Here is a 54,983-nt window from a genome sequence, read left to right as displayed (position 1 = left end):
TCTGGGACGGGCTGACCGATAATGGCACCCGCGCCGAGAATGGCAGCTATCACATCTCGATCGCTGCGGTTTCGGCAGATGGCAGCGAGGGCAGCTATAACAGCTACAGCTCTGGTTCGGTGGTGGCGATTGAATATGTCCAGGGCGCCGCCTGGCTGCAGCTGACCGACGGCCGCCGGGTCAAAAGCGCGGATATCATCCGCGCCCGCTGAGAGGGCGGCGGCGCGGCGCCCGGATCCCGGGGGGCGCGCGCGCCGCACGCGCGCTCAGTCGCCGTAAAGATCGCGCATCGCCCGGCCAATGCCACCCAGCCGGTCGGTATCCTTGCGGATATCCGAGCGGGTCAGATAGATATCAACCAGCCAGGGATAGGCTTGGGCCGCAATCGCCAGCATCGCCTCGCGCATACTCACCTCGGGCGTGTCAGAGGCCTGAACCAGAGGCAGCGAGCTGGCGGTGATCACCAGATCCTCCAGCGCATTGCGCAGCTCGGCGGGATTGTCCGGCCCGTCACTGGTGACAATCTCGGCATCGAATTCCAGCATCCAGCGCGCCTGGCCGCGCGGCGTTGCCAGCTCCAGCGCATAGAGCCCGCCCCGCACCCGTTCGGTCAGCTTGCCGCTTTCCGCCCTGATCCCCTCCGGCGGCGAGAAAACCGCCGCCGCGCGATAGCCCAGAACCAGCCCGGCCAGCAGAATCAGCGCCGCGCCGAGTCGCAGCAGCTGCTGGCGCCGGAAGCGCCGGCTTTTCGGCAGATCCTGCGGCCGCAGCACCACGACCACACGTTTTACTTTGCCCGGCTCTTCGGCTCCGGCGGCGGAAGAGGAGGAGGTATCAGCACCTGCCATCGGATCAGTAGGGCAGGATCACGTCCAGCGCATCCGCACCATAGCGCGGCTGCTGAACACGGCTGAGCTGACCCTTGCCGCCATAGGCGATCCTGGCCTCGGCGATTTTTTCATAGGGGATGGTATTGCTCATCTCGATATCCACCGGGCGAATGATCCCGGCCACGCGCAATTCGCGCAACTCGGCATTGACCCGCACCTCCTGTCGACCAGCGATCACCAGATTGCCGTTCGACAGGCGCTGCACAATCATCGCCGCCACTTTCAGCTTGATCTCCTCGCCGCGCCGGATCGTACCATTGCCGCGAAAACTGTCCGAAGAGCTGAGATCGACCAGCTCGCCCGAGGGCAGCAGATCCTCGATCTGCTCCTCAAGACCAAAGAACACCGGCGCCCCGGCCTTTGTGCCATTCTGCCGGGACCGCGCCGAGGCATTGCGCAGCTCAGCCTCGTCATCAATCTCGATCAGCACGGTCAGAATATCGCCGACTTTCGCCGCCCGCTGATCGCCGAAAAAGCCCTTTGACCCCTGGGCCCAGAGCGAGGCCTGATCGGCGCGTTTCAGCGGGATACGCGGCTCCGGCTCGGGCTGGGGCACGCGGATGCTGCGCGCCTCGGGCATGCTATCGCCATCCAGCACCAGGCCGCTCAGCTGCGGATCGCGCAGCTCATTCACCTTGTCGCAGCCGCTCAGCAGGGCCAGCAGCATCAGGCCGGTCAGAAAACGCCGCCCCGCAGTCAGATCAGTCATTGAAACACCTCAGCCCGGCCATTTCCGAGCGCCACAGCCATTACGGTTTTGCCCGAGCGCAGGTTCTGCACCCGGAGTGTCTCGCCCTCGGCCGCATCTTCCAGCGCCCGCGCCGGTGCGCTGAGCTGCAGCGCCCCATCGCGGAACACCAGCTCGATCTTCTCGCCCCGGCTGGCCGCGCGCGGCGCCTGCAGGGACTGGCTCTGCACCACCCGGCCCGCAGGCAAAAGGCGGCGCACCTCATAGCCGCTCAGCCCCTGCAGATCGGTCACAGCAAAGCGGCCAAGCGCCGCCGCCGGAAAGGCGCGGAACTCAAAATCCTCGGGCCGGAGCAGGCTGCCCGGCGCCATCGCCCGCAGCGGCACCGGCAGATCGATCATCGCAAACACCCGGCCACGCACCGTGACCTGCACGCCGTCCGCCCCGACCAGCAGCGCGGCAAAAGCCGCCCGTTTCAGATCATGCTCAAGCATCAGCAGCTGCTCGGCCTCGCCGGGGCTGCCCGCAGCGAGCTGCAGCTCCAGACGGCTGCCCTCGGGCAGATTGCCCGCCTCGGCGCTGAAAATCGCCTCTTCGATCAGCGCCTCAACCGGCGCAGCAAGCGCCGGCAGGGAAAGGCTCAGAAAAGACAACAGCAGAGCAAACAGGCGCATGGCTCAGCGCACCTGGGTCGCGGTCTGCATCATCTGATCAGCCGTGGTGATCGCCTTGGAATTCATCTCATAGGCGCGCTGCGCGGTGATCAGATCGGTGATCTGCTGGATCACATTCACATTTGAGGTCTCGAGGAAATTCTGCCGCAAAGTGCCAAAACCCTCCTCCCCCGCCTGGGCCAGCATCGGATCGCCCGAGGCCGGGGTCTGGATCAGAAGGTTATTGCCGATCGGCCGCAGCCCCTGCTCATTGACGAAAGCCGCAAGGGTGATCTCGCCCAGCTGCTGCGGCTCGACCGCATCGGCCATCCGCGCGCTGACCACGCCGTCCGGGCTGATCTCGACACTCAGCGCATCCTCGGGCACGGCAATGCCCGGATCGAGCAGATAGCCATCAAGCGTGACAATCTCTCCCTCAGCCGACAGTGAGAAATTCCCGGCGCGGGTATAGGCCATGCTGCCATCGGGCAAAGTCACCTGGAAATAGCCCCGGCCCTGGATCGCCACATCGAGGCCATTGCCGGTTTCGGTCAGACCGCCCTGGGTGTTCAGCCGCACCACCCCCGCCGTCGCCACGCCAAGGCCAATATCCACCCCCACCGGCCGCGCCGCGCCATCGGCGGCGACCAGCGCGCCCTCGCGGCGCTCGCTCTGATAGAGCAGATCCTGAAAGGCGGCCCGGCCCGATTTGAAGCCGGTGGTATTGGCATTGGCGATATTATTCGAGATGACATCGACATTGGTCTGCTGCGCCAGCATGCCCGATGCCGCAATTCCGAGAGCTCTCATCTGTTTTCCCCTTCGCCCGGTCAGGCGCTCTGGCCGAGGCGCTGCAGCGTGCTGCGGCGCAGATCATCATGGTTGCCGGTGACTTTCATCACCTGGTCAAAGCTGCGCTGAATGCCGATCAGCCGCACCATTTCGGTGACCGGATTGATATTTGACCCCTCGAGCGCGCCCTGGATCATCACCGGAGCCTCAGCCGGTTCCAGCGCCACCGGCTGGCCGTTGCGCGGCTGAAACAGGCTTTCGCCCAGCCGCGCCCAGGTCTCGACCCCTTCTGCCGTAAACAGGCCGATCTGACCGAGATTATTGCCCGCCGCATCCGAGATCGTACCGTCGCGGCCAATCGAGGGCGGACCGGCCTCGGGGTCGAGCTGGATCTGGCCGCCCCCGGCATCAAGCACCGGACGCCCGGCGGTGGTCATCAGCAATCCCGCCGCATCAATGACCAGCCGGCCATCGCGGCCAAGCGCGATCTGCCCATCCTCCGCTTCATAGCCAAACCAGCCCTCGCCCTGGATCGCCAGATCCAGAGGATTGCCGGTGGTGGTCAGCGCGCCCTGCGACAGGTCGGAATAGGTGAGGCGGTCATGACCATAGGCGGCGGGCGGGGCCCTGTCGGTCGGCGCCTCGGCCAGCAGGCTTTCAAACACCAGGCGCTGGCCGCGATAGCCCGCCGTGCTGGCATTGGCCAGGTTATGCGCCGTCACATCAAGGCTGCGCTGCAGCCCGGCCGCAGCGGCAAGCGGCAGATAAGCCGTGGTATCCATGACGACATGCCTCATCCTTGTTATTGATGTTGATTTCATGGATTGTGACAAGTATTGCAAGAATAAAATGTGCATTGAAATGATGCAGCTATGACATGAGGCAAGGATGACAGGAAAACGGCGCGGCAAATGGCACAGCTCGCTTCAGGCGGCGCTGGCCATTTATGCGCTGCTCCTGCCCCCCCCTGCCCTGGCACAGGTCGCGGATGCGGCCGGGGCAGAGGATTTCGGTGCCTGGCTGGGCCGCACCCTGCCGCGCCCGCCGCCGCGTCCGGACAGGATCACCTATCGCGACCTGCCGAAACTGCGCCCGGTCTGGCGGGCGCAGAATGAGGCGCCGCGTGAGGCAGAGCTCGCAGCCCTGGCCCCGGCAGCAGCCCCCGCGCCGGGCGAAGGCCCGGCCCAGGCCCCGCCGCCCATAGCCGACAGCGCCCCGCCTTTTGATCCCGCGCTGCAGCCGGCGCCGGAATTTACCCCGGCCACGCCCCTCCCCCCCCCAGCTGCGGCTGAGGGCCGCACCGCCGCAACGGTGAGCCCGGCAGTGACAGAAAAGCTGCCGCTGATCCGCACCGCTGATTTCGCGGCTGGCAATTTCCTGCGCGATCGCGCGGCGCTGCTACAGCAGCTGCAACAGGCCGCGCCAGAGGCCCGGGCCGGGATCTCGCTGGCGCTGAGCCAGATGATGATGGCACAGCTTCTGCTGCCCGAGGCGCGCTCTTTCCACGACCGCGCCCGTGCGCAGGGCCTCGAGGATCAGCCCGAACTGCTGGGCCGCTGGAAAGCAACCGGCATCATGCTCGATATCCTCGCCGGAGCACCGGCTGAGCCGGAAGCCGCGGCGCTGCTCGAAGAGCATAGCCTCTGGCAGCTCGCCGCTTTCGCTTCGGTCAGAAGGCTGCCGGGCGAGACTGGCCCCGCCGGGGCCAGCCTGACCGAGGCGGTCGCCGAGCTGCAGAACCATTCCGAGCCGGTGATCTCGCGCCTGCTGCCAAAACTCTTCGATATGGCGCTGCTACGCGGCGATCACCGCATTGCCGAAGGGCTGCTGCGCGGCGCGCGTGAGGCGACCCGCCTGCCGCAGGAGCCGGTCTATCATCTGATGATGGGGCGGCTGGCCCTGGTCTATGACATGCCGGAACAGGCTTTTGACTATTTCGCCCGCGCCGCCGAAGGCCATGATCTCGCAGCACAAAGGGCGCGGATTGCCATGGCCGATCTAGCGCTTTTGCGCAAAGATCCGAAGCTGCTGCCAGCGCTGCGCGATATTCTCAGCGAGGGCGTCAATCAGTGGCGCCATGATTATGAGGCGCTGATCCTGCGCGCCCGTCTGGCCCAGGTGGCCGAGGATCTGGGTGATATCCCGCTGGCGCTGGATATTATGGGCAAGATCCGCCAGGACCATCCCGGCACGCCCGAGGCCGTGCTGGCGCATGAACGCGGTGCCCTGGCGCTGGCCGCCTTTGCCGCGGCGATCGAGGCTGAGGCGATCAGCCTTGAAACCTATCTGACCACTTTGCGCCAGGTCGAGCCTTTCTACCGCCTCGATCCGGTCTGGCCGATTGCGCGCAAGGCTCTGGCCCGCGCCTATGGCCGCGCCGGGCTGAGCGTTGCCGCCGCCTCGGAATATTCGGCGCTGCAGATCGACCTGAACCGCATTGACGCCCCGGCCCCGCCGGAAAAACAGGCCGCAGAGATCCCGCTGCTCGAGGCCGAGGCCTGGCTGCTCAGCCATAACCCTGGCCGCGCCCGTCTGGCCCTGGCCCGCGAAGGCCTGCCGCGCTTTGAGGAGCTGCAGGGCCGCTATAGCCTCAGCGCCATCGCCGCTGGCGCGGCCCCGGTCACGGCTTTGCCCCCCGCTTTCAGAACCGCCCCCGAGCTGGCGCTTTACGCCCGCAGCGCCAGAGAGGCCGGGCTGAGCCGCGCAGCCTTTGCCGCGCATCAGAAACTGGCCGAAGGGCCGGGCTTTGCCGGCCTGCCCGGCGAGGCGCTTTACGCCGTGCTGACCGCGCATCAGAGCGGCGCCACGCTGCAGGCCACCGAGTATTTCAACGTGCTGCAAAACAGCCAGGAGGGCGCCGCTTTCCCCGAGCGCCGCGCGCTTTTTGCCGCTCTCGACACGCCTATGCCGCTGCTGCAGCCGCTGTCGCATGAGATCAGCGACATCATGCTTGAACGCGCCGGCTCCGCCCGCGATGCGGCCCGGCTGCTGCTGGCACAGCCCATCGATACCGCCCCCGAAGGGCAGTCTGCGCTTTCCCCTGAACCAGGCGCCCCGACCCCGGCCCTGGCCGGGACTGTTTTGCGATGAACCGCCAATATCTGACCAGAAGGATCTGAAAAATGGGAATTTCCGGCGCTATGTCCACGGCCGTTTCGGGCCTGATGGCAAATGCGACCTCGGTCGCGCGGATCTCTGAGAATATCGCCAATGCCAATACGGTCGGCTATAAGCGCACCTTCGCCGATATGGTCACCCAGTCCGTGCCCGGAGCCGGTGCGGTCTCCGGCGTGAAAGCGGTGAATGGCAGCGATATCAGCAGCTCGGGCATGATCAATCCCACCGGTTCGCCCTATGATATGGCGGTCTCGGGCTCGGGCTTCTTCGTGGTGTCGAAAAACCCCGATGATCCGCTTTTGTCCAATTACTTCCTGACCAGGGCCGGTGGCTTCAAGCAAGATGAGAACGGCTATCTGGTGAACAGCGCCGGCTATTACCTTGCCGCCTATGAGCTGGATCCGCAGACCGGCATTGCCGGGCCGGTTGACCGCTCGGGTTTTGGCGGCCTCAAATCGGTGCGCATCGGCGATCTGCAGCTGCCGGCCGAGCCGACCACCGAGGCCAGCGTCTCGGGCAATCTGCCGGCCCAGGAAACCGGCGTCACCCCGCCGGGCGCACCCTTCCTGTCGAGCATGGAATTCTACACCCAGCTGGGCCGCAATGAGAAAATGACCCTGTCCTGGCAGCCGACCACCACCCAGAACGCCTGGGATCTGACGATCACTGACAGCACCGGGCGCACCCATGGCGTGATCAATGTCACCTTCCAGAATGCCGGGGCCACCCCCGGCGCGCCGGAGAGCTATACCCTGGTCAGCAGCGGCACCGGCATGACGGTCAGCCCTGACGGAGAGATTTCGCTCACCGTGAATGCCAATGGCGATGATCTTCCGATCACCCTCTCGCTCGGTAAGCCAGGCACCTATTCCGGAGTGCAGCAGTTCGTCGGCGATTTCACCCCGCAGAAATTCAAGGCCGATGGTTCGGGCCAGACCATGCTGGCGCGGACCGAGACCGATCAGCAGGGCACGATCTGGGGCGTGTTTGAGGACGGGCGGCGCATCGGTCTTTATGAGGTGCCGCTGGCCCAGGTGACCAATCCCGACGGGCTGACGCTGATCGATGGCAATGCCTATCAGGCCGGGCGCGGCGCCGGGGATCTGATGCTCGGCACGGCAGGCAGCGGCAAGAACGGCGTCATCCTCGCCGGGGCGCTTGAAAGCTCAACCGTCGAGGTGGCGACCGAGCTGACCGATCTGATCCGGATCCAGCGCGCCTACTCCTCGAATGCCAAGATCATCACTGCAGCCGATGAAATGCTGCAGGAGATCAACAGTCTGAAGCGCTGAGCGGGGTAGCGGATCATGGGCATTTCCAGCGCCTTTAATATCGCGACCGCGGGCCTGCGCACCACCGCGCTGCAATCGGATCTGGTGGCGCGCAATATCTCGAACGCCTCGACCGAGGGCTATACCCGCAAATCCGCGGATCTGGTCACCCGGCATGGCACGGTGGCGGTGGCCGGTATCTCGCGCGAGGTGAACTCGCTGCTTGACCGGCTCGACCGTGGCAACCGTTCGGAACTGGCGCGCAGCCAGACCCTGGCCGAGGGGCTGAAAAGCTATACCGATCTGCTCGGCCAGCCCGATGATGCCACCTCGCCCTCGGCCGGGCTGAATGAGGTCTATAATGCGCTGATCACCCTGTCGGGCAGCCCGAATAATCAGGCGGCGCAGCAGGGTACGGTGGAAATGGCCAAGGGCCTGGCCCGTCAGATCAATGATCTGGCCCAGGTCGCCAATGCGCTCAGCAGCGAGGTCGATCTGAACATCCGCTATGATGTCTCGGATCTGAATGACCGGCTGACCCGGATCGGGCAGATCAATATGCGCCTGATGCAGACCGGATCGGGCGGGGTTGAGGGCGCGGAGCTGCTCGATGAGATGGGGCGGCTGCTCGATCAGGTGTCCGGCTATATGGATATCCAGATCACCAGCTCACCCGATGGCGCGGTCAGCGTCTATACTGCCGGCGGCACCGAACTGGTCCAGGGCCGGCGGGTCAGCACGCTCAGCTATGAGCCCGGCACCGGCAGTCTGCGCGCCGGCGATACCGATATCACCCCCGGGCGCAACGGCAACCGCGGCTTCAGCTCGGGCAGCCTGGCCGGGCTGATGGAGCTGCGCGATACCGCCATTCCAAAGATCCGCGGCGAGCTTGACGGCTTTGCCGCCGATCTGATCGCCCGGTTTTCGGCCGCCGATCCGACCCTCGCCCCCGGCGCGCATGGCCTGTTCACCGACAGCGCCCTCGGCACGCCCGGCCTCGACAGTTCCGGCCTTGCGGCCCGGCTGATGGTGAACCGCGCCGCCGATCCGGCCCTGGGCGGCAATGCCGGGCTGCTGGTCAGCGGTTTTGGCACGGCCACCACGCTCGAGCCTGGCTCCTCCACCATTGTCAACGCTCTGATCAGCAGCATTGACCAGCGCCCGGCCGGGGGGCAGTCGCTGGCCGAGCGCGCCGCCAATATGGTCGCGGGCCAGCAGCAGATGCGGGTTTCGGCCGAACGCGCGGTGCAGTCGGCCGAGCTGTCCGGCGCCACGATCAGCGCCTCACGCCAGAATCTGCAGGGCGTGAATGTCGATGATGAACTTCAGGTCCTGATGGTGATCGAGCAGAGCTATGCCGCGAATGCCAAGGTCCTGTCCACCCTGCAGCAGATGCTGGATTCACTGATGGATGCAGTCTGAGGAGCCCTGATATGAGCACGATCTCTACCATTTCAACGCTGCAGAAATCCCTCAGCAGCCGCCAGGCCATCGCCGAGCAGGACCGCCTCGTCAATCAGGCCCGCCAGGAGCTGGTCACCGGGCTGAAGGCCGATGTCTATGCCGATCGCAGCTTCCGCGCGGCCCAGACCCTCGATCTGCGCAACCGCATGGACCGCACCGAGGCCTTTGCCACCTCAAACCGCCTGCTGCAGGGCAGGCTGGGGATCACCTCGGGCCTCGTCTCCGGGGTCCGCAGCAGCCTGCAGAGCTTTCAGGCGCTGAGCCTGTCGCTCAGCCTCGGCACCCAGAGCCGGGATGTGCTGCAAAGCGAGGCCCGGGCGCTGATCAAGGGCATCACCTCGCAGCTGAACACGGTCTATGACGGGGAATATCTGTTCTCGGGGCAAAATACCCAGGCCGAACCCCTCGCCCTGCCCGACAGCCTGGCCGAGGCGCAGCTGCCCCCAGGCGCGAGCGCGAGCGATGCCGCCAGCCAGATCGCCGATCTCGATGCCTGGTTCGGCCTGAACGGGGCGCCGCTCTCCACCCCGAACTATTTCACCTCATCCTATGGCGGCTCGGACATTTCGGCCAATGCCCGCCTCGATGAGGGCACGACCCTCGAATTTGGCATGAATGCCGGCGATGAGGCGGTGCGGCATATGCTCAAGGGGCTGATGATGTATGCCCAGACCGATGTCGACAAGCTGAGCGATCCCGCCGCCTTCCGCGCCTGGGTCGATGAGGCCAATGCCGCGCTGAGCAAAGGCATCTCCGGGCTGCAGTCGCATGAGGTCATCCTCGGCAATCAGCAGAATTTTGTCGAGGATATGATCGGGCGCCAGGAAAATCTGCGCGGCATCTATAACAACCGCGTCGTCGATATCGAAGGCGTGGATGGCTATGAGGTCGCCTCGCGGCTCGAGGCGCTCAGCGCCCAGCTCGAAGCCAGCTATGCGGTGACGGTAAGGCTGAAAAACCTGTCGCTGCTGAATTTCCTCTGAAATGAGGAAAGCCCCTGCGCGGTACCTGCCCCCGGGCCGCGCAGGGATATCTCAGTTCACCTTGAGATTGACCAGATTCTGGTCCCCCGGCAGGCGCGAGCGCTCGAGGATGATTTTCGAGATCGCCTGAGCGCGCACCTTGTTCATTTTGGCAAGGATCGGCCCGGAATCGCGCTCAGCCATGGCCGCGATCACCAGAACCGAAACCTCAAGATCCGCATCCGACAGGATCGCCGCCGCATCGGCCGGTTTCATCGCCCGGTAAATCCGGACCAGCCGCGTCACATCCTCGGTGTGACTGGCTTCGGCCAGACCAAGCAGCCGCTCGATCTCATCTTTCAGCTGGCTCAGCTGCTGATCCTGCGCGCTCAGCGCGGCGGCGGCAAAGGCCAGCTCGGCCTCGCGCTTATCCAGCGCCAGCGCCCGGCGGTTCAGCGCCGCGCGCTCGGCCGCAACCGCGGCCAGCAGTTCGGGCAACACCGCGCCCGCCGCCCCATCACGGCTTGATTCCGCTGCATTGACCTCGGGCACCGGCTCGGCGCCCGGAGCCACTTCTGCGCCTGCCTCCGCCTCCGGCGCTGGCGCTGGCGCTTCCGTTGCCACAGGCTCGGGCAAAGGCCCTTTCACGAATTCCTGCGCTGCCAAGGCGCCGGAAATGCCAAGGCTGATCGCCATCGAGAGCAGCAGCGGGGCCTTTGATGCAATGCGTTTCATCCTTCAGCCTTCCTGCCGCATCCGGGCTGCAGCAAAGAAGCGGCGCACCAGATCCTGCCGCTCCGTCGCAGGCTTTGCCGGTTCCGGCGCGGCCCGCAAACCGGCCTCACTCATCCGGTCGGTCTCGCGCCGGATCTCAGCCACCGAGCGTTCCGACTGCTCGACCGCATCACAAAAAGCCTGCAGCGCCGGGGCCAGCTCGGCTAAGGCCGCCTGCAGCCGGGCAATCCGCCGGGCCAGCACCACACCCCAGACCAAAGCGGCGGCCAGCGCCGCGAGGATGACGAGATCAATCAGTAAGGATATCATCATCCTCTCCCTCTGTCGGCTCGCCGGCCTCGCGGGTGATGCGCATCGCCAGCCTGCCATTGCGCCGCCGCCCGGTCGCGCCATGCAAGATGGCACGCTCCGAGCAGATCAGGCTGGCCTCATGATCCTCGGTAATACCCAGATCGATCACCGCGCCGGGCTGCCAGCGCAAAACATCGGCCAGCGGCAAGCTCAGCCGGTGCAGCTCGGCGGTCAGCGTCATGCTCGCCCCCGAGATATGGCCAGCGAAATGATCGCGCCAGCCGATATCGCGGCCCAGCTCCTCGCCAAGGAACATCTTGCCCAGCTGCGGCCGCATCGGCTCAAGCGTCTGCATCGGCAGCAGGATCGAGACCCGGCCAGGCAGCAGGCCAATCTGCACCTGCATCTCCAGCACCGCCGTGATCGCATTGCCATTATGGAAGGAATTGATCTGCGCCGGGGCCTCAACCGCATCAGGGGTGAAATTCACCTCGACGATCCGGCTGATCAGCTGCGACAGCTGGCTGAGACTGTCCTGGATCAGCCGGTGCGCGAATGCCTTTTCCAGCGTGCTCGGCACCCGGCGCAGCACATCGGCGGGGCCGGGCTTACCACCCAGCATCGAGCCGATCGCGCCATGCAGGAAAGCACCGTCGAAAGCGATGGCAATATCGCCGCCCTGGCTGCTGGCGGCGATGGCGGCCACACCGAATTCATCCAGCGCCTCAACCGCCCGGCCCCAGCTCTGATAGCTGAGCTTATGGCTCGTGGCCTCGCAGAGAAATCCGCCCTGGCTTTTCAGCATTGGCGCATAGCTGGTGACGAGGCGACCGAAGATCACCTCGAGCATCGGCAAAGGCTCATAATTGGCCGAGGCGCGGGCGATGATCTCTTCTTCCAGCGGCAGGGCCGGGCTCAGCCTCAGGCTTTCAAACCCTTCGGTCACGCCCGCCTCGCTGCCGGTCTGCAGGCCGGGCTCTGTCAGATCAATCGAGCTCATTGCAGCACAAAATCCTGAAGCAGAATGCCGGTCGGCGCATCCGAGCCCGTGACCAGCCGGGCGCGGCGCAGCAGTTCGGCCCGCAGATCGGCGAGGCCCGCGCTGCCATAGACATCATTCTCATGCAGCTGCGACAGATATTCGATAAAGCTGTCGCGGATCGCCGGCAGATGGCTGGCCATATCCGTACTATCCTTGCCGCTGTTCTCCGCCGCGACATAGAGCAGCGTTGGCTCGATCACCAGGAAGCGGCTGCGCTTTTCGCTCAGCGCCCCTGAGGCGGCGACATTGACGGTGATCCGGCCGAGCGGCAGCAGCGCCTGGCCCTGCTCGGCCCGGCGCACATCAAGATTCAGCGCCTCGGAGGGGCTGTCCTGCTGCATCCGCCACAGGCCCATGCCGGCGGCAATCCCCGCCAGCAGCAGAACCAGGCCGCCCACCAGGATGCGGCGCCGGGTCACAGTTCTGCTTCTGGCACCTGCTGATGCCTCTGCTGTCTGGCCTGCGGCCATCGCTTCGCCCTTTCCTCAGAGGCCGATCCCGGGGCCAGCGGCCACAGGTCAGGCAAGTGAAAGTTAACCGTCTATTTACTCCCGCATATTTCAAGAATAACAAGAATAGCAAGATCAAGATTACCTATACTTGATAGACAACACCGAACCAGGCCGGGATGGGGCAGGAATAAGGGCTGATGAAGCAGATCATCGATAATTTCATGGCCCTGGGTCCGAAACGACTGACCATTCTCGGCCTGACCGGCCTTGCCATTGTCAGCGTGCTGATCTTCGGCCTCTCGGCCGTGCTGGCCCCGGTCTACCGGCCGGTGGCCGGCGATCTCAGCGCCTCTGAGGGCGCAGCCATGGTCCGGGCGCTGGAACAGGCCGGCTATAAGCCCCGCATTTCCGAGGATGGCAGCCTCGTCAGCCTGCCCGAAGGCGATCTCGCCCGCGCGCGCATGACCCTGGCCGAAGCCGGTGTCGCCGCCGAGGGCCTGCCGGGCTGGGAGCTCTTCGATGAGCAAAGCGGCCTTGGCATGAACACCTTCCTGCAGCGGGTCAATCGCCTGCGCGCCATGGAGGGCGAGCTGGCACGTTCGGTCCAGACCCTGGATGTGGTCGAAAGCGCCCGGGTGCATCTGGTGCTGCCCGAGCGCGAGGCCTTTGCCTCGGACCGCCCCGAGCCTTCGGCGGCGGTGATCATCCGCACCAAACGCGGCATGGAGCTGGACCGCCGCCAGGCGATGTCGGTGCGCTCGCTGGTCGCAGCCGCTCTGCCCGGCCTTGCGCCGGGGCGCGTCACCGTGCTTTCGGCCTCGGGCGAAACCCTGCTGGCCGCCGAGGGCGAGGCCACCGATGCCTCGGGCAGCATTCATGCGGCGCGCATCGCCATTGAGGACCGCCTGGCGCGCAATATCGAGCAGATGCTCAGCGCCCGGGTCGGGGCCGGTAATGTGCGGGTGCGGGTGGCGGCCGAGCTGGCCACCGCGCGCGAGGTCATCCTGAAAGAAAGTTTCGATCCCGAAAGCCAGGTGGCGCGCCAGACCCGTTCGGTCTCGGAAGCCGCCTCCAACCAGGAGGGCGATGGCGAAAGCGTCGATGTGATGAACAATCTGCCTGGCGGGCTGGGGCTCGGGGAAAACGGCAGCACGCGCTCGGAAAACCGCGAGCGCGCCGAGGATGAGACCCGGTTCGAGATCGGCTCGACCCGGACCGAAACCGTGATCGAACCCGGTGCGATCCGCCGCCTCTCGGTCGCTGTGCTGGTCAATGGCACCACCAGCGCCGAGGGCTATCAGGACCGCAGCGCCGATGAGCTGGAACGGCTGTCGCAGCTGGTGCGCTCGACCATGGGCTTTGAGGAGGCGCGGGGCGATTTCGTCACCGTCGACAGCCTGCAGTTCATCGAGGATGGCGGCGTGCCGCAGTTTGAGCGCGCCAATACCCTGGCCGAGGATCTGCTGGCCTATCTGCCCGGCCTGCTGCGCTGGCTGATTGCCCTGGCGATTGTCGCGATCATCGTCTTCTTCGCCATCCGTCCGGCCCTGGCACGGCTGACGCCGCGCGCGCCCGAACCGCCCGAACCCGCCGAAGAGCTGCCGGGCGAAAGCCCCGCCGAGGCGGTCGATCAGAAGGCGGTCAGAAAAGCGCTCGACCCTGCCTCCCCCGCTGGCGAGACCGATGAGGCCACGGACAGTGATCAGGAAGAATTCGTCTCGCTGGCTCTGGTGCGCGGCGCAGTCACCCGGCGACATCTCGAAAGCCTTGGCGCCCTCGTCGAAAGCGAGAATGACGCGGCTCTGCGCCTGATCCGGGTCTGGCTGCATGAAAAGAGCTGATCATGCTGAGCTTTGAATTTACCCGCGATTTCGACCGCGAGATCGAGGCGGAAACCGCCTCGCTGGCCCAGGCCCGCCGGGCCGCAACCCGGCCGCAGATCAGCCCCGAAGAGCTGGAGGCGATCCGCGCTGCGGCTTTTGCCGAAGGCCAGGCCGAGGGGCTGAAACAGGGTGTGGCCGAGGCCGAAGCCCGGCTTAACGCCGGGTTCGAGGCACAGATGAGCGAGACCCTCGCGGCTTTGCTGCCCGGGCTGACGGCGCTGCGCGAGGCGCGCGCCGCGCATCACGCCGGGCTGGAGCGCGACCTGCTGCGCCTGATCCATGCCCTCGCCGCCCGGCTTCTGCCCGAGATTTTCACCGCCTTCGCCCCGGCCCGCATTGCCGCTTTCTGCCGTGATGCGCTGCGCATGGCCGAAGGCCCGGGCGGGCTGGAACTGCGCCTGCCCGAGGCGCTCTGCCCGCAGATTGAAGCCGCGCTGCAGGGCGCGCTGACCGCCGAAGGCGCGCCGGTGCGGCTGATCGCTGATCCCGGACTTTCCCCCGGCATGGCGCTGGCCAGCTGGGACCAGGGCCGGGCCTCGCATGACGAGGCCGGGCTGCATCAGGCCCTGCTCGCCACCCTGGCCGGGCTGAGCGACTTTTCCAACCCCATGGCCGATCTTGCTGACAGGAGCTGACAGATGACTGATTTTAAAGCCGATCTTCTGAGCGAGGCCCTGGATGACCAGCAGCCCGCCAGCAGTGCCGAGGGGCAAAGCATCAAGGCGATGCTGAATGTCGGCCTTGATGTGCAGATCGTTCTGGGCCGGGCCCGTATGCCGATCAGCCAGATGCTGGCCTTGTCGCGCGGCTCGGTGATCGAGCTCGACAAGAAAATCGGCGAGCCGGTGGATGTGATGATCAATGACCGCCTCGTGGCGCGCGGCGATCTGGTCAAGGTCGGTGAGAACCGCATCGGCGTGACCCTGACCGAAATCGTCAAAGACTATCTGTCCGCATTGTGATGCGCCGGGCCGTCCTCAGCGCCTGCGCCGCCGTTCTGCTGCTGGCAACGCCACTGGCCGCGCAGGATATGTCGGGGCTGGTCAGTGGCCTGGCCGAGGCTCTCGGGGCCGAGGCCGGTGACAGCGGGCCGCTTTCAGGCCGGATCCTGCAGCTGGTCGGCATCATGACCGCTTTGTCGCTGGCGCCGGGGCTGCTGGTGGTGATGACCTCTTTCACCCGCTTCGTCATCGTCTTCTCAATGCTGCGCTCGGCGCTTGGCCTGCAACAGTCGCCGCCGAATATGGTGCTGACCGCGCTGGCTTTTTTCATGACGCTTTTTGTGATGCAGCCGGTGTTTGATGAGGCCTGGACCGAAGGGCTCGAGCCGCTGATCGCCAATGAAATCACCGAAGAGATCGCTCTGCCGCGCATCGCCGCCCCCTTCCACCGCTTCATGCTGGCCAATACCCGCGACAAGGATATCGGCCTGTTCTTGTCGATGTCGGGCCGCAGTCTGCAAAGCCCGGAGCCCGGCGCTGCCGGGGCGGCACCGGGCACGGCACCGGGAGCGGCCACAGAGGCCGGCGCAGCGCTGCAGCCCGATGAGAATACCCCCTGGGGGGTGCTGGTCCCGGCCTTCATGATTTCCGAGCTGAAACGGGCCTTTACCATCGGCTTTCTGATCTTCCTGCCCTTCATCGCCATCGATCTGATCGTCTCTTCGGTGCTGATGGCGGCGGGGATGATGATGCTGCCGCCGGTGATGATCGCTTTGCCGTTCAAGATCATTTTCTTCGTGCTGATTGACGGCTGGTTCATGCTGGCCGGCTCGCTGATGCAATCCTATTCAGGCTATTAACAGGGCCGGTTCTGATGAAATATGTCCCCGAACATGTGGCGCTGAGCGGCGTCGAAAAAGCCGCTGTGCTGTTTCTCTGCGTCGGCGAGGAGCGCGGCTCGGCGCTGATGCGCCAGCTTGATGAGGCCGAGATCCAGAAAATCACCCAGGCCATGTCGGTGCTGGGCACCATTCCCGCCTCGGTGGTGGAGGCGGTGATGGTCGAGTTTTCGGCCGGGGTTGCCGGGGCCAGCGGCGTGGTCGGCTCGTTCGATATTGCCGAAAGGATGCTGGGCAATTTCCTGCCGCGCGAGAAAGTCTCAGAGATCATGGCCGATATTCGCGGCCCGGTTTCGGGGCGAAACGTCTGGGAAACCTTTGCCACGCTCAATGAGCAGATGATCCATACCTATCTGGCCGGCGAAAGCGACCAGGCCGTGGCGGCGGTGCTGAGCCGGGTCAAACCCGATATCGCCGCCCGGGTGCTGCCGCTGTTCCCGCGTGAGCGGATGACCGGCATCGTCTCGCGGATGATCGCGCTCAAGGGCCTGTCGCGCCATGTGCTGGATATTCTGGAAGAGACGCTCGAGCGCGACTTTCTGCGCGCCGCCACCCGCCGGGCCGGGCCCGATCCGCATCAGCGCATCGCCGATATGTTCAACAAGCTCGACAGCCAGGTGTTTGAGGATATTGCCGAAACCCTGGCCCAGCAACAGCCCGCCGAATTCGCCTCGATCAAGCAAAAGATGTTCACCTTCGACGATCTGGCCCGGCTCGATCAGAACAGCCTGTCGCGCCTGATCCGCTCTTCCGAAGGCACAGTGGTGCCGCTGGCGCTGCGCGGCGCCAAAAAGGGGATCCGCGACCGCTTTATCGACGCCCTGACCACCAGGGCGCGCGAAATGCTGCTTGAGGAAATGGCGGCGCTTGGCCCGGTGCGCTCGCGCGATGCGCGGGAGGCCCAGGACAAGCTGATTGATATTGCCAATGATCTGGCGCGTCAGGGCCTGATCCGGCTGCCGACCGAGGATGATCACCTGCTGACCGAGGCCTGAACAGGCGGCCCGAACAGGCGGCCCGAACAGGCGGACTGAAGCAGGCGGACTGAAAGACGCCGCCCTCTCTGCGCCAGGCGGCTCAGGCCGCCTGCAGGGCGGGCACGGTCATCCGGTAGCCCCGCCCGGGCACGGTCTCGATATAGGCGCCACAGCCCGGGCGGATCCGGGTCATTTTGGCACGCAGCCGGCAGATATAGACATCGATGATCTTGTCAAAGGGCGGCAAAGCGCAAAGCGCATAGAGCGCGTCATAGATCGCCTCTTTCGCCACCACCCTTTGTGCATTCAGCATCAGATGCCGCATGATATCGTATTCGCGCGCCGAAAGCCGGATCTCTTCGCCATGCAGGCGGGGATGGCGGCCATCGAGATAGAATTCCAGCGCCCCGACCGTCAGCGCCCCGGCGCTGACCCCGTGCAGACGTCGCGAGACGGCCGCAACCCGTGCCATCAGCTCGCAGCCCGCCACCGGCAGGGCCAGCACATCATCGGCGCCCGCATAGATCAGATCGGCGGTCTGCAGCGCGCTGACCCCGGGCATCAGCACCAGAACCGGCCCGGTAAAGCCGAGCGAGCGCAGCTGCCGCAGCATGGCGCTGTCGGCCGGACCGGCCAGAAAGACCGGCAGCTGATCATTCCGCGCCAGTCGCGTCGCGCTGGCCTCAAGCGCCGCACGCTCAACCGGGATCAGCTCCAGACCCGCAGGAGGCTGACCCGAGAAAAGCCCGGCTTGTCCGGGATTATACAGGAGGGCGCGCATGGCTACTCACGAATGGTTCTGAAGACGAAAGATGCCAGACCCCTTTCACACAAGAATTTACATCAATCAATACATGTATTAATTCGTTTATACTTGATAGACATGCCAGCCGTTCGGCGGCGGGTGCCAAGCCTGTGAAAGGACTGCCATGATAGGGTCTGTACTGCTGCGTCCGGCGCTTGCTGTTCTGGCGCTGATGCTGGCCCTGGGGACGGTTCAGGCCGAGGTGCGCATCAAGGATATCGCGCATTTTGAGGGGATCCGGGAAAACCAGCTGATCGGCTATGGCCTGGTCGTGGGCCTGAACGGCAGCGGCGATACGCTGAAAAACAGCCCCTTCACCCGCAAATCGATGGAGGGGATGCTGGGGCGTCTGGGCGTCGGCAATCTGACCGATGAGCAGATCAAAACCCGCAATACCGCCGCCGTCATGGTTACCGGCAATCTGCCCGGCTTTTCGCGCAGCGGTTCGACCATTGATATTGTGGTCTCCTCGCTGGGCGATGCCACCTCGCTGAAGGGCGGCACTTTGCTGGTGACGCCGCTTTCCGGCGCCGATGGCAATATCTATGCGGTGGCCCAGGGGCCGGTTGCGGTCAGCGGCTTTTCGGTGCGCGGCCAGGCCGCTTCGGTCACCGAGGGCGTGCCCACCGTGGCCCGGATCGAGAATGGCGCGATTGTCGAGCGCGAGATTGAATTCTCGCTCAATGCCATGAGCTCGGTCCGCCTTGCCCTGCGCAATCCCGATTTCACCACCGCCTCGCGCATGGCCGATGCGATCAATGAAACCGGTGACGGCCTGGCCCGGATGCTCGATCCCGGCACGGTTGAGGTCAGCGCACGCGGCAAGGTCGATATTCCGCAGCTGCTGGCGGCGATTGAAAATCTGACTCTGCTGCCCGACAGCCGCGCCAAAGTGGTGATTGACGCCAAAACCGGCACCATCGTCATGGGCTCGAATGTGCGCATTGATGAGGTGGCGATCAGCCAGGGCGGGCTGACGGTGATGGTGCGTGAAAGTGCCGAAGTGTCACAGCCAATGCCGCTGTCGATTGGCGGAACGGTCGTGGTGCCGAGCACCGATATTGCTCTGCGCCCGCGCGACAGCGGATTTTCGGTGCTCGAGGGCCAGGTGTCGCTGCAGGAACTGGTCGATGGGCTGAATGCGATTGGCATCAACACCCAGGACACGATTGCCATTCTTCAGGCGCTGAAAGCGGCCGGGGCATTGCATGCTGATCTGGAGATCATCTGATGGAGCTGCCCTCTCCCCTTCCCCTTCCCCTGCCCGGCGCCCTGGCCCAGGCACCGCAGCCCGCGCCACAACCTGCGCCACAACCTGCAGCTGAGCGCAGCGCAGCGGATGCCGCTCTGCGCGCTACGGCGAAAAAATTTGAGGCGGCGTTTCTGACGCCAATGGTCGAGGAAATGCTGCGCACCGCCGGACCTGCAACCTTTGGGGCATGTCATGCCGAAGAGATCTGGCGCAGCGTCCTGGCCGGGGCTATCGCCGGGGAAATCGCCGAAAGCGGCAGCACCGGCATTGCCGACAGCCTGGCGCGACAGATGAAGGCCTATGGCGGATGAAGATCACAGCCCCCGCTTCCCTCAGCCGTCTGGCCTCGCGTTTCCACGAGCGGCGCGCCCGGGCCGCGCTTGGCGAGCGCCCGCCGCTGACCGCCGCTGATGAGGATAATATCCTTGCCTTCACCAGGCTGGTCACCGAGCTGACCGGGCTGCTGGAGCGCGAGAACCAGGCGCTGCGCGCCCGCGATCCGCAGCAGGTGGCGGCACTTTATGAGGATAAACAGGCGCTGCTGCAGCGGCTGGAAACCCGCCAGCCGGTGATTGAGCCCTTTCTGCGCGACAGCGCCGAGGTGACCGGGCAGCTGCGCCAGCATATCCGCAGCCTCTCGGAAGCGCTGGAGCTGAATGCCGGGCTGCTGCAGGTCATGGCCGAGGCCTCGGTGACGATCCGCTCGGAAGTGGCGCGGGTGCGCGAAAGGCATTCGCTGAAAGGCATGTATGACAAATCCGGCCAGGGGGTCGAGGGGCTTGCGACCCGGCCAAAGGGCATAGATACCAACTACTGACGGCCAGACCTCCGGCAATCAGACAGTTCTGTATATCCCCGCCATATTTATTTCATGAATAACTACAAACATTAACTCAGAATTAACCGGACCGTCCATCATCCCTCATGAAAGGCCATCGTCTTTCCTTTGGCAGAAGCCGAAGATCCTGCAGAAGCATGAAAGGATGATCGGATGTCGTCGATCAATACCAATACCCAGGCAATGAATGCGCTCTCGACCCTGCGCAACGTCAATAACAACCTGTCGACCACCCAGGAACGCATCGCAACCGGCCTGAAAATCTCGTCGGGCAAAGACAATGCTGCCTACTTCTCGATCTCGGAATCGATGAAGGGCGACAGCGCGATGTATTCGGCGATCGACGAAGGCCTGACCCTGACCAAAAACTCGGTCGCAGCTGCCCGCAAAGGCGCTGAAAGCTTCCAGGCTCTGGCGCAGAAATTCACCGAGCGTATGGCCTTCTCGCAGAATGCCACCGATTCCGTCGTGGCTCCGACCCAGTCGGAACTGCAGGAACTGGTCAAGCAGATGGACACTATCATCGCGCAATCGACCTTCAACGGCGATGACCTGGTGAATGCTTCGGGCCAGATCAATCCCGGTAACCAGGCGACGATGGAAGGCACCGGCGGCACCTGGACCTTCACCGCAGGCGCAAGCAAGAACTATACCGCCGCCGAGCTGACTGTCGCTGACACCGCACGCGCCGGCGTCACCGCTTCGGCGCTGGATGGCGCTGCGGCTTCGGCCCTGACCGGTGCGGCGAAAACCGAGGCTCTGGCCTTCATCAACGCCGCCCGCACCACCGCCGGCACCGTGGCGATGACCGAAGCCGAGTTCGACACCGATACCAACCACTCCGCCGCCGACCTCGCAGCGCTGAATGCTGGCCTCACCGCCAAAGCCGGTGATGCCGCCTATAAAGCCGCTCTGGCCACCGCGGGTACCGCAGTTGAAACCAGCCGCAATGTGGTCACCGGCATCAGCCGCGCCGGCAATGGCTTTGCCACCACCGAGATCTCGATCAACCAGGTCGACCTCAAGGCGCTGGCTTCGGGCTTCAAAGCCATCGCCGATGCTGCCACCACCGGCAATATCAACGACAGCGACTTCCTCGCCAAAGCACTCTCGGCGACCAATTCGCTGCTGAACGGCTCGATCGACGCCTCGACCAAACTGGGTCAGTCGGAAAAATCGATCGAGAACCAGCAGGAATTCCTGAAAAACCTGACCGACACGCTGGACACCGGCGTTGGCGCAATGGTTGACGCCGATATGGAAGCTGAAGCGGCCCGCCTGCAGGCGCTGCAGGTGCAGCAGCAGCTGGCAACCCAGTCGCTGTCGATCGCCAATGAAGGCCCGCAGAACCTGCTGTCGCTGTTCCGCTGAACCGCGGCCTGACTGATCCGGAAAGGCCCCCTCCGGGGGGCCTTTTCACTTGCGCATCATGTATTGTCATGAATATCATTGACTATACATGATTGGAGGATGGCATGAGCATCTCCGCCTACAAACGAACCATCCGCAGCTCGGAAACCCCGCGCGAGATTGAGCGGCAGATTTTCAGCCGGATCACCGCCGCTCTGGCCAGCTCAGCCCGGAGCTATGATGAGGCCGAGGGCCCGGCTCGGATGCAGATCCTTGCCGGCACCCTGCAGCCCGCCCTGGCCGAGAATATCCGCCTCTGGTCGCTCCTGCGCCGTGACCTCAGCGCGGAGAACAACCAGCTGCCCGCCGCTTTGCGGGCGCAGCTGATCTCGCTGGCCTTGTTTGTCGAGCGCCAGACCACCGCCATTCTGCGCGGTGAGGGCAGCGTCAGCAGCCTGGTTGCGCTCAATAATGCGATGATCGGCGGCCTCGCCGGTCTGCCGCCGGAAACGGAAGCGGCCTGACATGGGGCTGCGCCTGACGCTGAAACCGGATGAGCGGGTGATTGTGAACGGTTGCATCCTGCGCAACGGCCCGCGCCGCCATGTGCTGGAGGTGGAAAACCGCGCCGATGTGCTGCGCGGCGATGAGATGCTCGACGCCGGAACCGCCACCACCCCCGCACGGCGCATCGCCTATCAGATCCAGATCGCCCTCGTCAGCCCGCCGCATCGCGCCTCTTTGCAGGCGCAGCTCGAGACCGGTCTTGCTGCCCTCGCGCTGGCCCTGCCCAGCTTCGCGCCCGCCATTGCCGCGGCAGGAACCGCCCTGGCCGGGGGCAGCTACTATGCCGCCTTCCGCGCGCTTACACCCCTATTTCCCTATGAGGACCGGCTGCTCAGCCGCGCCGCCGAGGAGAGCAGATCATGATTGCCACCTCTGGCCTCTCGGGCGCTTTTGCCCTGAAGCTGATCCATCGCAGCCGCGACAGTTTTGAGGCTGCGATCCAGCGCGATCCGGTCAACAGCCGTGAAATCACTGCCTTCCGCGAGCGGGTCGGCCAGATCACCACCGCCGAACAGCTGGTGAATGATTTCGAAGTCTATAGTTTCGTGATGAAAGCCTATGACCTCGAAAGCCATATCTTCGGCAAGGCGATGATGAAAAAGGTGCTGTCCTCGACTTCGGGCGAAAAGGGCGCGCTGATCGACAAGATGACGGACAGCCGTTTCAAAGACCTCTACCACGCGCTTGGCTTTACCGAGGGCGGCACCGCCAATAAAAACACCTCAGATCCCGAATGGGTCGAGACCATGGTCGGGCGCTATGTCGAACAAAAGCTGATCAACAGCCAGCTCGAAATGAACAGCACCGCCGGTACGGTGCTGCATGCCGAAGCGCGGGCGCCGAAACTGAGCAACTGGTATACGGTGCTGGCCGATCCAAAGCTGCAGGATTTCTTCTACACCGCCCTGAACCTGTCGGATGCGCTGAAATCCAGCGATATCGATATGCAGGCATCGATGCTGAAGAAGAAATTCGACATCACCACCCTGAACGAGCCCGGGGTGCTCGACGGGCTGATTAGCCGCTACACTGCGATTGCCGATGCCCGCACCGCCCAGCAATCGCTGAGCAGCAATCCGATCCTGCAATTGTTCAGCCCCAACCGCAGCAGCAGCGGACAGCGCGCCATTATCGGGATCAGTCTCGATGGGCTGGCAACTTTGCGCCAGCGCCGCTACTGAACACCGCTCCGCTGCCTCTGCACTGTTATCCGCCTCGCCATGCCAGGCGGGACATGCGAATATATTTCAGAGCCCCTCCTCGGGAAAAACCCGTGTTTCTATCGGTTTGGTCCGCTGCAAAGCGCCTCCTGCCATTGACCGCGCCGCAGCAATCTGCGATGCGGGCCTCCGCTTTAGCTTGAGGGCCAGATGTTGGACAAACCGCTCGATTTCGGCGAGCAGGAACTGCTTGCGCTGATCCGTCAGATCCATGCCACCAGCGGACCCATTCCGCGCAACCAGCTGACGGTTGCAGGCCGGGGCCGCGGGCTTGAGGTGGCGCGGCCGCTGGGGCGGCTGAAAATGCTGGGCCTCGTCGAGGAATATGAGCAGCGCCCCTCCTGGTGGCGCCGGCTGTTCGGGGCCGCCAGCGTGATGGTTCTGGTGCCTGGCGCCGCAGCCGGGCCTGATCTGCCCGCCGGAACCGAAATCCTGAGCGAGGCGGAAGCGCCGATGCACGGGGCTGAGGCCGACGCTGTGGCTGAGGCCCTTCAGGCGGAATTCATCGCCGCGCCCGAGTCTGAGATCCGCCAGGCTGCCGCGCCGCTCGAAACGATCGGCATCCCGGCCCCGCCAGAACAGCCGGAGCCGGCACCGGCCGACCCCCATCCCGTCGCACCACAGCAGGCCGCAGCCCCGGCCCGGCCGCGTCAGCGTTTTGCGCCGGTGCCGCCCGGCTATACCGATGAGCTCGGCGGTGCGCCGCTCGCCTATCAGCCTGCAGCCACCACCGCGCTCAGCCCGGAGCTGCTGGAGGGGCTGTGTGAGCTGCTCGGGACGCTTGGCATGGAAATGACCATGGCAGGCGAAACTCTGGTCGCCGACCGTCTGGCCCGTGGCGCCACCCCGGGCGAGGCCCTGATGCAGCTGGTGCTCTTCGCCTTCGGCCATGCGGCGCGTTTCGAAATGGCTTCGGGCAATCCGGCCAGACCGGAAGATCTGCAGGAATATGGCACTGCCGTGCTGGCCGAAATGACCCGGCTCTACGCCGCAGGGGAAATCGGTGCGGCGCAGTTTGAGCATGACCGCCAGGGCATTCTGGCTTTGTCTGACAGCAGCCAGGACCGCAGCCAGCTGGTCGCTGAGCTGTTCATGGACCCGATCGGCGGCGCGGCCCCGCCCGCCCTGCTGCCCGAAGAGCTGCGCAGCATCGAGGAAGATGAGGAGGAAGCGGGCCTGTAACGCCCGCTTCTGCAGCCCCTGCAGCCCGAAAACAGCAAAGCGCCTGCGGACCAGGCCGCAGGCGCTTTTTTAAACGCGCACTGGTTACACTATTTTTGCCTGCAGGGATCCGGGGAGGGATCCTTCAGGCCTCAGCCCCGGCTGCGAACCGAGCGGGCACCCCAGATCAGTATGCAGGCCCCGACGATCCCGGCCACGAGGTAGCCAACCCAGCCGCCGAAAGACACGCCGAGCAGACCAAACAGAAAACTGGCCACAGCGGCACCGATGATGCCGAGCACAATATTCATGAAGATGCCGGTATCCGATTTCATAAATGCCGAAGCGATCCATCCGGCGAGACCACCGATGATAATGGCTGCAATCCAGCCAACGCTCTTTTCGTCCATTGTCCCCTCCTTATACCCCCTCCCCACCGACCCGCTGCCGGTGCGAAAGCGTTGAATAAACGCGGTTTGCCGCATCGGGTTCCCGGCACAGGACCGGGCGGGTCAGATGCGGCTCTCTTGCCACATACACCGGGAACCCGTGCCGCGGCCCGGCGTTTTCGCCTCTGACGGGCAGAGGGGGATTTATGTCGGCCGAGGACAGCACGAGCTGGAGGACCGAAGCCGCCGGGCGCTTCACCTTCATCATTGATGGCGCGGATTATTTCGTGCATCTGCGCCGCGCCTTGCTGAAAGCCCGCCATTCAGTGCTGCTGATCGGCTGGGATTTCGACCCGCGCCTGTCTTTTGGCGACCAGAAGGGCGATCTGACCGCCGGGGACGGCATTGCCGATGACGCAGGCCCGGCGCGGCTTGGGGATTTCATTCTCTGGCTCTCGGACCGCAGCCCCGCGCTGGAGATCCGGCTGCTGCGCTGGGATACCGGGGCGTTTCGCTCTATGCTGCGCGGCAATTCCCTCTGGACGATCCTGCGCTGGCGCGCCCATCCGCGCATCACTTTGCGGCTGGACGGCCATCACCCTCTGGCCGGATCGCATCACCAGAAAATCGTGGTGATTGATGACCAGGTGGCCTTTTGCGGCGGTATTGATCTGACCACAAGACGCTGGGACACCCGGGCCCATAAAGATCACGACCCGCGCCGGGTCAGCCCGCGCGGCCAGCCCGAGGATCCCTGGCATGATGCGACCAGCGCCTTTGACGGGGCGGCCGCCCGGGCGCTTGGCGATCTGGCGCGCGAGCGCTGGCGCATCGCAACCGGCGAGAGCCTGGCACCGGCGCCGCCCGGCCCCGATGGCTGGCCCGAAGGTCTGGCCCCCGCCTTCACCAATATGCGGCTCTCCATCGCCCGGACCCTGCCGAAAATGCCCGATCAGGAGCCGGTATATGAGATCGAGGCCGCTTGGCTGGCGATGATCCACAGCGCGAAACGGATGATCTATGCCGAGAGCCAGTATTTCGCCTCGCGCGCGGTGGCCCGGGCCATTGCCCGGCGGCTGATCGAGCCGGATCCACCCGAAATCGTCATCACCATGCCCGTTACCGCGCATGGCTGGCTCGAGCCGCTGGCGATGGACAGCGCCCGGGCCAGGCTGGTCGGGGCGCTGCGCCGCCTCGATCATAAAAACCGGCTGCGGATTTACCATCCGGTTACCGAAGGAGGAAAGCCGATCTATGTCCATGCCAAGGTGATGATGGTCGATGATGCGATCCTGCGGGTCGGCTCGTCGAATTTCAACAACCGCTCGATGCGGCTGGACAGCGAATGCGATGTCATTCTTTCGACCCATGAGCCAGGAAATCAGCATCTGCGCAATGAGATCAGCTATCTGCGCGATGATCTGATCGCCGAACATCTGGGCGTCAGCACTGCCGAGGTGACGGCGAAACGGCGTGAGACCGGCTCGCTGATCGCCACGATTGAGGCGATACGTGATCCAGGGCGCGGCCCCGGGCGCAGCCTGGTTCCCTATCAGATCCCCGAACTTTCCGGCTTTGAAACCTGGCTGGCCGAGAATGAAATTCTCGATCCGAACGGGCCGGAAGAGATTTTCGAATCCACCGCCCGGCGGGGTCTGTTCCGGGGCTGGGAGCGGCTGAAGAACCGCCTTCCCTATCGGTGCCGCGCCGAAAAAGCCTGTAGCAGCGGCGGCAAATGAAAAGGGCGGCCCTTTGGGGGCCGCCCTTCCGGTCTCAGCGCAACTTTGGGGTCAGAGACGTTAGCTCAGACCACCCCAGATCCGGCCCTCATCGCGGTGACGGCCGCCGCGCACCGCACCCGCCATCGCAGCTGCACCGGCCACCAGAGCGGCAGCCGTCAGCAGGAAGGCCGACATAATCGCGCCTTTACGGGCGGTTTCGGCCGCAGCAATTGCCGCTTCCTCAGCCTCTTTCGCCAGACGCTCAGCCTCAGCCTTCGCCTTTGCAGCCATCTGTTCGGCCTGAGCGCGGGCGTCGATCACGGCTTTTACCGCCTCATCCACCTTCTGCTCGACTTCGGCCTGGCTCTGGCCGGTCTGCTGCGCCACGGCCGCGATCAGGAAAGCACGATCCTGATCGGAAATCTCACCGCTGCGCAGGGTATTGCCCAGCACGATACCGGTCTGCGCGGCCAGATCACCCGTATCCGCAGCCGGAGCACCCGGAGAGCTCGTGCCATCTGCCGCACGCGCGCCCTGCAGCGCCGGACGCATCAACCGGCTGTTAAGATACTCCAGCACCCCGTCATCGGCCTGTTCCGGCACCGCCGCGCCAGCCGCCTGGGCCAGACCCGATACCGCACCGCCGACCGCAGAGCCTGCACCCTGGGCGATGCCGCCCACGGCCGATCCTGCCGCCGAAGCCGCACCACTGATCGCGCCGGCCGCCATCCATGCGGTCAGCAACATGCCCAGCCCCCGGACCACGAGACCGTTGATCCCGTCCCGGGCCGCGACCTCATCCGCCGGGGCATCATCGAGGCGCCGCCGCATCCGGCCGGTTATATAGCCGCCCGCCATATAGCTGAGCACGAGGCTGATCACGATCCAGGGCGCGGTGACCACCATCCAGAGATTTACCGCACTTTCGCCCGATTCAACCGAGAGCATCGACAGGCCAAGCGCCGCGCCAAATCCGGTGCAGAGCGCGGCAATCGCCGCCGCCACAACCGCACCGCCAAAAACCGCCGCCCAGTCGATATAAGAGCCCGCCAGTTCACGCCGGGGCGCTGCGGCCGAAGTCAGGGCTTCATTGCGTTCCATTCCGGCTCTCCTCAGCGCAGACCGATGAGCGACAGAACCGCGAGAACGACGACCACGAGGCCGACGCGATAAATAATGCTGTTCATAAAACACCCCACATATTCATCTTTTCAGACGGTTGCCGGAACCATTGGGTGCAGGGGCGCAACGCCCGAAGCCATGCATCCCATGCAGGGGCAAATCACCCGGCTGCCATCTGGTTCCGGGGCTATGAACGCGGGAGGGGGCGGGCCCCGGGTCAGGCCCGGCGCCGGATATGCAAAGGCCGGGCAAGCAGGGCCCGGCACTCATGGTCTGAACAGACTGGGTCTGGCTGAGCGGATCAGCTGCGGATGCGCGCGTAATCGGCGCTGGCAATGCCAAGACGGGCCAGCGCGGCGCGCGAGGGGCGACGATGCTGCTCTGCCGCCTGGGCAACCACACGGGCGGCGGTAAATTCGGCGGCGACTTCACGCAGAAGACGAAGCAGGCGGGACATGTCACAAGACCTTTTGTTACGGTTTTACCGCCTTCAGATGGGCCTTCTCTGCCGATGCTGCAATGCGGCATGAAGAAAGCCCGCTATGCGACTGGCGCATAGCGGGGCCGGGTTGCAGCCAGAAGGGCGGGTTCAGTCCTCGTCGCCGCCAAACTGGGTCAGCACTTTGCCCCGGCCAATCGCGCGCAGGATCAGCGGCAGGATCAGGGCCAGCGCGGCAATCCCCAGCAGCGTGGCCGAGACCGGCGAGCCGACCAGCGTGCTCCAGTCACCCTGCGAGATCGACAGCGCCCGGCGCAGCTGCTGCTCGGCCATCGGGCCAAGGATCAGCCCCACCACCACCGGCGCAATCGGATAGCCGAAGAGCCGCATCAGATAGCCCATCAGCCCGAACGCCAGCAAAAGCCCCAGCTCAAAGGGCGAGGGATTGGCGCCGATAGTGCCCAAAGTCGCGAACAGCAGGATCCCGGCGTAAAGCCAGGGCCGCGGGATCGAGAGCAGCTTCACCCAAAGCCCGATCAGCGGCAGGTTCAGCACCAGCAGCATCAGATTGGCAATCAGCAGCGAGGCGATCAGCGACCAGACAAGGCCCGGATTGGTGGCGAAAAGCAGCGGCCCGGGCTGCAGGCCAAACTGCTGGAAACCCGCCAGCATGATCGCCGCCGTCGCTGTGGTGGGCAGGCCAAGGGTCAGCAGCGGCACCAGGGTGCCTGCCGCGGCGGCATTATTCGCCGCCTCGGGCCCGGCCACCCCCTCAATCGCGCCATGGCCGAATTCTTCCTTGCCCGGCGATTTCGCCATTTTCCGCTCGGCCGAATAGGACAGGAAAGAGGCAATATCCGCCCCTCCCGCCGGCATAGAGCCGATCGGGAAGCCGATTGCCGTGCCGCGCAGCCAGGGCAGCCAGCTGCGCTTCCAGTCGGATTTCGTCATCCAGACCGAGCCTTTGACCGCGATCACCTCATCATCGCCGCTGTCGCGGCTGCCGGCAATCGCCAAAGCCTCGCCCACGGCAAACATCGCCACCGCCAGGGTGGTGACCTCAATACCGTCGAGCAGATCCGGCACCCCCCAGGAGAGCCGCGCCTGGCCGGTCAGCTGATCGATGCCGATACAGGCCAGAGCCAGGCCGATGAACAGCGAGGTCAGGCCGCGCAGCGAGGATTCGCCAAAGGCGGCCGAGACGGTGACGAAAGCCAGCACCATCAGCGCGAAATAATCGCGCGGTCCAAAGACCAGCGCCAGCTTCACCACATGCGGCGCGAGGAAGGCCAGCAGCAGCGTGGCAATCGCCCCGGCAATGAACGAGCCGATCGCCGCCGTGGCCAGTGCCGGACCGCCCCGGCCTTTGCGGGCCATCTTATTGCCCTCAAGCGCGGTGACGATAGAGGCGCTCTCGCCGGGCGTATTCAGCAGGATCGAGGTGGTCGAGCCGCCATACATGCCACCGTAATAAATCCCGGCAAACATGATCAGCGAGCCTGCCGGATCAAGCCCATAGGTCACCGGCAGCAAAAGCGCCACGGTCAGCGCCGGGCCAATGCCGGGCAGAACCCCGACCGCCGTGCCAAGGGTGACACCGATCAGCGCATAGAGCAGCAGCATCGGGTCCATGGCCGCGCCAAGACCCTGGATCAGAAAATCAAAGGAACTCATCACCGGCCCTCATTTCACGCCGGGGAAGAACAGATGCTCAATCAGCCCGGCGGGCAGGCTGAGCCGCAGGCCGATGGCAAAGACCAGCCAGACGAGGAAGGAAAAGACGATCCCGACCGGGACCGACAGCCCGAGATTGCGCTTGCCAAAGGCCCGGGCGGTACAGGCGAACATCACCCCGGTGGCAATCGAAAAGCCAAGGGTTTTCAGGGCCATCAGCTGAAAGGCCAGGCCGGCGACGATCCAGAGCAAAGGCGGCAGATCCTGGCGCGGGCGTTCGGGAAAGCGGCCACGCAGCGCATCGGCCAGGGTCCAGAGCGCCAGCAGAACCAGCGCCGCACCGATCATGCGCGGCGCCGAGGCCGGTCCGACCCCCGAATAGCCGCCGCTGACATCGGCCAGACGTGCCGCATCCCAGAGCAGCACGCCGCCAGCCGCCGCAAGACTGGCGGCGATGGCCAGCGCCGCCCGGTCCGGGCGGCGCGGCTGAGAATGCGGCTGAACGGGGGTCTCGCCGCTCATTTTACAAGACCGATATCTTTGAGCACCGCCTCGGTCGCAGCAATATCCTCGGCCAGCTGTGCATCAAATTCGGCGCCGCTCAGATAGGTATCGACCCAGCCTTTGGCAGTCAGCTGATCCTGCCAGCCTTTCGATTTCGCCAGCTTTTCGATATCGGCTGTGACTTTCGCCTTCTGCTCCTCGCTCAGGCCCGGGGCCGCCGCCACCATGCGCCAGTTCTGCAGCACCACATCGAGACCGGCTTCTTTCAGCGTCGGCGCATCAACGCCGGGCAGGCGCTCTTCCGAGGAAACCGCCAGCAGACGCAGGGTTCCGGCCTCAACCTGGGCCTGGAATTCACCCAGCGAGGAAACCCCCGCCGTCACCTGCGAGCCAAGGATCGCCGCCAGAGCCTCGCCGCCGCCCGAGAAGGCAATATAGTTGATTTTGGTCGGATCCACGCCCGCCGCCTTAGCGATCAGCCCGACGGCAATATGGTCGGTTCCGCCCGCCGAGCCGCCCGCCCAGGAGACCGCGCCCGGATCGGCCTTCAGCGCCTCGGCCAGATCGCCAATGGTCTGGATCGGTGACGAGGCCGGAACCACAATCGCCTCATATTCGCCGGTCAGGCGGGCAATCGGCGTCACATCCGCGAGGCTGACCGGCGCATTATTGGTCAGGATCGCGCCCACCATCACATAGCCGCCAACGATCAGCGCATCGGCATTGCCGCTGTTCTGGCTGGCAAACTGAGCGAGGCCGATGGTGCCACCCGCGCCGGGCACATTGACCACCTGGACCGAAGGCGAGATCCCCTCGGCCTGCATCACCTCCTGCATGGTGCGCGCGGTCTGGTCCCAGCCCCCGCCCGGATTGGCCGGGGCGATAAGGGTGTAATCCGCCAGCGCGGGCAGCGACATGGCGCCAAGCAGCAGTGCTCCGACTGCGAAATGTTTCATAGCTTCCTCCCCGGTGTCCGGATCCGCCACTGGCGCCCGGAACTTCCATGCAAAACTGGTCGCGAAACGGGGCAGGCCTCTCCCAGGACAAGCCCCATGCCCGGCCCCTCCACAGGCCCGGCATCTGCCAGCATCATGCACAAAAGACTGTCATGAACCTGACATGCGGGACAAAAATACGGATCAGCCCCGGATCAGGGCGCGGCCGGGCGCAGGGCCTGCTGCCAGCGCGCGATCAGCCGGCTCCGGTTCGCCTGATCCAGATAGGCCAGCATCCCCGGCCCGACCGGCACCGGCTTCAGCCGCAGGCCGCTCAGATCGGCCAGCGCGCCACTCGGGCTTTCCCCCGCCGCCACCTCCAGCCCGACCGCAGGCAGGCGCAGATGGCGCGACAGCTCGCTCTGGCCCTCGGGCGACATCAGCCAGTCGAGGAGCAGCGCCCCGAGCTCAGGCCTGGCAGCCGCGCGCGGCACCAGCGCCACCCGCGACACCACCACGGTAAAATCCTGCGGCAGGGTCATGCCGATCTGCCCCGGATTTTGCCGCACGGCTTCGGCCACATAAGAGCCAAGCAGATTATACCCCACCGCAATCTCGCCGGTGGCGATCCGCGCCAGCAGCTCCTGCGAGGTCGGATATTGCTGCACCCCCGATTGCCCCATCGCCGCCATCACCTGCCAGATGCCGGGAAACAGATCCTGATCGCGGGCCAGAAACAGATAGCCCACGCCCGAGCGGGCAATATCATAGGTGCCGATCCGGCCCCTCGCCGCTGCAGGCGCATCCTCGAGCCAGGCCAGCAGATCCGCGCGGGTGGCCGGCGGCGGATGATCGGCGAAACTTGGCACATGCCAGGCAAAAACCGCAGGCTCATAGGTCAGCGCATAGGCGGTCTCGCGCCACATCGCCCAGCCCGGCCAGTCCCCGGTCGCCGCCGTGACCACCCGCTGGGCATAGCCGTCATTGACCAGCTTGACCTGCAGATCCATGGCCGAAGAGAAAACCAGATCCGCCGTCACACCGGCATTATCGGTCTCGCGCAGGATACGCTCATGCATTTCGCCGGTCAGCAGATCCTCATAGCGGATCGCAATCCCCGGATAGCGCGCCTGAAAAGCCGCAAGCAGCGGATGCGCCAGCCTGGTATCGAGCGAAGAATAGATCACAATCTCGCCCGATACCCCGCTCTCATCCCCGGCACCGGGCCCGGGGGCGGGCAGAAAGCTGATCTCAGCCCGCGCCGCAGGCGGGGTCAGCAGCAGCGCAAACAGGAAAGGCAAAACCCGGATCATCGCCGCAGACTGCCGCATCCCCCTGCCCTGCCGCAAGCCTGGATCGCCCGTGATCGCCGCTTCACAAGCGCGAAGCGGACCGTTAGCCTCAGCCTCCCGCCCTCTGTCCCCGGGAGAAGACGATGCGCATCCTGCTGGTCGAAGATGATCAGGCCCTGGCCGGTTCGCTGCTGCGGCTGCTGCGCCAGTCCGGCTATGCGGTGGATCTGGTGCATGACGGCGCTTCGGCCGAGGCGCTGGCGGCGGCGGAGAGTTTTGAGCTGGTGATCCTCGATCTGAACCTGCCAGGCATGGACGGGCTGGCGGTGCTGCGTGCCATGCGCTCGCGCCGCAACAGCGCGGCGGTGATGATCCTGACCGCGCGCGGCGCGCCCGAGGACCGGGTGCGCGGCCTTGATCTCGGCGCCGATGACTATCTCATCAAGCCCTTTGACATTGGCGAGTTTGAGGCAAGGGTGCGCTCGCTTTTACGCCGTCAGGCCGGGCTCAAAAGCGCTTCCGTCAGCTTTGACAGCCTGACCCTCGATCTCAACAGCCGCAGCTTTACCCTTGCTGATCAGCCGCTTGACCTGCCCGCGCGGGAGCGTGATCTGCTGGAACTGCTGATCGTCAAAGCCGGAAAAGTGGTGGCGCGTGAGACCATCGTGCAATCGCTGACCAGCCTTGAGGATGAGCTCTCGCCCAATGCGATCGAGCAATATGTCTCGCGGCTGCGCAAGCGGCTCGCCCCGGCCGGGCTGGGGCTGCGCACCGCGCGCGGCATCGGCTATTATCTTGACCGCGCTCAGCCCGGGGCGCTGAGCGATGCCGGCTGAGCGCCGACGCCGGGTCTGGTCGCTGCGCCGACGGCTGCTGGCCTGGCTGCTGGTCGCCACCGGGGTGATGGGCACAGCGGCGCTGATCGATACCTGGATCGAGGCGCGGCGCACCGCCGATCAGCTGGCCGACCGGGTGCTGGCAGGCTCGGCTTTGGTGATCGCCGAACGCGCCTCGCTCTCGGATCAGGGCCTGCTCGATGTCGCCGTGCCCTATGGCGCGCTGGAGATGCTGTCCTCTGCCGCCCAGGACCGGGTTTTTTACCGCGTCGATACCCCCGACAGCAGGGGGCGGCTGGTCACCGGTTACGGCGATCTGCCGGTGGCCGGGGCCCGGCCTGGCGGCCCGCCGGTCTTTCTCGATGCGCTTTTTCGCGGCGTGCCGGTGCGCATCGCCAGCCTGTCGCGCGCGGTCTCGACCGGCATTGATGAAGTGCCCTTCACTGTCACCATGGCCGAGACCACCCTGGCCCGCGAGGCGCTGAGCCGCGATATCCTGCTGCGCTCGGCCCTGCGCCTTGCCGGGATGATCCTCGGCGCGGCGGGCATTGTCTGGATCGCCGTCACTCTGTCGCTGCGCCCGCTGGCCCGGCTGAGCGAGGCGATTGAGGCGCGCAATCCCGGCGATCTGCGCCCGCTCGATACCCGCGTCCCGGCCGAGGTCCAGGCGCCGATGCGGGCGGTGAATGCGCTGATGCGGCGGCTGGAGGCGGCGCTGGAGGGGTTGCGCAATTTCACCGGCAATGCGGCGCATCAGCTGCGCACGCCGATGACGGTGATCCGCACCGAACTGGCGCTGGTGGCCCGGGCCGGGGATCCGCAGCGCGCCAGGGCGGCGCTGGCCCGGGCCGAGAGCGCGCTGACCCGGGCCGAGCGGGTGCTGGCGCAGCTGCTGGCGCTGGCCCGGGTCGATGCCGATGCCGCCCAGGGCATGACGCCGGACCGGTTCAGCCCGCTCGATCTGACGCCGCTGCTGCGCGATCTGACGGCAGAGCATATTCCCGCCGCCGCCGAGGCCGGGGTCGATCTGGGCTTTGAGCCGGGCGACAGCTCCACAGTGATGCTGGCCCGGGCCGAGCCGATGCTGCTGCAGGAGGCGGTGCATAACCTGATCTCAAACGCCGTGCTCTATGGCGGCAGCGGTGCCGTCGTCACCCTGCGACTGGCGCGCCGCAACGCGCCGGGCGGCGCCGAGATCCTCATCGAGGTGGAGGATGACGGCCCCGGCATCGCCGCCCCTGATCAGGCGGCGGTGCTGTCGCGCTTTCGCCGCGGCCGCGGCGCAGAGCAGCCGCATGGCATGGGGCTCGGCCTGCCGGTGGTGCGCGAAATCGCCGGTCTGTTCGGCGGCCGCCTTGAACTGCTCCATCCCGGGGCGCCGGGCCGGGGGCTGCGCGCCCGCATCATCCTGCCCGCCATTGCGCCGCCCGAGGGCCCGGGCCGCGCCTAACGGCCGCTGGCCGTCAGCATCGCCCCGAACGTGCGCAGGATGATCTGCAGATCCAGCCGGGCCGAGCAGTTGCGCACATAGCGCAGATCCAGCGCCACCCGCGCATCATAGCTCAGCCCGCTGCGACCACTGACCTGCCAGAGCCCGGTCAGCCCGGGCCGCATGCCCTGGCACAAAGCCAGCTCGGCGCCGTAAAACCGGGTTTCGGCGCGGGTGACCGGCCGGGGGCCGACACAGCTCATATCGCCGCGCAGAATATTGAAAATCTGCGGCAGCTCATCGAGGCTGCTGCGCCGCAGAATCAGACCAATGCCGGTGATCCTCGGGTCATGTTCCAGCTTAAAGCCCCGCTCCCATTCCTGCTGCGCTGCCGGATGGTCGCGCAGATACCGCGCCAGCTGTGCATCAGCATCACGCACCATGCTGCGCAGCTTCCAGCAGCGAAACGCCCGCCCTCCCCGGCCAAGGCGCCAGTGGCCGTAAAACGGCGCCCCGCCCTGCAAAGCGATCAGCAGGGCAAAAAAGGCGATCAGCGGCAGCGCAACCGGCAGCGAGGCCGTCACCAGCAAGAGATCAAGGCCGCGCTTGCCGCCGCGCTGGTAAAAACCTGTCTCCTGCCGCAAGGGGGCGGGCGCGGCCTGTGCCCGCCCTGGCAGCTTTATTCCACCGGCAACCTGTTTCATGGCGCAACCCTGCAGAGCCCCGCTTTGCCAGGGGCAGAGCGCGGGGGGATGGTGAGCGGGATGTGAATAGGGCGGGCGCGTTAAAATTGGATTAAACCCGCCAGGGCCGGAAACCACTGCCCCGGGCCGCTGCGTGATTATCGCCCCTTCCTGAAACAGTGACCGGCGCGCCCGCACGCCTGCCCAAACCCGGTTAACGCAAAATTAATCAGTTCTGCATCACTCTGCCCAGGGTCAGAGCCTGTTTTCGCTGCAGCTCTTCCCTGTCCGGTTAAGGTGGATTTCATGCGTTTCGCTGCCTTTTCTGCCGCCCTCTCGGTGATCTGTCTTACCGCGCCGCTGCAGGCCGAGCCGCGCCTCAGCCGCGAGGAGCTGATCCTCTATGCCAGCAACCACAGCCTTTGCGGTGAGCTGGCGGTGCTCGATGCCACCCGGCGCGCCGATGGGAAAATCGCGATCAGCTGCGGCCCCGCGACCGGCTTTGTTCCCGCTTTCGGGGCCATCGCGCTCAGCGGCGGCATTGCCGTGGCGGCGGCGGGTCTCGCCCTCGCGGCCAGCGCCGGTGGCGGCGGGGGCACCACCCCCTCGACCACCGCCGACTAGCCGATGCAACGCGGCAGGCCAGGGCTCTGCCTGCTGACGGCCTGGGGCCTCGGGCTCGCCATGGGCAGCGGCCAGAGCGGCGCGCAGATGGCTGATCCGCCGCAGCTGTCGCATTATGGCCTCGCCGGACATATCGAGATGCCTGCGGCCTCTGCTCTGCCTGATGGCTGGTTCGGCCTGTCGCTGCTGCAATATGGCCCGGATGTGCGGCGCGGCACCCTGGCCTTTCAGCTGACGCCGCGCCTGACCGGCGCCTTCCGCTACTCATGGCTGCGCGATTTCGATCTCGCGGCCGGCGGGGCCTCACTCTATGACCGCAGCTTTGATCTGCAGTATCTGCTGGCAGCCGAGGACGAGGCGGGCTGGCGTCCGGCGCTGGCGATCGGGCTGCGCGATCTGGGCGGCACCGGCGATTTCGGCGCGGAATATCTGGTCGCCTCGCGGCATTTCGGCCCCGATTTGCTGGCCAGCCTCGGCATCGGCTGGGGCAGGCTCGGCAGCTATCACGGCTTTCGCAATCCGCTCGCCGGGCTCTCCGGCCGGCTGGCGCGGCGGCCCGGTCGCCAGGGCCCCGAAGATACCGGCAAGATCGGCTTTGAGCGGTTTTTCCGTGGCGATGCCGCGCTGTTTTTCGGCCTCGACTGGCAGGCCAGTGACCGGCTGCGACTGAGCGCGGAATATTCCTCGGATGCCATGGCCGAGGAAGAGGCGGTGCTCGGATATCGCCATCGCTCGCCGCTCAGCCTGCGCGCCTCCTACCGGATTGGTGCCAATGCCATGCTCAGCCTTGCGCTGGTCAATGGCTCTGAAATGGCGCTGAGCTACAGTCAGCTGATCAACCCGCGCCAGCCCGCCCTGCCCTCGGGCCGCGAGCCTGCCCCCCCGGCGGTCGGCCCCGGGCGCGGCGATCCTGATCCCGCCCGGCTGGCGGCGGAGCTGCGCGATCAGGGCCTGCGCCTTGAGGGGCTGAGCCTGCAGGGCGAAACCGCCACACTTGCGCTGTCGAACCGGCTCTGGCCCGGCCTGCCCCAGGGCTGGGGCCGGGCGCTGCGGCTGGCCAGTGCCGGACTGCCGGGCCAGACAAAGGCGATCCGCCTCGTCCACAGCGAAAAAGGCATGCCACTGCAGCAGGTTACTTTCCGCCGCGCCGATCTCGAGGCGCTGGAATTTGCCCCCGACGGGGCCTGGCAGGCCTGGGTGCGGGCCGATATCAGGGACGCGGCCCGGCCCGGCCCGCTGCCGCCCTTTCAGCCGCAGATCAGCTACGGGCTGCGCCCCTGGCTCGCCACCGCCGCTTTCGACCCCGATAATCCGCTGCGCCTTGACCTCGGGGCCGAGCTTTACGCCGACTGGTCGCCCTGGCGCGGGCTGCATTTTTCCGGCGCATTGCGGCAAAAGCTGATCGGCAATATCGACAGCGCCCGCCGCGTCTCAGATTCGGTCCTGCCGCATGTGCGCTCAGATTATGCCGAATATGCCCGCGCCAGCGATCTGCAGATCCCCTGGGCCAGTGTTGATTATTTCTTCCGCCCCGCCCCGGATTTTTATGCCCGCAGCAGTTTTGGCCTGTTTGAGCCGATGTTCGGCGGGCTCTCGGCCGAGCTGCTCTGGGCCCCGGCCGGGCGCCGCTTCGCACTCGGGGCCGAGCTGAACCGGGTCTGGCAGCGCGATTTCGATGGCAGAGGCTTTCAGGATTACGCTGTGACCACCGGCCATCTCTCGGCCTATCTGCAGCTGCCGCCGGGTTATGAGCTGCAGCTTGATGCCGGGCGCTATCTGGCCGGAGATCACGGCGCGACCCTGACCCTGACCCGGCGCTTTGAAAATGGCCTGGCGCTGGCGCTTTTCGCCACGCTGACCGATGCCGGGACCAGGGATTTCGGCGAGGGCGCGTTTGACAAAGGCATTCAGCTGACCCTGCCGCTGCCCTGGCTCACCGGCACGCCCAGCCTTACCGAGGCCAGGCTGACCCTGCGCCCGGTGCAGCGCGATGGCGGGGCCCGGCTGGATCTGCGCAACCGCCTCTATGCCCTGACCCGCCCGGCAAGGGCTGCGGCGGCCGGTGAGGGCTGGGGAGGGTTCTGGCGATGAGGCTGATCTTCGCCCTCAGCCTGCTGCTTGCCGCCTGCAGCCAGGGCCAGCCCGCCACAGTGCAAAGCGCGCTGGCCTTTGCTGCCGGTGAGGCGGCCCCTGCCCTCGCCGCCCTGCAGCAGCCGGCGGAAATGCAGGCGCTGATCGCCGCCGATGCGCCGCGGCTGATCCTGCGCCTGCCCGCGCATCAGCGCGCCAGCACCCTGCTCCTCGCCGGAGAGCGCGCCGGGGTGAAACGCTGGCGCAGTGCCGATAATGTGCAGATCTACACCCGGGAGGGTCTGGTGATCGGCACCAGGGGCTTTGGCTTTGACCTGATGACCACCAGCACCAGCACCAGCCCCGAGGCGGCAGCCGCCATTACCGCCGCCCTGCCCGGCCAGCTGACCCGGCTCCACCGCCTGCCCGATGGCAGCGGCGCCCTGCAGCTGCAGGGCTGGATCTGCGATATCCTGCCGCGCGGCAGCGAAACCATCCGCCTCTCAGAGCATCGCAGCGCCGCCACTTTGCGGGTCGAAGAACGCTGCCACGGCCCCGATGGCGGGTTCAGCAATCACTACTGGCTGCGCGGCGGAAAAATTGTGCAGAGCTGGCAGCAGATCTCGGCCCGCTCACGCCTTGGGCAGCTGCAGCTGCTCTTCCTCACTGAAACAGAGGAGATATAGTGATGCGGATCCGCTGGCTGATCCTGCTGCTCGCCCTGGGTCTGAGCGGCTGCGGCGCGCTCTATCACAGCCCCTCGGTCCGGCCCGGGCTGGTCAATGGTGCCAAGCTGCGCGTCATTGACCTGACGCCCGAAAGCCTGCTCGCCGCCAATGCGGCCCCCCTGGCCCCGGCCAGCCTGCCTCTGGCCTTTCACCAGACCACCGGCGCGGCCGGGCCGGGCCGGGCCGCCGCTCTGCCCGACCTGCCCGCCGCGCCTGCGGATCTCTCCGCCGCCACCGGGCTGCACCTGCCGCCCGATCCGCCCGCAGGCCCCTATCTGATCGGCACCGGCGATATGCTCAGCCTCAGCCGCGAGCCGGGCCGCGACAGCCCCGGCCCGCTCAGGGTGCAGCAGCACCGGGTCCAGGATGACGGGGCGATTGCTCTGCCCGAGCTGGGCCGGATCACCCTGGCCGGGCTGACGCTGGAACAGGCCGAAGCGGCGCTGTTCACCCGGCTGATCGAGCGCGGCGCCGATCCCGGTGTCAGCCTTGAGATCAGCGAGTTCAACGCGCGCCGCGTCACCATCAGCGGCGGTGTGGCCCGGCCGGGCCTCGTGCCGCTGACCCTCGATGCCGCCCTCGCCTCGGCGGGCGGCCTGTCGCTCGCGCGGCGTGAGGCGGCGGTGATCCGGCTCTATCGCGGCGGCCAGCTCTACAGCCTGCCGGTCAGCGGCTTTCTGACCAGCCCGTCGCAGCAAAAACTGCGCCTCGCCGATGGCGATGCGATTTTCGTCGACCCGACCCGCGATCCGGGCGAGGCCGAGACCTGGTTTGACCAGCAGATCCGCCTCGCCGAGGCCCGCAGCGCCCATCGCGCCAGCGAAACCAGGGCGCTGTCCGAAGAGGTCGCGCTGCGCCGCGCCGCGCTCGAAGAGCAGCGCCTGCTGTTTGAGCGCCGCCGCGAGCTGGGGGCCGAGAGCGCGGGATATGTCTTCCTGACCGGCGAGGTGGCGCGCCCGGGGCGCTGGCCCCTGCCGTTTGAGCGAAGCGCCAGCCTCGCCGATGCACTTTATGAGCGCGGCGGGGTGCTGTCGCGCACCGGCAATCCGCGCCAGATCTATGTGCTGCGCGGCGCCGCCGATCCGCGCGATTTCGCCGCCATCACCGCCTGGCATCTCGATGGCGGCTCGGCCACCGGCATGGTGCTGGCCACAAGGATGCTGCTGCGCCCCGATGATGTGATCTTCGTCGCCGAACAGCCCGTCACCCGCTGGAGCCGGGTGATCGACCAGATCTCGCCCAGCCTGATCGCCATCCCGCTCGATAATGTCACCACGCCATGACCCCGTTTCCCCTGCCCGCAGCCGGCCTGCCTCCGCCCGCCCCGGCCCCGGCCCTTTCTCCGGCGCTGCGCGAGGCAGCGCCGCAGTATCAGCTGATCCGGCCTGCTCTGCTCGCCGGTTTTCTCTGGCGGGCCCGGGGCTGGATCCTTGGCCTCGCCCTGGCGGCGGCCATGCTCGCCGCCTTCTGGCTCTGGGTGCTGGCGATCCCGCTCTACCGAGCCGAGGCCAGCGTGATGATGGAGACCGCGCCGCCTTCGGGGCTTGAGGTCACGATGTTTACCAGCCCGTTTATCGGCACGCCGGTCGAGATTGTCTCGCAGATGGAGGTGCTGCGCAGCAATGAGCTGCTCTTGCAGCTGGCCCGGGCCGAAGAACTGGAAGAGGATCCCGAATTCGCCCCCCGCCCCTTCTGGTCGCTCTCGCCCCTCCGGTCGCTCTGGCCCCCCGACGCCGCACCCGCCGCCGATGACCAGGATCAGCGCGACCAGGCCTTGGTCGAAAATCTGCGCGAGCGGCTGTTTTTGCGCAATATCCCCGGCTCTCTGGTGTTTGAGCTGGCGATTGCCTCCGAGGATCCGCACAAATCTCTGCGGCTCAGCAATGCCCTGGCCCGGGCCTATATCGCGCATCAGGTGGCCAGCCGGCAGCAGGTGGCGCGCGACGCTGCCGCCTGGCTCAGCCTGCGCAGCGCCGAGCTGCGCGAGACGCTGATCCTGACCGAACTGCAGGCGGCCAGCCAGCGCGCCGCCTCAAGCTTTCGCAGCCCGGAGGCGCTGACCCTGCTTGAGCAGCAGATCAAGGATCTGCGCGACCGGCTGGCCCGGACCGGACCCGGCACCTCTCCCGAAAGCGAGGCGGCGATGCGCAGCAGTCTGGCCAGGCTGGAAGCCAGCCATGCCCGACAGAGCCGCGACTATATCGCCCTGCAGCAGCTTGAGCGCGAGGTTGAGGCACAGCGCGAGCTCTATCAGCATTTTCTGAGCCAGCTGCAGCAAAATCTCGCCCGGGCCGGGCTGCAAAACGCGGGCAGCATGATCCTGTCGCTGGCCATTCTGCCGGCCCGGCCCTTTACCCCCCGCTATAAACTGGTGCTGGGCCTCGCTCTGCTCGGCGGCGGGCTTTGTGGCGCGGCGATTGCCTGGATGCGGCTCGCCAGTATGCGCGGGCTGCGCACCCCGGAAGAGGCCGAGCAATTCTCCGGCCTGCCGGTGCTGGGTATGCTGCCGCTGCTGCCCGGCCTCGCCGATGGAGCGGACAGGGTCGGGATCGGCACCGATCCGGCCAGCCTCGAGACGGCGATGATCCGCAATCTGCGCGCCGGGATCGAGCTGGCCCTGCCACCCGAAGCCCAGGCACCGGTGATCCTGTGCAGCTCGGCGCTGCCCGGCGAGGGCAAGACCACCACCATCCGCGCGCTTGCGGCGCATCTGGCGGGCCTCGGCCAGCGCGTGCTGGTGCTCGATGCCGATGCCTGGGGGCGCCAGCCGCCCGCGACCGCGCCGCTGCGGCTGCGCCCGGGCGATGCGCTGGCGCTCGATCAGGCTCTGATGCAGCTCTGCCGCCATCAGGCACCGCGCAGCCCGTTCCGGCTCGAGGCCAGCGCCATTGCCGGGCTGCGGCGCGAGGACTGGAGCCCGGCGGTGTTTGGCCTGGTGATCGGCTTTGCACAGCGCCATTTCGACATCACCCTGATCGACAGCCCGCCGCTGCTGCTGGTGCGCGAGACGCTGCGGATGCTGCCCTATTGCGATTTCACCCTGCTGCTGGTCGAATGGCAGCGCAGCGACCGCCGTCATCTGGCGGAAAGCCTGGCGCTGCTCGCGCGCGGGCGCAGTGCCAATGGCACCGCAATCGGCCTTGTCCTGAATAAGATCGACCGCGATGCCATTGCCCGTACCGGCGATGCCGCCAGTTTCGCGCCGCTGTTTCAGGACCGGGGCGCGGCGCACAGCCCCTGATCCTCGCGCAAAAGCAAGAAAGCATGGCGCAGCGCCAGCAGGCTCTGCAGCCCGAGACCTGCGGCAAAGGCAAGGGCAAAGCCGGTCCCGCCCAGCCAGGATCCGAGCAGCGCGATCAGCCCCAGCGCAACCAGCCCCCCCAGCGCCAGATCCTGCAGCAACAGCCGCGCCGCGCCCGCCATCACCAGCAGCGTATTCGCCGCCCCGCTCAGCACAGCCAGAAACTGGCTCAGCGCAAAAATCTGCAGATACCGGCTGCCCGCCACATAATCCGCGCCAAAAATCCCGAGGATCTCTCCCGGCAGCAGCAGGAGCAGCAGCACCAGGGGCAGCGCCAAAGCGCCCGGGATCAGACAGGAGCGCAGCAACAGGCGCCGCAACTGCCCCCGCCCCCCCTCCGCCCAGAGCCGGGCCAGCCGCGGCGCAAGGGTAAAATTCGTCACCAGGCTGAAAAAACCACCACCGCGCCAAGGCGCTGCGCCAGGCTGAAGAAAGCGAAATCCTCGCGGCTGGCAAAGGCATAAAACACCAGCTGCGGCAGCCAGAGCGTCAGCATCAGCATGGCATAGACCGCCCAGATCAGCGCCAGCGCCGCCGGGCTTTCGCCCTGGAGCAGCTCAGCCGGGTGGCGCAGCAGCCGCGGCCAGAGCCCGCCGCGCAGCCCCGCCCGGTGCAACAGCAGCTGGCTGAGCCCGAGCCCCAGCCCACCGGCCAGCGGAAAGACCAGATCCCGGGCCAGCGCCGCCGGCAGGGCCAGAGCCGGGGCCAGCCCGGCCAGCAGGCCGATCAGCAGCGTGTTCAGCAGCTGCAACACCAGGATCGCCTGGGCCACATGCCCCAGCGCCTGCAGCGTATAGCCGGCAAAGCCGGTCAGCGGCGCCAGAAACAGAATATAGATCCAGCCAGACCAGCCTGTCGCTGCCCCCGGCCCCGCTCCAGGCCCGACCCGCAGCGCCAGGCCCGCCATGACAAGGGCAGAGAGGGCCGCCGGGATCACCACCGCAAAGAGGCAATGGCCAAACCAGATCCGCCGCGCCCCGGGGTCCACAAACCGCGGCGCCTGCTGCAACAGAAAGCCGTTAAATCCCAGGAGCAGCAAAGGCGTGGAAATCTGCGCCGCGGTCAGGATGAAGAAAAACCCCGCCGCCTCGCCGGGCGGATAGAGCCGGGCGATCACGAAACTGGTCGCAAGCAGCGCCACCGCCGCCAGGCCGCGCATCAGCGCGCTGGCGAGAAAGGCGCTGAAGGGGCGGGGCTCAGCCAAAATGCCGCCGCGCCCCGGCGGGCCCGGCCCGGGCCGGGATCAGCAACGCCCCCAGCAGCCCGGCAAAGCAGGAGGCCAGCATCTTATCGAGCGATTCGACAAAATCCCCGGCCAGCGCGCAGAGCCAGATGCAGCAAAACAGCAGCGCCACCACCAGAAACAGATGCCGCAGCCGCCGCAGCAGCAGAGCCAGCAGGCCAAGAAACAGCCCATAGACCAGGCTCAGCGCCAGAAAGCCCGCTGCCCCGCCGCCCGACAGCCAGAACCAGCCCGGCAGGCCCGAGCCAAAGGCCACCCCCTGCGCCAGCACCTCCGGATAATAGGCGCGCATAAAATCGTCTCTGATACCGCTGAAAAGCAGCTGCGGATCCGCCTGCATCCGCCCGCCATCAAGGATCAGCGCGAAACTGGCAAAGCCGTCAAAGGTGCGGGCCAGGAAGATCTGGCTCAGCTCGCGCAGCAGCGAAATATCCGGGCTGAGGCCGCGCAACACGGCATAGCGCAGCGGGTCCATCACCGCGAGCAGGCCAGACAGCAGCGCGCCCAGCCCCAGCCAGCGCCACAGCGGCAGCCGGTTGCGCCAGCAGGCGATCAGCAGCGCGGCGATCAGCAGCGGCCAGAGCAGCCGGCCACGCGCGCCCTGGATCACCACCAGCGGCGCCAGCAGCGCGATCAGCAACAGCGCCTGGCCCCTCCGGCCCTGCAGCAGGCCCGTCGCCAGCAAAAGCGCAAAGGCAAAACCGGCCTGAAAGGACAAAGCAGTCAGCGCCATGCCCGAGGGGCTTTTCAACAGATCCGAGCGAAAACCGGTCAGTGACAGGCTTTGCCAGGCCAGCACCGCATGACCGCAAAGGCCAAAGCCAAAACACAGCCAGAGATAGATCTGCAGCGTTTGCGGCAAGGGCAGCGGGCACAGGCGGTGAAACCGCGTCACCGGTAAGGGCAGCCAGCGGGCCATCAGCGCCGCCCCGATAAAAACCGCCGCGCTAAAGCCGGTGAGCCGGGCCTGGGTGGCCAGAAACACCCCCTTGCGGCTCAGCTCATGCGCCGCCTCATAGCCAATAATCGCCCATTGCCCGCTCAATGCTCCGACCAGCTGCGGCAGCAGGAAAAACAGCAGATAGAAAAACGCGTAAAACCCTCCGGCATGGCCGAGCCGGTACAGCAGCTCGCCCTGGCTGCGCAGCCCGAGCACCGCCCAGGTCGCCAGCACAAAGCCCGCCTGCAGCAGCCAGAGCAGGGCAAAACTCACAGCGGCCCCGCCCGTTTCAGCCGCGCCGGCACCCCGGCATAAAGCCCCGAAACATGATCCCCCCGCATCAGCACCGCCCCGGCGGCAATCACCGATCGCCGCCCGAGCCGCGCCCCGGCCAGCACCCGCACCCCGCAGCCGATCCAGCAATCGGGGCCGATCTCGACCGCGGCAAACCGCATCGGATTATATTTGATCGCCAGATCCGCCAGCTCAAACTGATGTTCCGAGGAGAGCAGCGAGCTGTGATGCGCCACCGAAACATCATCGCCGAGGCTGATCCCGCCACTGGCATCGATATAGCAGCCATCCTGCAGCGAGACCCGGTCCCCGATCCGCAGCCCCTCCCAGCCCCGGACCGACAGCCCCGGCCCGGCCTGCAAAACCTCGCCACATGCGGCACTGAGACGGCAGAAAAAGCAATATCGCAGCCCATAGCCAAGGCTCCAGGGCAGGCTGCGCACCAGCGGCCAGAGCGCCAGACAAAGCCAGCGTGGCAGCAGCCGCAGCCCCGCCGTGATCAGCCGCAAAACCGGGCGCAGACGGCGGAAACGGTCACGCCCGCTCATGCCCGCCTCCGCGCAGCAGCGGCGCGGCGCAGGACCATCGCGCCTTGCATCACCCGCTCGATCCCGGCCACCATCGCCTCTGCCGCCCAGGGCGAGACATCCACCGCCCGCGCCCCGGCCTGCAGCCGCGCCGCCAGTTCCGGATCGCTCAGCACCCGGTGAACAGGCTCTGACATGGCTGAAACGGCGTCTTTCGGGAGGATAAACCCGTTCACCCCCGGCTGCAGCAGCACTTCCGCGCCCGGCAAAGCCGTCATCACCACCGGGCGGCCAGCGGCCAGATATTGCACCAGCACCCTCGGCAGCCCCTCATGCGCCGAACACAGCAGGCAAAGGTCCGCCGCAGCGATCCAGCCCGCCACATCCTCGCGAAAGCCGGTGAAAATCACCTGATCCTGCAACCCCAGCCGCGCCACCCCGGCCTCGACCGCCGGGCGCAGCGGCCCCTCGCCCAAAAGCGCCAGTTTCAGCCCCGGATGGCGTTGCACCAGGCCCGCAAAGACCGGCAGAAACTCCAGATGCCTTTTGCGCGGCTCGAAAGCGGCAACCATGACCAGAAGGCCCTGATGCGGCGGCAGGTCGGGCGGCGGCAGGGGGGTGCGAAACCGGGTCAGATCCATGCCCGAGGCCACGACATGATTGGTCCCGGCCCGGCCCAGACCCGCCGCCAGATTGGCCGAACGCAGCGCCTCCGAGACCGCTATATAGCCATGGGTATAACCGGAAACCAGGCGTTCCAGGCCAAGATAGAGCCGCTTTTTCACCGGGCCGACATTCTGAAACGGCAGGATATGCACCCCATGCAGCACCAGCGGCACCCCGGTCATCCGGGCCGCCAGCCGGCCAAGGATTCCGGCTTTTGAGGTATGGCTGTGCAGCACATCGGCATCGATGCGGCGCAAGAGCCGGCAGAGCTGCCAGAGCGCCATGAGATCGCGCCCCGGAGCCAGAGGATGCACCAGCCCGGGTACCGCGATCACCCGCACCCGCGGATCCAGCCGCGCCAGCGCCTCAGGCATGGCCTGATTGCCATGCAGCAGCCAGACCCGATGGCCAAGCGCCACCTGGCCATTGCAGGTCAGCCTGGTGTTTTCTTCGGCCCCGGCGCGCAGAAAACGGGTGATCACATGCACGATCTGCAGGCTGCCAGCGGCCGGGGCGGCGGCAGTGTCAGCCCGGCAGAGCGCAGCCTGGTCAGGGGTCAGCAAAGCCTCGGTCATGAACGGATTCCCTGGCAGAAACCGGTATCATCAGACAGCTGCAGAGCGGTATGGCCGCAACAGGGCCGCAAGCCAATTACAACCCTCGATTGTGCAAAATGTCCAGCATTCTGCGCCGCTGCCGCTGTTGCCTCTGGCCCGGCGGCGGCGCACGCCCTGGCAACACAATCCTGGCAGCGCAGCTCTGACCCTGACCGCCCCATCCCAGCAGGAGATCCCGGATGAGCGATCCATTCACCGGCTATGCCCGCAGCCTCGACAGCCCGGCGCTGTTTCATCAGGCGATCACCCCCTCCGACAGTGCCGATCTCGCGCCGCGCCCGCGTGTCCTCTACTGCAGCGGCAGCGGCACGGCAGTCTTACGCGACACGGCGGGAACCGAGCTGAGCTACAGCCTGCAACAGGGCCAGATCCTGCCGCTTTCGCCCCTGCGCGTGCTGGCCAGCGGCACCACAGCCAGCCTGATCGGATGGTGGTAAATGCTCAGCCTCGGCCTGTCGCTCAGCGCCCTGGCCCTGCGCCAGCCCCTCGCCCCCCCTGGCCCGCGGCTCCATATTGCCAGCGGGCACGGCCATGCCGGATCAACGTTTCTTTGCGATCAGCCCGGCCCGTGGTTTGCCGATGACCAGCCGATCGCAGGCGAAACCGGCAGCGCCTGGACCATGACCAAAGCGCTGGAGGGCGCGGCGATCCGCTGCGGCGCCAGCAATGTGATCCAGGTCGATGCCCCCGGCCCGGCCGCTTTGCTGTTTGATCTGAATTTCGCCACCGACAGCTATCAGGCCCTGGGCCTGCCGCTCACCGCCGCCGAAGTGCTCAGCCACAGCCGCGCCAGCGTCAAAAACATCGCCGACAGCAGCGGGCTGTTTTCGCCCCGCGCCGCCAATATCCTGCCGCGCTCGGATCTGGGCCTGCTGATCGAGGGCACGCGCACCAACCGCTGCCTGCGCAGCCGCGAGCTGAACCATGCGCTCTGGCTGCGCTCGGGTCTCAGCGCCAGCCGCGACCAGCCTGGCATCGATGGCGCGGCCGGCACCGCCACTTTGCTGACCGCCACCAGCCCGGGCGGAACCATTACCCAGAGCATCACCGCCACCGGGGCAAATTACTGGCCCTCGTTCTTCCTGCGCCGCATCACCGGCACTGGCGCGCTTGAGGGCACGCTGAACGGCAGCGACTGGTATCCGCTGCTCGAGGCCGAGCCGGGGCGCTGGTTCATCAGCTTTGCCCCCGGGCTGCATTATCTCAATATCGCCAATCCGGTGATCGGCCTGCGCCTCGCCACCCCGGGCGATCAGATCCTGGTTGATGCGGTGCAGCTCGAAAACAGCGCCGTCGGCGCCTCTTCCCCGATCTATACCACCTCTGCCGCGCTCAGCCGGGCCGCCGATACCGCGCAGCTTTCGCCCGCCCTCACTGCGCTCACCTCGATGCGGCGCGGCACTATTCTGGCCGAAATCACCCATATGTCGATGCTGCGCGCCATCGGCACCTATCCCCAGGTGGTCAACGCCCGGCTCGATGCCCAGAATAAACTTGGCATTGAAATCAATGGCGCCGGTCAGATGCAGGGCTTTCTGCCCTATAAAGACAGCCAGTTTCTGCGCCGCCCCTGGTCAGCCGGGCTGATGATGAGCGGCAGCCGGATGCGGATCGCGGCCAGCTGGGGCGGCGGCTATGCCCTGGCGCGTTTCACCGGCGGCGAGGGCGGTATTGAGGCCAATGGCTATGAGCGCCTGCCCGATATCGCGCCCCTCTCCATCGGCCTTGCCAGCAACAATGGCGGCCAGCAGGGCTTTCTCTATCTCTCGCGCCTGGTCTGGTTCAGCGATGCTTTGCCAGAGACCGCGCTCGCGGCCTGGATCAGCAGCGCCAGCCTGCCGTTATAAACCAAACCGCCCCGGAGTTTCCCCCGGGGCGCGCGGGCCGGATCTTCACCCCGATACGGGCCTTAACCGACGATCTTCGCCCCGGTCGCGGCGCGCAGCTCGGCCTCGCTGACCCCATCGGCCATTTCCACGATCTTCAGCCCGCCCTCGACCACATCGAGCACGCCCAGATTGGTGATGATGCGGTTGACCACCGCCTTGCCGGTCAAAGGCAGGGTACAGGCCGGCAGCACTTTCGATTCGCCGAGCTTATTGGTGTGATCCATCACCACCACCACCCGGCCGACGCCCGCGACCAGATCCATCGCCCCGCCCATGCCTTTGACCAGCTTGCCCGGGATCATCCAGTTCGCCAGATCGCCCTGTTCCGAGACCTCCATCGCGCCAAGGATCGCCATGGCAATCTTGCCGCCGCGGATCATCGCAAACGAGGTGGCACTGTCAAAAAACGCGGTCTGCGGCAGCTCGGTAATGGTCTGTTTACCGGCATTGATCAGATCGGCATCCTCCTCGCCCTCATAGGGGAAAGGCCCCATGCCCAGCATGCCGTTTTCCGACTGCAAAGTGACCTCGACCCCCTCGGGGATGTAATTGGCCACCAGCGTCGGAATGCCGATGCCAAGGTTCACATACCAGCCATCCTGCAGCTCCTGCGCGGCGCGGGCCGCCATCTGATTTCTGTCCCAGCCCTTTTGTTCACCGGCCATCACACAGCCTCCTTCTTGCGGGTGGTGCGTTGCTCGATGCGCTTTTCATGCGCGCCCTGCACGATGCGGTGCACATAGATGCCGGGCAGATGGATGCTGTCGGGGTCCAGCGCGCCCAGCGGTACGATCTCTTCCACCTCGGCCACGCAGATCTTACCGCAGGTCGCCGCCGGCACGTTGAAATTGCGCGCCGTCTTGCGAAACACCAGATTGCCCGAAGGATCGGCCTTCCAGGCCTTTACAATCGCCAGATCGGCGACCAGGCCGCGTTCGAGAATATAGGTCTGGCCATCAAAATCGTGATGTTCCTTGCCCTCGGCGATCACCGTGCCAACCCCGGTTTTCGTGTAGAAGCCCGGGATGCCCGCGCCCCCGGCGCGCATCCGCTCGGCCAGCGTGCCTTGCGGGTTAAATTCCAGCTCCAGCTCGCCCGAGAGATATTGCCGCATGAATTCAGCATTCTCGCCGACATAGGACGAGATCATCTTTTTCACCTGGCGGGTTTCCAGCAGCTGGCCAAGGCCAAACCCATCCACCCCGGCATTGTTAGAGGCCACGGTCAGCCCCTTCACGCCCGAGGCCCGGATCGCCGCGATCAGCAGCTCCGGAATACCGCAAAGGCCAAATCCTCCGGCGGCGATCAGCAGATCATCGCGCAGCACATCGGCCAGAGCCGCGCCTGCATCCTCATAGACTTTTGATAAACCCAAAACCCGGCCTCCCTCTGCCCCGACCCCGGCACCCGCCCTCGCGCGCCCCACCCGGTCCTGTCTCAGAGCGCAATTCTGCCGCCTTGCGGCACGGCTCACTATTCGTGAGAATACGTAGATCCCTACGTGTCTACAGAGACTGATCCAGATGCCTCCTGCCGCCGGAAATCCGCCAGATCCCCGCCCCGCGCCGCTGCCGCGCGACCCCGAAAGGCTGGCCTTTCTGCATGCGCCCGATGCGACGCTGATCCTCAGCCAGCGCCGGATTCTGCGCGCCAGCCTGCGGGTGGAACAGGTATTCGGCTGGCGCCCGCAAGAGCTTCAGGGTCAGTCGATCCGCCTGCTCTACCCCGGGCTGACCGATTTTGAACGCATCGGCGACCGCGCCCGCCGCGCCATGGGCAAGGGCGGCGTCTATTGTGACGAGCGGTTTATGCGCTGCAAAGACGGGGCGGTGGTCTGGATGGCGGGGCGCGGCCAGGCGCTGGATCAGGGCGATCCAGAGCGGCTGGCGGTCTGGACCTACCGCCCGAGTGAAACCGGCATCAGCCCGGTCGGCGGCCTGACCCCTGCCGAGCTGCGCATCGCCGGTTATCTGGTAAATGGTTTCACCAGCAAGGAAATCGCCCAGAGCCTCAGCTGTTCGCATCGCACGGTCGAGGTGCATCGCGCCAATATGATCCGCAAGATGAATGTCAGAAACAGCTTTGAGCTGGTCAATATCCTGCTCGGCGCCGGCGAGCGGCGCAGCCCGGCGGGGCCGCGCCAGCCCTGACCCTCCCGGCTTTATTCCGGGCGTTCCAGCAGCCGTTCCAGCTCTTTCATCAAAACGCCGATCAGCTCGCGGTCGATGCGGCGCGTGCCGCCAACCTGGATCGACCAGCCCTCGCTTTCCTCGCGCGCCGAAAGGGCAAAGCCCGAGCTCAGCCGGATCTGCGGCACCGACTGCCGCTTTGGCCGCCCGCCGCGCCGCGGATCGGCCCGGGCGCTGGTCAGGCTCGACAACGCAGCCTCAACCGCCTCGGCCTCTTCCTCGGCCGTGCCCGGCCTGGTCTCGGCCAGGGCCATGCGCAGCCGCGCCTCAGCCCCTTCGCGCAAAGCCGCCGCCAGGCGCAGGCCCAGCTTTTCGGTCAGCTGTTCGGGGAAGGACAGCATGTCGCCCAGCTCTTCAAACACCAGAGCGAAAGAGCGGATTTTCGAGCGCTTGGCCTTGGAGGCAACCGGGAACAAAGCCTCGACCGCCGCCTCGACATTGCCAAAGGCGCCCTGCTGCGCCGCGACCACGGCGATCCGGCCACGCTCAAAATGGCTCAGCGCCGAGCGGATCTCATTCTCCTCGATCATCGCCGCGAAAGCGCCGCCCATCGCCTCAGGATCGCGCAGCACCGCCTTGATCTGGCTGTATTTCTGATCGCCGGTCAGCTCAGACAGCCCGCGCACCGCGACCAGACGCCGATAACCCGAAAGCAGGCCGTAGCGCCCCTCCTCCGCCAAAGCAAAGACCTCGATCGGCAGCCGCAAACCATTGCGCGCAATCGAGGATTTCAGCTCTTCCAGCTCCTCGGATGCGATCGACATCCGGTCGCGGGCCAGCGCGTCCAGCTCAATCACCTCCAGCGGCAGATCCATCAGGATCAGCCCCTTTTCACGCGCCTCGCGCATCGCTTCGGCATCGACCCGGTCCTGGGCGGCCGCAGCACGCTGTTCATGCAGGCGCGGATCCATGATCGCGGCGGTCTCGGCGGCGATCTGGGCAATCGGCGCCGCCGAGGGCCGCGGCGCGATGCCTTCGCGGCGGAAATCATCCTCGAGCTGCTTCAGCGCATCCGCCGAAGGCGCGGTCAGGCTGCGTCTTTTGGCCATCTCAATCCTCCTCCGCCTCTGCCATCTGCTGATCGCGCCACCAGGCGCCGAGGATCAGCTCTTTCACCTCGGCCCAGGTCCGGTCAAAGGTCTCGCGGCCACGCACATAGGTATCGCGGTTGAAATCGCGGTAATCGGTTTCATAGATCCCCGACACCATCTCACCGGCCTGGCCGACCATCACCGTCATTTCCTGGCGATAGGTGGTCATGAAATCGCCGAAATAGGCCTGGATGACATTGGCCAGATCGGTCTGCTGCGCCGGGTCAAAGCGGGTGATCAGCGCCCGCACCGCATCCCATTCAAAGCGCATTTCCGGCAGGCCATTGTCGCGCCGCGCCCGGTTCTCCCCCTCCTCAATCGAGGCAAAGGTCGAATAGATCATATCGAAAAAGCGCCCGGTGCTGTCGAATTCCAGGAAAGAGGCCCCGAGCGGCACCAGCAAAATATCCGCCGCCGCCAGAGCGTTAATAGTCAGATAACCGAGCGCGGGCGGGGTATCGAGCAGGATAAGATCATAGCTGTCGAGGAGTCCCCCCTCATTTAGCGCATTACTCAGCGCATCCCACAAGGCCCAGGACCGCAGCTGCATCCGCCAGACCGGCACCTGAAACTCGGCCCAGTAAAGGTTAAGCTGGGCCCCGATCAGATCGATATTCGGCCAATGGGTTTTCTGCACCAGGTTTCGCGGCGAAACCTGCAAAGCCTCGGTCAGGGTCTCGTCAAAAGCAAAAGGCTCCTGGCCATTGATCTCACGAAGCTTATTCTCTTCCTGCAGCCGCAACGCATAATCCCGGGCCAGCAGCGGGAAAACGGTTTTCCACTCATCCTCAACCTTGCCCCCCATGATCGAAGTCATCGATCCCTGGCTGTCGAGATCGATCACCAGCACACGATATCCATCAAGCGCCGCCGACATGGCCAGATGCGCCGCGGTCGAAGTCTTCCCTACCCCGCCTTTAAAATTCGCCACGGCCACCACTTTTGCCGGCAGCCCCTCCGGCCGCCAGGCCTTATAGGCCCGTTCTTTCGCACCCTCGGTGGCAAAATGGTCCCGCAGCGCCAGCACCTCTTCCAGGCTGAACCACTTAGACCCTCCCTCACCCTCTCCCTGCGGCAGGTCCGGGTTCAGCCGCAGCACACGCCGCAAATGGGCCGGGTTCACCGGGATAAGATAGCGACAGACTTCCCAGGTCGAGAACCGGCGCAACCGTTTCAGCCCGTCCGGGGCATAGCCGCGGCGGGCCAGATCATCCCGCCCGCGTCCGGCAAAGGCTGCGGCCTTAGCGAAACGCGCAGTATCAATCGGATCGGCAAGTTTTGCTGCGGCCTGGGCTGGATCCAGGTTAAAATAAGGCGGCAGATCAGCCTTATTCGGGAAACCGGTTTTTATTGTCATCTGTCTCGCACGTGTGCTGTTCCTGGGGCGATATGCAAAGAACTATGGCACATCTTCCTGAGAATAGGAAATACCGAAGGTCGGCGCAAATCCTACAGAAGATGAAAAATCAGCAGTCAGAATATGTTTGATTTATTGAGAATCTTTTAAGAGCTTTAAGGATAAACATATCATTAAATATCAGTATGTTACACTTAGTAAGGTACCTGTTTTCAGGGTGAAAGGTGCCCGAAGGCAGGGGGGCAGGTATCTGATTCCGGGAGTATGGGTTCTGATTCGCGGGTTTTGCCCCTATTTCCTGACCTTCTCCCCGGAAAACGAGCGGAAAAATGCTCCTGAAGCGCTCTGTGCCCGAGGCGCAGAACCCGCGTTCCTGTAGATGGATACCTTTTGCAATCAGCCTGCTTCTTGCTGCAGGCGGGGAGCAACGTCGGCTCTGTCCTGAAAATGGTACCTGTTTCTATCTTGTTGTCGGATACCTGATGGGGGATTATCGCGCAGATAATGGGGGGTTCCCCGCGGATTCGAGGGGACCGGCCAGCGCCGGAAAACAGTAAGATGAGCCAGTTCGAAGACATTCCAAAAGATCGCCTTTCAGGCTCTCTGCGCCGCGGCGCGGTAAAAAAGCATGTCGCGGCGATCCATGTCTCGGGTAAATTATCGCTGCTGCAGCGCAAACTGTCCAATGTTCTGCTGCTGAATGCCTATGACAGCCTGACCAGTCAAAGCACGCACCGGATTGATGCCCGTACGCTTTGCCTGATGATCGGCTATAATTCCAATGATACCGATACGCTGAAAGCCGCTCTGCGGGGCCTCGCTGAAACCGTGGCAGAATGGGATATGCTCGATGCCGATGGTCAGCAGGAATGGGGGGTTTCCTCGCTGCTTGCTTTTGCGCGGCTGAAATCAGGGATCTGTGAGTATGCCTATTCGCCGGCTCTGGCAGAAAAACTGCACGATCCCAAGATTTTCGCGCTGATTAACCTGAACATTCAGCGCCGTTTCACCAGTGGTCATGCCCTGGCGCTGTACGAGAATTGCTATCGCTTCGTGCGCACCGGCTCAACGGGCTGGTGGTCGCTCGACCTGTTTCGCCGGCTGATGGGCGTGGCGGATAGCCCCTATTATGATGAATTCAAGCATCTTAATGCCAAAATCATCAAGCCCGGCGTCGCAGAGGTGAACCGCACCTCAAATATCATTATCACGCCAGAGCTGCAGAAGATGGGCCGGGCGGTGACAGGAATTCGTTTTCTGATCACCGAGAACCCGCAGCTGTCGATTCTCGATCTGGATGACGGGGAAGGGGTCCGCAACAGCGATACCTATGCGCGGCTGCGCCGGCTGGGGGTGTCGGACCGGCTGGCGCGGCAGTGGATCGCCGAGCATGGCGAAGCACTGGTGCTGCAGAAGATGAATTATGTCTCGGGCCAGGAGGGGGTGCGCAACCCGGCTGGCTACCTGGCCAAAGTGCTTAATGAAGGCGAAGAGGCGGCCACCGGAAAGGGCAGGGCGGTTTCGCCGCGAAACCCTGCCAGACCGTTAACGCTGCGGGCGCAGCAGCTTGAACGGGTCCGCGACCTCGCCGCAGCCCGGACCCCAACCCAGCGCGATGCTGATCGCCGTCTGTTCCTTGCCCGGGTGCAAGGCGCCGCGCGCGAAGATTTTGAGCGTCATGGCTGGATGTCGGCGCTGAACGCCGCCGCGATCCGGGATTTCTGGGCAGAAGTCTTTCCGGACGCCTTCGAGGGTCTCGAATGAGCGCAAACTGCATCGTGTTTTCCCGCATTATATAGCTTGCGCGCGCGAGGGTTATGACCGGGGGTGGCGCCTCGGGGAATCGGCGCGGTCTTCCAGGGGATGGATTCGGGGGGCTTAAGAATCGCAGCGTGCTGATTGTGCTGATCTTATCCCCATTTCGCGCCGGAGGCTGTGGATAAGCAGCAGGTCATCCCGAGGCACTTCGCAAGTTTATTTCCCTTATTTTGCTGGTCTGGTTTGGGCTGTGGCCATTTTTTTACATTTATGTGCTTGCAGGTTCTGTGATTGGGTCCTAGATACCGGCTCACCGAAACGGAACGCAGACGGAGACGGCGGCGGGAGGTTGAGGGAGGCGGCGGAAGCTGCCGGAACGACATTCTGACAAGGTTGCGGATCAGCCAGAGTACTG

At 65.5% G+C, this 54,983-nt stretch carries 57 protein-coding genes (1 of these 57 running past the window's edge); 30 read left to right on the top strand and 27 right to left on the bottom strand.

What is annotated here, in order from left to right; all coding sequences use genetic code 11:
- On the top strand, nucleotides 1-212 hold the 3' end of the coding sequence (locus tag H0485_RS12775; protein WP_226936139.1) for a flagellar hook assembly protein FlgD. Its footprint begins 451 nt before the window's first position; only the last 212 of its 663 coding nucleotides appear in the window; its start codon lies off the left edge, out of view; the stop codon is at nucleotides 210-212.
- A gap of 54 nt (nucleotides 213-266) precedes the next feature.
- Here the strand turns inward: H0485_RS12775 and H0485_RS12770 are convergent, their stop codons facing one another.
- Genes H0485_RS12770 through H0485_RS12750 form a run of 5 tightly spaced genes read right to left on the bottom strand, consistent with a single transcriptional unit; the run spans nucleotide 267 to nucleotide 3,805 of the window.
- On the bottom strand, nucleotides 267-848 hold the full coding sequence (locus H0485_RS12770; protein ID WP_226936138.1) for a hypothetical protein: 582 nt from the start codon (nucleotides 846-848) through the stop codon (nucleotides 267-269).
- A 4-nt stretch (nucleotides 849-852) separates the two neighbouring features.
- On the bottom strand, nucleotides 853-1,599 hold the full coding sequence (gene flgH, locus H0485_RS12765; RefSeq protein ID WP_226936136.1) for a flagellar basal body L-ring protein FlgH: 747 nt from the start codon (nucleotides 1,597-1,599) through the stop codon (nucleotides 853-855).
- A complete protein-coding gene (flgA, locus tag H0485_RS12760; RefSeq protein WP_226936134.1) occupies nucleotides 1,596-2,252 on the bottom strand; it encodes a flagellar basal body P-ring formation chaperone FlgA in 657 nt (218 codons plus the stop codon). The genes flgH and flgA overlap by 4 nt, the downstream gene beginning before the upstream one ends.
- Nucleotides 2,253-2,255: 3 nt before the next feature.
- The gene (gene flgG / locus H0485_RS12755) at nucleotides 2,256-3,041 is read right to left on the bottom strand and encodes a flagellar basal-body rod protein FlgG (RefSeq protein WP_226936132.1); all 786 of its coding nucleotides are present in this window, start codon (nucleotides 3,039-3,041) and stop codon (nucleotides 2,256-2,258) included.
- Between the two features lie 20 nt (nucleotides 3,042-3,061).
- The gene (locus tag H0485_RS12750) at nucleotides 3,062-3,805 is read right to left on the bottom strand and encodes a flagellar hook basal-body protein (protein ID WP_226936130.1); all 744 of its coding nucleotides are present in this window, start codon (nucleotides 3,803-3,805) and stop codon (nucleotides 3,062-3,064) included.
- 106 nt (nucleotides 3,806-3,911) lie between these two features.
- Here H0485_RS12750 and H0485_RS12745 point away from each other — a divergent pair, with 106 nt between their 5' ends.
- Genes H0485_RS12745 through H0485_RS12730 form a run of 4 tightly spaced genes read left to right on the top strand, consistent with a single transcriptional unit; the run spans nucleotide 3,912 to nucleotide 9,858 of the window.
- The gene (locus tag H0485_RS12745) at nucleotides 3,912-6,113 is read left to right on the top strand and encodes a hypothetical protein (RefSeq protein WP_226936128.1); all 2,202 of its coding nucleotides are present in this window, start codon (nucleotides 3,912-3,914) and stop codon (nucleotides 6,111-6,113) included.
- A gap of 32 nt (nucleotides 6,114-6,145) precedes the next feature.
- The gene (locus tag H0485_RS12740) at nucleotides 6,146-7,432 is read left to right on the top strand and encodes a flagellar hook protein FlgE (RefSeq protein ID WP_226936126.1); all 1,287 of its coding nucleotides are present in this window, start codon (nucleotides 6,146-6,148) and stop codon (nucleotides 7,430-7,432) included.
- 15 nt (nucleotides 7,433-7,447) lie between these two features.
- Nucleotides 7,448-8,833 carry a flagellar hook-associated protein FlgK gene (flgK, locus tag H0485_RS12735; RefSeq protein ID WP_226936124.1) on the top strand — a complete coding sequence of 462 codons (1,386 nt, stop codon included), beginning with the start codon at nucleotides 7,448-7,450 and terminating at the stop codon, nucleotides 8,831-8,833.
- Nucleotides 8,834-8,844: 11 nt separating this feature from the next.
- Complete coding sequence (locus H0485_RS12730; RefSeq protein ID WP_226936122.1) at nucleotides 8,845-9,858, top strand: flagellin N-terminal helical domain-containing protein; 1,014 nt, start codon at nucleotides 8,845-8,847, stop codon at nucleotides 9,856-9,858.
- Between the two features lie 51 nt (nucleotides 9,859-9,909).
- On the opposite strand, the gene H0485_RS12725 is transcribed toward H0485_RS12730, so the two are convergent.
- From H0485_RS12725 to H0485_RS12710, 4 genes are read right to left on the bottom strand one after another with little or no spacing between them, the layout of a single operon-like run.
- Entirely contained in the window at nucleotides 9,910-10,572 is a 663-nt protein-coding gene (locus H0485_RS12725; RefSeq protein ID WP_226936119.1) for a MotE family protein, read from the bottom strand.
- Between the two features lie 3 nt (nucleotides 10,573-10,575).
- Nucleotides 10,576-10,884, bottom strand: coding sequence for a hypothetical protein (locus H0485_RS12720; RefSeq protein ID WP_226936117.1), 309 nt, complete (start codon nucleotides 10,882-10,884; stop codon nucleotides 10,576-10,578).
- A complete protein-coding gene (locus H0485_RS12715) occupies nucleotides 10,862-11,863 on the bottom strand; it encodes a FliM/FliN family flagellar motor switch protein (RefSeq protein ID WP_226936115.1) in 1,002 nt (333 codons plus the stop codon). Before H0485_RS12715 ends, H0485_RS12720 begins: the two co-directional genes overlap by 23 nt.
- Nucleotides 11,860-12,324: a flagellar basal body-associated FliL family protein gene (locus H0485_RS12710; protein ID WP_226936112.1), complete on the bottom strand. Its 465-nt coding sequence runs from the start codon at nucleotides 12,322-12,324 to the stop codon at nucleotides 11,860-11,862. Before H0485_RS12710 ends, H0485_RS12715 begins: the two co-directional genes overlap by 4 nt.
- Nucleotides 12,325-12,554: 230 nt before the next feature.
- Between H0485_RS12710 and fliF the strand changes: the two genes are divergently transcribed.
- From fliF to H0485_RS12685, 5 genes are read left to right on the top strand one after another with little or no spacing between them, the layout of a single operon-like run.
- Nucleotides 12,555-14,198, top strand: a complete 1,644-nt coding sequence (gene fliF, locus H0485_RS12705; RefSeq protein WP_226936110.1) for a flagellar basal-body MS-ring/collar protein FliF — start codon at nucleotides 12,555-12,557, stop codon at nucleotides 14,196-14,198.
- 2 nt (nucleotides 14,199-14,200) lie between these two features.
- Nucleotides 14,201-14,875, top strand: coding sequence for a FliH/SctL family protein (locus H0485_RS12700; protein WP_226936108.1), 675 nt, complete (start codon nucleotides 14,201-14,203; stop codon nucleotides 14,873-14,875).
- A gap of 3 nt (nucleotides 14,876-14,878) precedes the next feature.
- Nucleotides 14,879-15,202, top strand: coding sequence for a flagellar motor switch protein FliN (gene fliN, locus H0485_RS12695; protein WP_226936106.1), 324 nt, complete (start codon nucleotides 14,879-14,881; stop codon nucleotides 15,200-15,202).
- Entirely contained in the window at nucleotides 15,202-16,041 is an 840-nt protein-coding gene (locus tag H0485_RS12690) for a flagellar type III secretion system pore protein FliP (RefSeq protein WP_226936104.1), read from the top strand. Before fliN ends, H0485_RS12690 begins: the two co-directional genes overlap by 1 nt.
- 14 nt (nucleotides 16,042-16,055) lie before the next feature.
- A complete protein-coding gene (locus tag H0485_RS12685; protein WP_226936102.1) occupies nucleotides 16,056-17,075 on the top strand; it encodes a flagellar motor switch protein FliG in 1,020 nt (339 codons plus the stop codon).
- 82 nt (nucleotides 17,076-17,157) lie between these two features.
- On the opposite strand, the gene H0485_RS12680 is transcribed toward H0485_RS12685, so the two are convergent.
- The gene (locus tag H0485_RS12680; RefSeq protein WP_226936100.1) at nucleotides 17,158-17,838 is read right to left on the bottom strand and encodes a response regulator transcription factor; all 681 of its coding nucleotides are present in this window, start codon (nucleotides 17,836-17,838) and stop codon (nucleotides 17,158-17,160) included.
- Nucleotides 17,839-17,986: 148 nt separating this feature from the next.
- Between H0485_RS12680 and H0485_RS12675 the strand changes: the two genes are divergently transcribed.
- From H0485_RS12675 to H0485_RS12640, 8 genes are all read left to right on the top strand, one after another.
- Nucleotides 17,987-19,093, top strand: a complete 1,107-nt coding sequence (locus tag H0485_RS12675) for a flagellar basal body P-ring protein FlgI (protein ID WP_226936099.1) — start codon at nucleotides 17,987-17,989, stop codon at nucleotides 19,091-19,093.
- A complete protein-coding gene (locus tag H0485_RS12670; RefSeq protein WP_226936097.1) occupies nucleotides 19,093-19,425 on the top strand; it encodes a rod-binding protein in 333 nt (110 codons plus the stop codon). Before H0485_RS12675 ends, H0485_RS12670 begins: the two co-directional genes overlap by 1 nt.
- Complete coding sequence (locus H0485_RS12665; RefSeq protein ID WP_226936095.1) at nucleotides 19,422-19,931, top strand: flagellar protein FlgN; 510 nt, start codon at nucleotides 19,422-19,424, stop codon at nucleotides 19,929-19,931. The genes H0485_RS12670 and H0485_RS12665 overlap by 4 nt, the downstream gene beginning before the upstream one ends.
- Before the next feature lie 174 nt (nucleotides 19,932-20,105).
- Complete coding sequence (locus H0485_RS12660; protein ID WP_226936093.1) at nucleotides 20,106-21,323, top strand: flagellin N-terminal helical domain-containing protein; 1,218 nt, start codon at nucleotides 20,106-20,108, stop codon at nucleotides 21,321-21,323.
- Between the two features lie 104 nt (nucleotides 21,324-21,427).
- Complete coding sequence (locus H0485_RS12655; RefSeq protein WP_226936091.1) at nucleotides 21,428-21,826, top strand: flagellar biosynthesis regulator FlaF; 399 nt, start codon at nucleotides 21,428-21,430, stop codon at nucleotides 21,824-21,826.
- A gap of 1 nt (nucleotide 21,827) precedes the next feature.
- Nucleotides 21,828-22,232: a flagellar biosynthesis repressor FlbT gene (locus H0485_RS12650; RefSeq protein WP_226936089.1), complete on the top strand. Its 405-nt coding sequence runs from the start codon at nucleotides 21,828-21,830 to the stop codon at nucleotides 22,230-22,232.
- A complete protein-coding gene (locus H0485_RS12645; RefSeq protein ID WP_226936087.1) occupies nucleotides 22,229-23,050 on the top strand; it encodes a DUF1217 domain-containing protein in 822 nt (273 codons plus the stop codon). The genes H0485_RS12650 and H0485_RS12645 overlap by 4 nt, the downstream gene beginning before the upstream one ends.
- Nucleotides 23,051-23,239: 189 nt before the next feature.
- Nucleotides 23,240-24,271: a hypothetical protein gene (locus tag H0485_RS12640; protein WP_226936085.1), complete on the top strand. Its 1,032-nt coding sequence runs from the start codon at nucleotides 23,240-23,242 to the stop codon at nucleotides 24,269-24,271.
- A gap of 131 nt (nucleotides 24,272-24,402) precedes the next feature.
- Here H0485_RS12640 and H0485_RS12635 read toward each other — a convergent pair whose 3' ends face one another.
- Nucleotides 24,403-24,660 (bottom strand): GlsB/YeaQ/YmgE family stress response membrane protein, encoded by a 258-nt coding sequence (locus tag H0485_RS12635; protein WP_226936083.1) that lies wholly within the window; start codon nucleotides 24,658-24,660, stop codon nucleotides 24,403-24,405.
- A 185-nt stretch (nucleotides 24,661-24,845) separates the two neighbouring features.
- Between H0485_RS12635 and H0485_RS12630 the strand changes: the two genes are divergently transcribed.
- Nucleotides 24,846-26,378 carry a phospholipase D-like domain-containing protein gene (locus tag H0485_RS12630; protein ID WP_226936082.1) on the top strand — a complete coding sequence of 511 codons (1,533 nt, stop codon included), beginning with the start codon at nucleotides 24,846-24,848 and terminating at the stop codon, nucleotides 26,376-26,378.
- A gap of 60 nt (nucleotides 26,379-26,438) precedes the next feature.
- On the opposite strand, the gene H0485_RS12625 is transcribed toward H0485_RS12630, so the two are convergent.
- The 6 genes from H0485_RS12625 to H0485_RS12600 all read right to left on the bottom strand — a co-directional run bounded on the left by H0485_RS12625 (nucleotide 26,439) and on the right by H0485_RS12600 (nucleotide 32,365).
- A complete protein-coding gene (locus H0485_RS12625; RefSeq protein ID WP_226936080.1) occupies nucleotides 26,439-27,461 on the bottom strand; it encodes a hypothetical protein in 1,023 nt (340 codons plus the stop codon).
- Nucleotides 27,462-27,783: 322 nt separating this feature from the next.
- On the bottom strand, nucleotides 27,784-27,939 hold the full coding sequence (locus H0485_RS12620; protein WP_226936079.1) for a hypothetical protein: 156 nt from the start codon (nucleotides 27,937-27,939) through the stop codon (nucleotides 27,784-27,786).
- A 132-nt stretch (nucleotides 27,940-28,071) separates the two neighbouring features.
- Complete coding sequence (locus H0485_RS12615; RefSeq protein WP_226936077.1) at nucleotides 28,072-29,595, bottom strand: tripartite tricarboxylate transporter permease; 1,524 nt, start codon at nucleotides 29,593-29,595, stop codon at nucleotides 28,072-28,074.
- A 9-nt stretch (nucleotides 29,596-29,604) separates the two neighbouring features.
- The gene (locus H0485_RS12610; protein ID WP_226936075.1) at nucleotides 29,605-30,117 is read right to left on the bottom strand and encodes a tripartite tricarboxylate transporter TctB family protein; all 513 of its coding nucleotides are present in this window, start codon (nucleotides 30,115-30,117) and stop codon (nucleotides 29,605-29,607) included.
- On the bottom strand, nucleotides 30,114-31,055 hold the full coding sequence (locus tag H0485_RS12605) for a Bug family tripartite tricarboxylate transporter substrate binding protein (RefSeq protein WP_226936073.1): 942 nt from the start codon (nucleotides 31,053-31,055) through the stop codon (nucleotides 30,114-30,116). The genes H0485_RS12610 and H0485_RS12605 overlap by 4 nt, the downstream gene beginning before the upstream one ends.
- Before the next feature lie 194 nt (nucleotides 31,056-31,249).
- A complete protein-coding gene (locus H0485_RS12600; protein ID WP_226936071.1) occupies nucleotides 31,250-32,365 on the bottom strand; it encodes an ABC transporter substrate-binding protein in 1,116 nt (371 codons plus the stop codon).
- A 104-nt stretch (nucleotides 32,366-32,469) separates the two neighbouring features.
- On the opposite strand from H0485_RS12600, the gene H0485_RS12595 reads away from it, so the two are divergent.
- Nucleotides 32,470-33,162, top strand: coding sequence for a response regulator (locus tag H0485_RS12595; protein ID WP_226936069.1), 693 nt, complete (start codon nucleotides 32,470-32,472; stop codon nucleotides 33,160-33,162).
- Nucleotides 33,152-34,612: a sensor histidine kinase gene (locus tag H0485_RS12590; protein WP_226936067.1), complete on the top strand. Its 1,461-nt coding sequence runs from the start codon at nucleotides 33,152-33,154 to the stop codon at nucleotides 34,610-34,612. The genes H0485_RS12595 and H0485_RS12590 overlap by 11 nt, the downstream gene beginning before the upstream one ends.
- Here the strand turns inward: H0485_RS12590 and H0485_RS12585 are convergent.
- Nucleotides 34,609-35,295, bottom strand: a complete 687-nt coding sequence (locus H0485_RS12585; protein ID WP_226936065.1) for a sugar transferase — start codon at nucleotides 35,293-35,295, stop codon at nucleotides 34,609-34,611. The genes H0485_RS12590 and H0485_RS12585 overlap by 4 nt on opposite strands.
- 285 nt (nucleotides 35,296-35,580) lie before the next feature.
- On the opposite strand from H0485_RS12585, the gene H0485_RS12580 reads away from it, so the two are divergent.
- The 5 genes from H0485_RS12580 to H0485_RS12560 are packed head-to-tail and all read left to right on the top strand — an operon-like array spanning nucleotide 35,581 to nucleotide 41,937.
- On the top strand, nucleotides 35,581-35,898 hold the full coding sequence (locus H0485_RS12580) for a hypothetical protein (RefSeq protein WP_226936063.1): 318 nt from the start codon (nucleotides 35,581-35,583) through the stop codon (nucleotides 35,896-35,898).
- 3 nt (nucleotides 35,899-35,901) lie between these two features.
- Nucleotides 35,902-37,989: a YjbH domain-containing protein gene (locus H0485_RS12575; protein WP_226936061.1), complete on the top strand. Its 2,088-nt coding sequence runs from the start codon at nucleotides 35,902-35,904 to the stop codon at nucleotides 37,987-37,989.
- Nucleotides 37,986-38,654, top strand: coding sequence for a YjbF family lipoprotein (locus H0485_RS12570; protein ID WP_226936059.1), 669 nt, complete (start codon nucleotides 37,986-37,988; stop codon nucleotides 38,652-38,654). Before H0485_RS12575 ends, H0485_RS12570 begins: the two co-directional genes overlap by 4 nt.
- Before the next feature lie 2 nt (nucleotides 38,655-38,656).
- Nucleotides 38,657-39,979 (top strand): polysaccharide biosynthesis/export family protein, encoded by a 1,323-nt coding sequence (locus H0485_RS12565; RefSeq protein ID WP_226936057.1) that lies wholly within the window; start codon nucleotides 38,657-38,659, stop codon nucleotides 39,977-39,979.
- On the top strand, nucleotides 39,976-41,937 hold the full coding sequence (locus H0485_RS12560) for a GNVR domain-containing protein (RefSeq protein ID WP_226936055.1): 1,962 nt from the start codon (nucleotides 39,976-39,978) through the stop codon (nucleotides 41,935-41,937). The genes H0485_RS12565 and H0485_RS12560 overlap by 4 nt, the downstream gene beginning before the upstream one ends.
- Here H0485_RS12560 and H0485_RS12555 read toward each other — a convergent pair.
- The 5 genes from H0485_RS12555 to H0485_RS12535 are packed head-to-tail and all read right to left on the bottom strand — an operon-like array spanning nucleotide 41,907 to nucleotide 46,242.
- Complete coding sequence (locus H0485_RS12555; protein ID WP_226936053.1) at nucleotides 41,907-42,317, bottom strand: hypothetical protein; 411 nt, start codon at nucleotides 42,315-42,317, stop codon at nucleotides 41,907-41,909. The genes H0485_RS12560 and H0485_RS12555 overlap by 31 nt on opposite strands.
- Nucleotides 42,318-42,376: 59 nt before the next feature.
- A complete protein-coding gene (locus tag H0485_RS12550; protein WP_226936051.1) occupies nucleotides 42,377-43,201 on the bottom strand; it encodes a hypothetical protein in 825 nt (274 codons plus the stop codon).
- Nucleotides 43,194-44,453 (bottom strand): hypothetical protein, encoded by a 1,260-nt coding sequence (locus H0485_RS12545; protein ID WP_226936050.1) that lies wholly within the window; start codon nucleotides 44,451-44,453, stop codon nucleotides 43,194-43,196. The genes H0485_RS12550 and H0485_RS12545 overlap by 8 nt, the downstream gene beginning before the upstream one ends.
- Nucleotides 44,450-45,022, bottom strand: a complete 573-nt coding sequence (locus tag H0485_RS12540) for an acyltransferase (protein WP_226936049.1) — start codon at nucleotides 45,020-45,022, stop codon at nucleotides 44,450-44,452. Before H0485_RS12540 ends, H0485_RS12545 begins: the two co-directional genes overlap by 4 nt.
- Nucleotides 45,019-46,242: a glycosyltransferase gene (locus H0485_RS12535; protein WP_226936048.1), complete on the bottom strand. Its 1,224-nt coding sequence runs from the start codon at nucleotides 46,240-46,242 to the stop codon at nucleotides 45,019-45,021. The genes H0485_RS12540 and H0485_RS12535 overlap by 4 nt, the downstream gene beginning before the upstream one ends.
- A gap of 221 nt (nucleotides 46,243-46,463) precedes the next feature.
- Here H0485_RS12535 and H0485_RS12530 point away from each other — a divergent pair, with 221 nt between their 5' ends.
- Nucleotides 46,464-46,721 carry a spike base protein, RCAP_Rcc01079 family gene (locus H0485_RS12530; RefSeq protein ID WP_226936047.1) on the top strand — a complete coding sequence of 86 codons (258 nt, stop codon included), beginning with the start codon at nucleotides 46,464-46,466 and terminating at the stop codon, nucleotides 46,719-46,721.
- A complete protein-coding gene (locus H0485_RS12525; protein ID WP_226936046.1) occupies nucleotides 46,722-48,131 on the top strand; it encodes a phage head spike fiber domain-containing protein in 1,410 nt (469 codons plus the stop codon). It abuts the gene before it with no gap.
- A gap of 62 nt (nucleotides 48,132-48,193) precedes the next feature.
- Here the strand turns inward: H0485_RS12525 and H0485_RS12520 are convergent, their stop codons facing one another.
- Nucleotides 48,194-48,838 carry a 3-oxoacid CoA-transferase subunit B gene (locus H0485_RS12520; protein WP_226936045.1) on the bottom strand — a complete coding sequence of 215 codons (645 nt, stop codon included), beginning with the start codon at nucleotides 48,836-48,838 and terminating at the stop codon, nucleotides 48,194-48,196.
- On the bottom strand, nucleotides 48,838-49,548 hold the full coding sequence (locus H0485_RS12515; RefSeq protein WP_226936044.1) for a CoA transferase subunit A: 711 nt from the start codon (nucleotides 49,546-49,548) through the stop codon (nucleotides 48,838-48,840). Before H0485_RS12515 ends, H0485_RS12520 begins: the two co-directional genes overlap by 1 nt.
- 148 nt (nucleotides 49,549-49,696) lie before the next feature.
- Here H0485_RS12515 and H0485_RS12510 point away from each other — a divergent pair, with 148 nt between their 5' ends.
- Nucleotides 49,697-50,323 carry a LuxR family transcriptional regulator gene (locus H0485_RS12510; protein WP_226936042.1) on the top strand — a complete coding sequence of 209 codons (627 nt, stop codon included), beginning with the start codon at nucleotides 49,697-49,699 and terminating at the stop codon, nucleotides 50,321-50,323.
- Nucleotides 50,324-50,334: 11 nt separating this feature from the next.
- On the opposite strand, the gene H0485_RS12505 is transcribed toward H0485_RS12510, so the two are convergent.
- Nucleotides 50,335-51,411 (bottom strand): ParB/RepB/Spo0J family partition protein, encoded by a 1,077-nt coding sequence (locus H0485_RS12505; RefSeq protein ID WP_226936040.1) that lies wholly within the window; start codon nucleotides 51,409-51,411, stop codon nucleotides 50,335-50,337.
- 1 nt (nucleotide 51,412) lies between these two features.
- A complete protein-coding gene (locus H0485_RS12500; protein WP_226936038.1) occupies nucleotides 51,413-52,810 on the bottom strand; it encodes an AAA family ATPase in 1,398 nt (465 codons plus the stop codon).
- Between the two features lie 558 nt (nucleotides 52,811-53,368).
- On the opposite strand from H0485_RS12500, the gene H0485_RS12495 reads away from it, so the two are divergent.
- Nucleotides 53,369-54,574: a replication initiation protein gene (locus H0485_RS12495; protein WP_226936036.1), complete on the top strand. Its 1,206-nt coding sequence runs from the start codon at nucleotides 53,369-53,371 to the stop codon at nucleotides 54,572-54,574.
- Nucleotides 54,575-54,983 lie beyond the last annotated feature (409 nt).

This window comes from Pseudogemmobacter faecipullorum (assembly GCF_020539525.1).
GTDB lineage: Bacteria > Pseudomonadota > Alphaproteobacteria > Rhodobacterales > Rhodobacteraceae > Pseudogemmobacter > Pseudogemmobacter faecipullorum.
This window is presented reverse-complemented; position numbering and strand designations above follow the sequence as displayed.

Coding starts and splice junctions, on each gene's coding strand:
- H0485_RS12770 (WP_226936138.1), bottom strand. CDS start 848: ATGGCAGGTGCTGATACCTCCTCCTCTTCCGCCGCCGGAGCCGAAGAG.
- flgH (WP_226936136.1), bottom strand. CDS start 1,599: ATGACTGATCTGACTGCGGGGCGGCGTTTTCTGACCGGCCTGATGCTG.
- flgA (WP_226936134.1), bottom strand. CDS start 2,252: ATGCGCCTGTTTGCTCTGCTGTTGTCTTTTCTGAGCCTTTCCCTGCCG.
- flgG (WP_226936132.1), bottom strand. CDS start 3,041: ATGAGAGCTCTCGGAATTGCGGCATCGGGCATGCTGGCGCAGCAGACC.
- H0485_RS12750 (WP_226936130.1), bottom strand. CDS start 3,805: ATGGATACCACGGCTTATCTGCCGCTTGCCGCTGCGGCCGGGCTGCAG.
- H0485_RS12745 (WP_226936128.1), top strand. CDS start 3,912: ATGACAGGAAAACGGCGCGGCAAATGGCACAGCTCGCTTCAGGCGGCG.
- H0485_RS12740 (WP_226936126.1), top strand. CDS start 6,146: ATGGGAATTTCCGGCGCTATGTCCACGGCCGTTTCGGGCCTGATGGCA.
- flgK (WP_226936124.1), top strand. CDS start 7,448: ATGGGCATTTCCAGCGCCTTTAATATCGCGACCGCGGGCCTGCGCACC.
- H0485_RS12730 (WP_226936122.1), top strand. CDS start 8,845: ATGAGCACGATCTCTACCATTTCAACGCTGCAGAAATCCCTCAGCAGC.
- H0485_RS12725 (WP_226936119.1), bottom strand. CDS start 10,572: ATGAAACGCATTGCATCAAAGGCCCCGCTGCTGCTCTCGATGGCGATC.
- H0485_RS12720 (WP_226936117.1), bottom strand. CDS start 10,884: ATGATGATATCCTTACTGATTGATCTCGTCATCCTCGCGGCGCTGGCC.
- H0485_RS12715 (WP_226936115.1), bottom strand. CDS start 11,863: ATGAGCTCGATTGATCTGACAGAGCCCGGCCTGCAGACCGGCAGCGAG.
- fliF (WP_226936110.1), top strand. CDS start 12,555: ATGAAGCAGATCATCGATAATTTCATGGCCCTGGGTCCGAAACGACTG.
- H0485_RS12700 (WP_226936108.1), top strand. CDS start 14,201: ATGCTGAGCTTTGAATTTACCCGCGATTTCGACCGCGAGATCGAGGCG.
- fliN (WP_226936106.1), top strand. CDS start 14,879: ATGACTGATTTTAAAGCCGATCTTCTGAGCGAGGCCCTGGATGACCAG.
- H0485_RS12690 (WP_226936104.1), top strand. CDS start 15,202: ATGCGCCGGGCCGTCCTCAGCGCCTGCGCCGCCGTTCTGCTGCTGGCA.
- H0485_RS12685 (WP_226936102.1), top strand. CDS start 16,056: ATGAAATATGTCCCCGAACATGTGGCGCTGAGCGGCGTCGAAAAAGCC.
- H0485_RS12680 (WP_226936100.1), bottom strand. CDS start 17,838: ATGCGCGCCCTCCTGTATAATCCCGGACAAGCCGGGCTTTTCTCGGGT.
- H0485_RS12675 (WP_226936099.1), top strand. CDS start 17,987: ATGATAGGGTCTGTACTGCTGCGTCCGGCGCTTGCTGTTCTGGCGCTG.
- H0485_RS12670 (WP_226936097.1), top strand. CDS start 19,093: ATGGAGCTGCCCTCTCCCCTTCCCCTTCCCCTGCCCGGCGCCCTGGCC.
- H0485_RS12665 (WP_226936095.1), top strand. CDS start 19,422: ATGAAGATCACAGCCCCCGCTTCCCTCAGCCGTCTGGCCTCGCGTTTC.
- H0485_RS12660 (WP_226936093.1), top strand. CDS start 20,106: ATGTCGTCGATCAATACCAATACCCAGGCAATGAATGCGCTCTCGACC.
- H0485_RS12655 (WP_226936091.1), top strand. CDS start 21,428: ATGAGCATCTCCGCCTACAAACGAACCATCCGCAGCTCGGAAACCCCG.
- H0485_RS12650 (WP_226936089.1), top strand. CDS start 21,828: ATGGGGCTGCGCCTGACGCTGAAACCGGATGAGCGGGTGATTGTGAAC.
- H0485_RS12645 (WP_226936087.1), top strand. CDS start 22,229: ATGATTGCCACCTCTGGCCTCTCGGGCGCTTTTGCCCTGAAGCTGATC.
- H0485_RS12640 (WP_226936085.1), top strand. CDS start 23,240: ATGTTGGACAAACCGCTCGATTTCGGCGAGCAGGAACTGCTTGCGCTG.
- H0485_RS12635 (WP_226936083.1), bottom strand. CDS start 24,660: ATGGACGAAAAGAGCGTTGGCTGGATTGCAGCCATTATCATCGGTGGT.
- H0485_RS12630 (WP_226936082.1), top strand. CDS start 24,846: ATGTCGGCCGAGGACAGCACGAGCTGGAGGACCGAAGCCGCCGGGCGC.
- H0485_RS12625 (WP_226936080.1), bottom strand. CDS start 27,461: ATGGAACGCAATGAAGCCCTGACTTCGGCCGCAGCGCCCCGGCGTGAA.
- H0485_RS12620 (WP_226936079.1), bottom strand. CDS start 27,939: ATGTCCCGCCTGCTTCGTCTTCTGCGTGAAGTCGCCGCCGAATTTACC.
- H0485_RS12615 (WP_226936077.1), bottom strand. CDS start 29,595: ATGAGTTCCTTTGATTTTCTGATCCAGGGTCTTGGCGCGGCCATGGAC.
- H0485_RS12610 (WP_226936075.1), bottom strand. CDS start 30,117: ATGAGCGGCGAGACCCCCGTTCAGCCGCATTCTCAGCCGCGCCGCCCG.
- H0485_RS12605 (WP_226936073.1), bottom strand. CDS start 31,055: ATGAAACATTTCGCAGTCGGAGCACTGCTGCTTGGCGCCATGTCGCTG.
- H0485_RS12600 (WP_226936071.1), bottom strand. CDS start 32,365: ATGCGGCAGTCTGCGGCGATGATCCGGGTTTTGCCTTTCCTGTTTGCG.
- H0485_RS12595 (WP_226936069.1), top strand. CDS start 32,470: ATGCGCATCCTGCTGGTCGAAGATGATCAGGCCCTGGCCGGTTCGCTG.
- H0485_RS12590 (WP_226936067.1), top strand. CDS start 33,152: ATGCCGGCTGAGCGCCGACGCCGGGTCTGGTCGCTGCGCCGACGGCTG.
- H0485_RS12585 (WP_226936065.1), bottom strand. CDS start 35,295: ATGAAACAGGTTGCCGGTGGAATAAAGCTGCCAGGGCGGGCACAGGCC.
- H0485_RS12580 (WP_226936063.1), top strand. CDS start 35,581: ATGCGTTTCGCTGCCTTTTCTGCCGCCCTCTCGGTGATCTGTCTTACC.
- H0485_RS12575 (WP_226936061.1), top strand. CDS start 35,902: ATGCAACGCGGCAGGCCAGGGCTCTGCCTGCTGACGGCCTGGGGCCTC.
- H0485_RS12570 (WP_226936059.1), top strand. CDS start 37,986: ATGAGGCTGATCTTCGCCCTCAGCCTGCTGCTTGCCGCCTGCAGCCAG.
- H0485_RS12565 (WP_226936057.1), top strand. CDS start 38,657: ATGCGGATCCGCTGGCTGATCCTGCTGCTCGCCCTGGGTCTGAGCGGC.
- H0485_RS12560 (WP_226936055.1), top strand. CDS start 39,976: ATGACCCCGTTTCCCCTGCCCGCAGCCGGCCTGCCTCCGCCCGCCCCG.
- H0485_RS12540 (WP_226936049.1), bottom strand. CDS start 45,022: ATGAGCGGGCGTGACCGTTTCCGCCGTCTGCGCCCGGTTTTGCGGCTG.
- H0485_RS12535 (WP_226936048.1), bottom strand. CDS start 46,242: ATGACCGAGGCTTTGCTGACCCCTGACCAGGCTGCGCTCTGCCGGGCT.
- H0485_RS12530 (WP_226936047.1), top strand. CDS start 46,464: ATGAGCGATCCATTCACCGGCTATGCCCGCAGCCTCGACAGCCCGGCG.
- H0485_RS12525 (WP_226936046.1), top strand. CDS start 46,722: ATGCTCAGCCTCGGCCTGTCGCTCAGCGCCCTGGCCCTGCGCCAGCCC.
- H0485_RS12520 (WP_226936045.1), bottom strand. CDS start 48,838: ATGGCCGGTGAACAAAAGGGCTGGGACAGAAATCAGATGGCGGCCCGC.
- H0485_RS12510 (WP_226936042.1), top strand. CDS start 49,697: ATGCCTCCTGCCGCCGGAAATCCGCCAGATCCCCGCCCCGCGCCGCTG.
- H0485_RS12505 (WP_226936040.1), bottom strand. CDS start 51,411: ATGGCCAAAAGACGCAGCCTGACCGCGCCTTCGGCGGATGCGCTGAAG.
- H0485_RS12500 (WP_226936038.1), bottom strand. CDS start 52,810: ATGACAATAAAAACCGGTTTCCCGAATAAGGCTGATCTGCCGCCTTAT.
- H0485_RS12495 (WP_226936036.1), top strand. CDS start 53,369: ATGAGCCAGTTCGAAGACATTCCAAAAGATCGCCTTTCAGGCTCTCTG.